The organism is Siphonobacter sp. (assembly GCF_048595215.1).
Taxonomy (GTDB): Bacteria; Bacteroidota; Bacteroidia; order Cytophagales; family Spirosomataceae; genus Siphonobacter.
Genome location: NZ_JBMDWJ010000195.1, coordinates 1 through 57,671, shown reverse-complemented (window position 1 = coordinate 57,671; position 57,671 = coordinate 1). Strand labels below are relative to the sequence as shown.

The window sequence follows — 57,671 nt, the reverse complement described above, 5'->3', positions numbered from 1 at the left end:
ACGGGCCAGGAATCCATTGGCAGCTCCTTTGGTCGCACGACCGGCGTCTGCCGCTTCGTAGGCATTTTTCTCGGGTAACAGTTCAGCGGCTTTCTTGAAATCGGCTTCAATGAACGCATACGTTTCGCTCAGGGTAGAACGCTTGGTATTGCTGTAATCCGAAGGCTGCACGGGTTTCGTGAACAAAGGCAGTCCGCCGTACAAACGCAGCATGTAGAAATAACTGTAGCCCCGAATGAAGTACGCCTCGCCCATCAAACGATTTTTCAGCGTTGCATCAATGGGTGAATTTTCCAGGTTTTGCAGCAACAGGTTCGTCCGATAAATCGCCTGGAACATGTTTTGCCAAACGGCCTGAGCGATGGTGTTGGTACCCGTAGCCCGCCATTCCTTCAGCTCCTGCAGGGGAGGCATATCGCCCGGCGTACTACCTTTTTCGGCATCTTCCGACAGTACATCCCCGAACATCCACTCGTAGTTGTGGTTGACATAGTTGCCCAAGCCATCGTTTCCTTCGTCGTAAGCCAGGACGTCATAGGCCGCGTTAACGGCCAGGATGGCATTATTGGGATCGGTATAAAAGTTCTGGTCCGTATCCTGGCCCAGCGGATTTTTATCCAGAAAATCGCTGCAGCTCTGCATCGTACCGCTGGTAGCCAGCAGCAAAGCCACGATGATATATTTGAATTTCATTTTTTTCAGTTTTCAGTTTTCGGTTTGCTGTTTTCAGTTCTGCGAGGCTTGCAGTGAAAACAGTAAACCGAAATCTCTTTGTTAATTCTTTGTTCACTGCTTTCAGTCCTCTGCGACTTGCATTGAAAACTGAAAACAGTAAACCGAAAACTATCTTAGAAATTGAGCGTTAGCCCGGCACGCCAGGTTTGGGGTTGGGGGTAGGTTCCTACGTCCACACCCACAGCCAGTGGGTTGTAGCTCCGGTTGTAACCATACTCACCGATTTCGGGATCCAGACCTTTGTAGCCCGTTACGGTCAGGAGGTTATCTACCGAAACGTAGGCCCGTACCGTTGACATTTTCCAGCGATCCGTTACCACTTTCGGAATAGTATATCCCAGCGTTACGTTCCGCAGACGCAAGTAATCTCCACTTTGTACGAAACGATCACTGAAGCGGTAGTTGGCATTGGCATCCTTCGCCGTCATGCGGGGTTCGTTCGTGTTCGTATTCTCAGGCGTCCAGCGGTTGAGGCGATCCGTAACCGAATTCCAGGTACCCATTGAGCTACGGGTAAAGTAATCCAGTGCATTCACTACTTCTACACCTTGTACACCCTGGAAGAATAAACGAAGATCAAAGTTTTTGTAACCCAGCGTTGCGTTGAAACCGTAACTGAATTTCGGCGTAGCACTACCCAGGTATACGCGGTCCTTATCGTTAATAACTCCGTCGTTATTCGCATCTACGAAGCGTACATCGCCCGCTTTGGCCAGGTTTTCGCTACCAATTCCGTATTTTGTATTGTAGGCATTCGCTTCTTCCTGCGTTCTGAAAATCCCATCGGTTTTCAAGCCGTAGAAGTAAGCGATTTCGCGACCCACCGACGTACGGGTAATGTTACCCCAGTTACTGATGACGTTGGCCGATTCAATGCCTGTACCCCCACCGAGGCTGGTTACTTCGTTTTTGATCTTCGTGAAGTTCACACCCACATCGTAGCGGAACGCCCCTACTTCATTGCGATAGTTCAAGGCTAATTCGATACCGTTGTTCCGCATGCTACCGGCATTGACGTACGGAGGTCCTACGCCGATGAACACGGGTACGGGAACCCGAACAATCATGTCAGCCGTATTCTTGATGAAGTAATCGGCCGTTAAACTCAGGCTATGATTAAAGAAATCTGCGTCGATACCAATGTTGGAGCTCGTCGTCGTTTCCCACTTCAGGTTCGGGTTGCTCGCCATCGTTGGAGCGAAACCTTCCACGATCTGGTCGCCGAATACGTAGCGGTTACCACCAGAAATCGTCGTTACGTACCCGTAGTTATTGGCTGAGTTTTGGTTACCTACCTGACCCCATCCGGCCCGTACTTTCAGGTTACTGATGGCTTTGATATTGGCCATGAAGGGCTCATCCGTTACGTTCCAGCCGAAAGCAAAAGCCGGGAAAATACCCCAACGATTTCCTTTCAGGAAGCGGGAAGAACCATCATACCGCAGCGTAGCCGTCAACATGTACTTCTCGTTGTAGCTATAGTTCGCCCGACCAAAGAACGAAAGCAGGGATTCATCCGAAGGCGGTGTAGTCGTCGGAATTACGTTTGGATTACGGCTGGAGGACAAGTACCGCAGATCGGTATTGTCCGGTACATTATAGGCCGTCATACCAATGTTATCGAAGGTACTGCGTTGAGCTTCCGTACCAATCATACCGCCTACGTGGTGCTTACCAAAGTCATTATCGTAGGTCAGGTAAGTAGAAGATACCCACTGCGTCTGCTCACTCCGATACTCCGTCAACTGGCTGTTGGGACGTAATTCTTTGATGTCCAGGAAAAACTCGGGCAGATACTGCTTGTTGTGAACGTTTTTGTAATTAACGCCAAATTGTGAACGCAGTTTGAAATGTTTCAGGAACGAAGCCTCTACGTAGGCGTTGGCGTTCAGCAGACTTTCGTAGCCTTTGTTACCGGACATTTCACTCGCGGCACGAGCCGGGTTGTTTTCCTGCGATACAATCGTACGACCCCAGTTATTGGTTTCCGGGTTCCAGGCGGGCGTAATAGGTTCCGCCCGCAAAGCCGTAGTCAGCACCCCAGCGAACAGGTCATTGTTGGTAAACGTCTTGTTCGTACGGGAAAACGCTCCGGAGATACCACCCGTCAACCAGTTGTTGAAAGTATAATCGTTATTGAAACGCAGGAAATACTTTCGTAAGGAAGAATTCTTCACAATCCCGTCCTGACCGAAATACGTACCCGTCAGGCTATAGCGTGACTTGTCCGTACCTCCCAGTACGTTCAGGCTGTAGTTCTGAATAGAACCCGTTTGCATCACTTCTTTCTGCCAATCCGTACCCTGCATGTTGGTTTGAGCGGCATTATTGAGTAGACGATATTCCGCACCATTCGGGTCCAGTACCGTTCCGTCGTTGCGGTACGCTTCCAGACGAAGGGTTCCGTACTGAGCAGCATTCAGCATATTCAGTTTGTTCCAGGCGTTCTGTACCCCGGCGTAACCATCCAGCGTAAAGCGGGTTGGGCCGGAACGACCACGTTTAGTCGTAATCAAAACCACCCCGTTGGCTCCGCGAGAACCGTAAATAGCCGTAGCTGAAGCATCTTTCAGGATTTCCATGGAAGCAATATCCGTAGGAGCCAGGAAGCTGATGTCTCCAGTCTGGAAACCGTCCACTACGTACAGAGGATCCGAGTTGTTGATTGTACCAACCCCGCGTATCCGAATCCGGCTGGCACCACCGGGTTCCCCCGAGTTAGCCGTTACGTCTACCCCGGCTACGCGGCCCTGAATGGCCTGCGTTACGTTGGGCGTAGCAATCTGCGTGAGTTGTTCCGACTTGATGGAAGCAACCGAACCCGTCAAATCACTTTTCCGGGCTGAACCGTACCCAATAACGACAACCTCATCGAGCGATTTGCTATCGGATTGCAATACAATCGTGTAAGTTGATTCGTTCGTGACCGGAATTTCCTGCGTCTGCATACCGACAAAAGATACCACCAGCGTGGTAGCATTGGCGGGGATGCTCAGGGTAAAGCGTCCTTCAACATTGGTGTTAGTTCCAAGGGTGGTTCCCTTGATGGAAAGGCTTACGCCGGGGAGTAACTCCCCTTTCTCGTCAGCCACAGTACCGGAGATGGTCCGGTTTTGAGCGAATAGAGTTCCGAAGCACCCTAGAAGCATCAATCCTGAGAAGAAAAGATAAAGTTTAAAACGATTCATAGAGTCAAATTTTTCGCAACAAAAGTATGCGTCAATTTTATCATTGCACTAACACAATTTTATCATTTACTTGAACATATTTTCATTTTTATCAGTCATAAATTATCATTATATATCGATTAATTGCAATGATCGCCGAATAGTGCCATATTTTTCTTTGATTATTCAAACAGAATACCAAACAAAAAGTAACTTTGTACTAATACTATGTTATCAAAACTTTTGCTAATCGCTAAAACCTCTTTTACCTTTGCTTTATGAGTAATCTGTACCGCGAAATCACACCGCTTACCCAGCATGACTGCTTTACGCTGTTTGCCCGGGTTAAGTCTGATTTTGATTTCCCACTACACTATCACGAAGAATTCGAGCTGAATTTTATCGCCCGTGGACCCGGCATCAAACGGATCATTGGCGATCATTCCGAAGTGATCGAAGATCTGGAGCTGGTACTAGTAGGCACTAATCTCCCCCACGGCTGGTTTCTGCACCAGTGCGAAAACAAGGAGATTCGGGAAATTACGATTCAGTTTCACCGCGACCTGTTCGACGAAAAATTTCTGCGTCGGAATCAGTTGACGTTTATTCGGATTTTGCTGGAACGAGCGGCCAAAGGGGTATTGTTTTCGCGGGAAACGATTGAAGCGGTACGGCCCCGGCTGGAAGCCCTTACCCAGAAGAGCGGCTTTGATTCGGTACTCGACCTGATGTCGATTCTGCACGATTTGTCGATTTCCCGGAACATGCGTACCCTTTCCAATGCCTCCTTCACGCACGATCCCTTTCATTATAATAGTCGTCGTATCGAAAAAGCCTTCGAGTACATGCGGGCCCATTACGACAAGAAAATCACCCTAGCCGATGTCGCCAAAGTAGCCAGTATGCCGGAAGTGTCGTTCAGTCGTTTTATCAAAAAAAGTACGGGAAAAACGTTCGTCGATAGTCTCAACGAGATTCGGCTGGGCCATGCCTCACGCATGCTCATCGATACTACGCAGACCATCGCCGAGGTATCTTATAAATGCGGGTTTAACAACTTATCCTATTTTAATCGTACCTTTTTAAAGAAAAATGGCTGTACGCCGCGGGAATTTCGGAGTAACTATTCCGGCTCGCGGGTCTTTGTATAAAATACCACGCTTACCGTTTATTTTTACTTGAATCAAACCTCTAAATCAGGTTCCATTGCAGCCTTCTTTGGCTTAAAGGCTTTGGTTCCGACTAACTAACTCTCTAATTCATTCTTTGTGGAACGTAGAATCGCATTAAAAAACATGGCCGCTGCGTTTGGCGGTCTGCTGAGCCTCCCCTCCTGGGCTCAGCACTGGACGCCCGAGACGGTGGCGGGTTCTCCCTTGCTTTCCGCTTTGGAAGAATCCACGCTAGCCGACCTGGCCGAAACCATTATTCCGGAAACGGATATTCCCGGAGCGAAAAGCCTGGGCGTTCCCGCTTACATTCAGAAGATCGTCAATGATTGTATGGATACGAAAGCTCAGGAAACGCTGAAAAACGGTCTTTACACGGTCAGCGATCTGGCCCAGAAGAGTTCAGGAGGCAAAACGTTTTCGGGCATGGATACCAATCAGCGACTGAATTTTCTCAATCAGCTGAACGCCGGAGCCGATGAAGAAACCAAAGACTTTTTCAAACTGGTCAAAAGCCTGACCATTCGCGGCTTTACCACTTCGGAGTACTTCCAGACCAATATCAATCATTACCAACTCGTACCCGGCTTTTACCACGGCTGCGTCCCCGTTTCAACTGGCAAATAACGATCATGACTATACTGGAATCAACGGCAGCCAATCAATACGATGCAATCGTGGTTGGTTCGGGCATCAGCGGAGGCTGGGCCGCCAAAGAATTAACGAAACACGGGCTGCGAACGCTGGTACTGGAGCGGGGAAGGGACGTGAAACATGTAACCGATTACCCCACGGGCATGATGAGCCCCTGGGAGTTTGAGCACCGCACCCAGCTTCCCCTGGAAATAAAAGAAGCTAACCCGATCGTGAGCAAGTGTTATGCCTTTTACGAAGGCAGTACGCACTTTTTCGTGAAAGATGCCGAACACCCGTACGTGCAGGAAAAGCCCTTTGACTGGATTCGCGGCTATCAGGTAGGTGGAAAATCCCTGCTCTGGGCCCGCCAGACGCAGCGGTGGAGTGATTTCGATTTCGAAGGCCCCGCCCGCGACGGCTTTGCCGTTGACTGGCCCATTCGTTACGCGGATATTGCTCCCTGGTACAGTTACGTAGAGAAATTCGCTGGTATTTCCGGTAATAAAGACGGTCTGCCCAACCTGCCCGACGGCGAGTTTCAGAAGCCCCACGAAATGAACTGCGTGGAAGATTATTTCCAGAAGCAGATCGCTAGCAAATACAAGGACCGGAACGTGATTCAGGGCCGTTGTGCTCACCTAACCGAACCAAAAGATATTCACTTCCAGCAGGGCCGGGCTCAGTGTCAGCACCGTACCATCTGCGAGCGGGGTTGTCCCTTCGGTGGTTATTTTAGTAGTAACGCCTCTACAATTCCTTGGGCCGCCAAAACGGGCAAAATGACCCTGCGGCCTAATTCCGTCGTGCACTCGATTATTTACGACGAGAAAAAAGGTAAAGCAACGGGCGTTCGGGTGATCGATGCGAATACCAAGAAAATGACGGAGTACTACGCCCGCATCATTTTTGTCAACGCAGCGGCTCTCAATACCAACCTCGTACTCCTGAACTCAACGTCGAACCGCTTCCCTAACGGATTGGGTAACGACAGCGGTGTGCTGGGCAAGTACGTGGCCTTCCACAACTACCGGGCTACGATTTCAGCCGAATACGATGGTTTCCTGGATATGAAAACCGAAGGTCGTCGTCCCAATAGTCCGTACATTCCGCGTTTCCGGAACGTGCATAAGCAGGAGACCAACTTCCTGCGGGGCTATGCCGCGGGCTTCAACGCCGGTCGGGGTACGTATACCAATCAGGACGGCATCGGTGCGGATCTGAAGAAAAACCTGATGAATCCCTCCTGGGGCGGCTGGCACGTAGGCTCCCACATGATGGGCGAAACCATCCCGAAAGAGAACAGCACCGTTCAGCTTGATCCGAATAAGAAAGATCCGTTTGGCATCCCGCAATTGGCCATCAACATGTTCTACGATGACAATGACGAGAAGATGATCAAGGATTTCCACGAGCAGTTCACCGAAATGTATACGGCGGCTGGTTTCAAGAACATCCGTACCCGCGATTCCAAGCAGGCTCCGGGACTGGACATTCACGAAATGGGCGGCGTTCGGATGGGTAAAGACCCTAAAACATCGATGCTCAACAAGTGGAATCAGCTACACGCCTGCAAGAACGTGTTCGTCACGGATGGGGCTTCGATGACTTCTACGTCGACGCAAAACCCTTCGCTAACGTACATGGCTCTGACAGCCCGTGCGGTTGATTACGCCGTGAAGGAAATGAAGAAGCAAAACCTGTAATTTCAGGATAGAAGTCTGATTCTGAGGTCTGGTACACGTCGTATCAGACCTCTTTTGTTATAGCCCTAGCCTACGGTTTTGGTAATAATTTCTTAATCCATCCGGCCTTAGACCCGCTAGGAACGAATCCTATCTTTACTGGAAATATCCAGCGATATGATTTCCCTCATTACCACCTTCGCTTTCGCTCAGGCCCTCATTGGTTTGTACGTCTTACCCAAGCAGACCATCTTCAGTCGTCAGTACTTATACCTAAAAACATTGATTGCCCTGATCAGTATTCACCTGGGCGTCAAACTGTTTCTGCTCTCGGTCCTGAACGATCCGTATCTGTTTGGCCGGCTCAACAGCTTTACCACCTTTTCTTACGGACCGCTGCTGTATTTTCAGTATCTACAGTTCAAAGGCAAATCCCTTACCCGAACGCATAAAGTCCTCCACCTCGTACCGTTTGTCTTCGCTTTTACGCTGTACGTTTCCTGCCTGGTTGGACAAATTCCCAGCAAAAATCCGGCTTTGTTTCAGCAGATTTTCGAAGTATTTGTCTACCTGCTTATGGTTTCCGTCGCCAGCTATACGACCTGGTTGCTCTGGAAACTCGTACCGGATACGCAGCTATCCCGCCGCGAACGGAATCTGTTACTCCAGTGCAGTGCCTTTTTCATGAGTTCGGTTTTCATAGGCTACTGTACATCTTTTTTCAATGCCTGGCTGGGTACACACTGGGACGCCCATTTTTTCCCCTACCTCGCGTTCGGGATCATTTGCTGGATTTGTCTGCGTTTTTTTCTGACGCAGAACTATACCCAGTCCAAACCAGCCGAAACCGCTCGTGAAACCTATGAAAAATCAGGCCTTTCGGACGCTCAACTACAGACGTACTTCGAAGCTCTGGAGCAGCTCATGCGACGGGAAAAACCCTTCCATAATCCCGATCTTTCGCTGGATGATTTAGCCCAATCCCTGAAAATCTCCCGGCAGCAATTGTCGCAGGTTTTGAATCAGAAAGCCGAGAAGAATTTTTACGCTTACGTGAATGATTTCCGCGTCCAGGAAATGATCGTTTTACTGAAAAACCATCCCGGTGAAAAAATCGCGGAGCTAGCTCATCAGGTGGGCTTTCAGTCGAAGACCACGCTGAATACCTATTTCAGGAAAGTGACCGGGTACAGTCCCACGCAGTACCAGCAGTTTCTGAGCAGTCCCATCTCGGAGCCATCCAAAATTTAACAATTCGTTAAAATTCACAAATACCTAATTTCCAGTAGTTTACAAGAACGAAAAGTTCAAGCCGAACGGGCAGGTTCGCCCCGATCGGCCTGAACTTTTTTCTTTTTCCACGCCCCTAGCTTCGCTGCCGAAACACAACGACACCCCTATGCGATTGAAACCATTACTCTTTAGCCTGCTGCTTTGCCTGAGCGGGACCCTTGCATTCGGTCAACATTCGGGCTCCGTAACGGGACGAATCGAGGACGAAAACGGCCCCTTGCCCGGAGCGGCGATTCGCTTGAAAGGTACCTCACAGGGAACGGTAACCGATCTAAGCGGAGCCTTCCGATTGACAAATGTACCCGCCGGACCGATTACGCTGGCGGCTGGCTACATTGGCTACCAAACGGCCGAACTAACGGTGCAGGCAACGACGGGCGAAGTAGTCATTCCCATCATCAAACTCACGCCCGAAGGGAAAGCTTTATCGGATGTCGTGGTTCGCGGCACAATGGCGGCGTCACAGATCAAGGCGATGAGTATCAAACGAAATTCCCTCGCCATGATGGACGTAATGGCCGCCGATGCCATTGGGAAATTACCCGACCGTAACGCTGCCGAAGCCGTCCAGCGGATGCCCGGCGTAGCGGTGGCCCGGTACCACGGCGAGGCTGATCAGGCGACGGTGCGGGGCGTTCCCTTTAGCTGGACTTCTACCCTGCTCAACGGTACCCGCATGCCCAGTGCCAGTGTGGGCGGTAGCCGGAATGCGGTACTCGATGCCGTTCCGTCCGAGATCATCCAGTACGTACAAGTGGCCAAAGCCCTGACGCCCGATATGGAAGGTGATGCCATTGGCGGTTCAATCAATTTTGTAACACGAGTCGCTCCGGAGTTTCGCAAGCTGAGCGTGAGTGCGGCCGGTGGCTACAACAATTTCTCGAAAGACGGTACTTATAATGCTTCCATTACCTACGGCGACCGATTTATGAAAGGCAAGCTGGGCGTGATGCTAACGGCGGCTATCTGGGATCGGCAGTGGGGAACGGATGAGTACGTGGTATCATACAACACGGGCTTGCCAGTTCCGGAGCAACGGTACTCTTTGAACAGCTTACTGCTGAAACGATACATGGGTAAACGCCAGACGTACGGACTTAACGCTGGGCTGGAATACCGTTTCAACGAGAAGCACCGAATCTTCGGGCGGGCCTTACACGACAAGTTCAACGATATTCGTCCGGTATACGAGTCGTATTTGCTTTTCAATACCAATGAGTACCAATTGAATTACCGCTACTCCTACTACCAGACGCGAATTGATGGCGGTGAAATGGGTGGCGAACATCAGTTGGCCTCGCGGTTGAAACTGGACTGGTCGGCGTCCAACTACGTTAGTGAATTTTACATCGATACTCCGCCAACGCTTCCTAAGGATAAACGCGGCTTACCCATTGCCACTTTCAAACAAAAACTCACGAAAGGCTTCGGCGGTCAGGCTTCGGATGGCAAACGGTATCTCTCCTTCGATTCGCCCAATGGCGTAGGCGACGATCCGATGCATATTCTTCCCCATCTAAACGATCCTACGGAACTCATGAATCCGGATCAGTTAACGTTACGCCAACTCGTGATTGCTCAGTTGGGAACGAAGGAAGCCGATCGGGTCGCTCAAGCCAATGTCAAGTATGATGTTTCGTCCCGGTTTTCTCTGAAAGTGGGCGGTAAATTCCGTCATAAATACAAAGAATCCCAAAATACCTCGCTGGTGTATTTACCCGGAGCCGCAGCGGGTATTCCCAACTCCCCTCCGCTGGTACCGCTGAGTCAGCTCGAACGCACGGATTTTCCGGTACGTCAGAATTTCTTTCGAAATCTGGGTAGTTCGTACGATGCTTTTGCCATGAATAGTCTGACTAAAAATCAGCTTTTCGATCTCTTTTCACCGGAATTCCAGCAAGCTACGAAGGCTCGCGATGTTTCACCGATATCGAGTGCTACGGGACGTTTTGATGGGACGGAAGATGTACTGGCCCTGTACCTCATGGGCGAGTGGAACGTAACGCCTAAACTTAAGCTTTTTGGCGGGGTGCGGAACGAACATACGACGGTAAAACTGAATGGCTCGTCGTACAAACGGGAAACGATTACGGAAAACGGACAGTCGAAAAGCGTAGAGACAGTGACTCCTACTAAGGTGAAGAATGATTACCACGCCTTTTTGCCGATGATTCATGTGAAGTACACGCCGACGCAAAAATCCGTACTTCGGGCGGCCTTTACGCGTACCTTCATTCGTCCCAACTTTTCGGATTTAAATCCGGGTGAGAACATTAACACTACGACCAATCCCATTAGTATCTCTCGGGGGAATATTAATCTGAAGCCCACTTTCGCCAGCAATTTTGATGTGATGGGTGAATATTACTTCGACAACATCGGCTTGCTGACGGGCGGCTTGTTCTACAAAAAGATCAAGGATTACAGTTTCAGTAATCAGACGGTAGAAACCTACAATGGCTTACAGGCCCTCATCACCCAACCCCAAAATCTGGAAAATGCTTCGCTGAAAGGTCTGGAACTGGGTATTCTCCGTCGCTTTAACTTTCTGCCGGGTTTCCTGAGCGGTCTAGGTGTCGAGCTGAACGGTACGGCAATTCACTCTTCCTTACGGGTACCTCGAAGCGTCAATAACGAAATGCGGTATGAAACGACTTCGCTTCCTAATCAATCGAAGTTTCTCTTCAACGCCATTGTATTCTACGAACGTAAGGGCTTGACTATTCGACTGGCCGGCAACTTCCGGGGTCGTTCGGTCGAAGCGATCAATCAGCAATTGGGCCCTGATTTCTACACCTGGACCGATAACAACTTCACGCTGGATGGCTCAGCGGCGTATACCATCAGTGATAAATTCCGGGTATTCGTGGAAGTGAATAACCTCACCAATGAGCCCGTTCGCATGTACATGGGCAAACTCGAACGCCCTACCAGTACCGAATGGTATTCGCAACGCGGACAGGCGGGTATTCGCTGGGACATTTTCTAATCGTAAGGTTCATCTATTCTTATTCATTCCGAACATTCCTATGAAAAAGGCATTCATTCTCATTGCTTCCGTATTGATTTCAGGAACCCTTTTTGCTCAGCAGGATACGCTGGTTTATAACGCACAGCGGGCCGTAGTGCTGGAGGGCGGTTCTAATTTCCGTGATCTGGGGGGTTACCCCACCCCCGATGGCCGTCAGGTGCAGTGGGGCCGCATCTATCGCTCGGCGGATATTAGTAAACTCAGTGATCAGGATTTGAAAACGCTGGAATCCGTTCACCTTGCCGTAGACTGCGACCTGCGGAGCCCCGAAGAGGTCCAGAAGGCTCCCGACCGTCTCCCGACGGGCGTGCAATACGTACACTTACCCGCGGGTAGCGAACACGTGCAAATGGCGAAGTTTTACGAAGCGATGAAAAACAGTACGCAGAAAGATACTTTATTACTGCAAACGTATCGGAGTACAGAACACCTGAAAGCCAAGTACAAACCCCTGTTTGATCACTTACTGACGTTGAAGGGTGATGAATCCTTACTCTTTCACTGCACGGCGGGTAAAGACCGGACGGGAATTGGAGCGGCTTTGGTTTTGTCAGCCCTGAATGTAGATCGTCAGACAATTTTGAAGGATTATCAGGCGACGAATAAGTTCTGGAAAGCCGACCGCGAACGCATGTTACAGGGCATGGCTCAACAGGGACTAGACCCCGAAGCCGCCCGCTCGATGCTGGACGCCAACCCAGCGTATCTGGAAAATACCTTTCAGGCGATCGATAAAAAATACGGCAGCATGGATCAATTTCTGGAAAAAGAAATGGGGTTGACCGCTCCGCGTCGGAGGGCATTGCAGGATAAGTTTTTGAAGTAAAGGAGTTATGAAGCTTGATACGTGTTTCGTCCTGCTGAGAAGGCTATACATTCCATACAGGGATTTCCTAACAACGATTAATAATCAAATCTTTATTACAGGGTCACTATATCGTCCCTTGGATGCGGCTGGTCTTTTAGTCCGTATCGCGAACGCCGCTCACTTCCTCTTGCTCAAGGCCACCGCATTGCCAAGGAAGTAGGCGGCTTTTCGCGATAGGACGGGGCCTGGGTTATGTCGCCCATGAAGGCATTTGACTGTTTCTTAACAATTACCATTAGTAATGATTAGCTAACCAACATTACTCCCTGATAACGTTGCTCTTTCGTGCCTACGAGAAGGCTAACAAACATTACTAGAAGAAGAAAACCCCTCCCGCCCGGAAGCAACGGAACGACCTACGACAGCCGCAACTCGGTGGCCTAAAGCGGGCTGTCGCCCCCATGGAATGGTTAGTCGTGGAGAGGTCCTGCCTGGAAGGCTTACGGGCTGCCGAACAGCCCTATCTGAAGCACCCAACTCCGTCTAGGTGAATAACGAAACGCTAGAAGAGCAAAACGCCACGAAATGAGAATACGTTACTACCCAACCGTGCCTGCGGGACGAGTTCGATTTGGCTATACAAACAAAAAAACGCCCTTTACTTCTTCCGAATAAAAATCGCATTACTCACCGCCCGTTCGCCCAGATGATCAAAGATCTTATTGTCCGAAGGCATATTCACGACACCCTCGTGAGGCTGACCCGTAATGACCATCGTCGTAGAACCGCCGCCATCCAGATTGACCGCACGTTCGCAGCGAAACTGTTTCAGTAAGTACGTCAGTTCAGGTAAGGACATCCCCGCTGCCTGAGCATTTCGCCCATCCACGGTTACCAGCAAAAGGTGTTTCTCACGGGTAATGCAGGCCGCCGTACGGGGGTGACGGTTATCATTGAAGGCATTTTTTTTCAGCGGTACCGGCTGCCCTTCCCACAACAGCAAAGGACCGGTTACCATGACGTTCGGAGCATTCAGTTTTTGATCCCAGCCATACGCCCGCTCATCGGCAGCTCGCTCAATACTAACCTTACGTTTGCGAATGGTCAGAGCGGCCTGTTTATGTTCGATCAACGGTTTATCAGAGGCATACGTAGTCGTATCCAGCACCTTCCCATCAATCTTGATGAGGTCTTCTGACCCCGCTTGTTTCACGTTGAAAAACGTACCGTTCACCGCCGCAGCGGCTCCCGCTTTTTTAGTCAGCGTACTGGTTGGTACTAGCTTCCGCGTCGAATCATCGGGTATATCGGCGGAGACAAAGCCAAACACTACGCGTCGGTTTTTCAGTTTGGTGTCCAGCACATTAATGTTCTGATTGGATTGAAAAAGCTCTTTATCTTTCAGATGTACGTGTTTCCAGGTTACTCCGGGAGCCACATCCAGAAAATTCCAGGTGGCTTTCATCAACGCCAGCGAGTCGTCAGTACTCGTTCGGCTTTGAGCAGAAGCAAAGCCTGCACAACTTACTAATAGGATACACAGATATTTCATAGCTATTTATTTTCACAGGATCTCTACGTACGATAACCGCGTAAAAAGCGTACCTCCGCTAGAACGCCCCGGAGTGAAGCCTGGTTTAGCGATCTTCAAAAAAAATCCCTGACCACTTAAGGTCAGGGATTTAACTTCTTACTTCGTTCCGACGTAACGTTCGAAAAATTCATAAATCCGTAGCATCCGATCAATCCGCTGCCGAACGTTTCCACTGCGGCTCAGCTCGTGGGTACCACCGGGCATGCGTATGTATTCGACTTCCTTACCCATGATTTTCATGGATTTGTACATCATTTCCGATTGAATTACCCCCGTACGCAAGTCATTCTCGCCGTGTTTGATCAGCAGAGGTGTCCGGATTTGGTCCACAAACGTATAGGGCGAGTTGGCTTCCAGAACGCGGTCGGTTTTGTCCAGCCAGGGATATTGGAAATAGTTAGGTACCAGTCTCCAGGCATTGCCTTCTCCCAGAAAAGTGGTCAGATCATACACCCCCCGTTGCGAGAAAGCCGCCTTGAAGCGATGATCGTGCCCAACGATCCAGGCCGTCAGATAGCCCGCGTAACTACCGCCCGTAATCACCTGACGAGCCGTGTCGGACCAGCTTTCTTTTGCCGCTTCAGTGGCAGCCCGCAGTACATCCGAAGCCGGTCCAGTACCCCAGTCCTTGATATTACCCCGCTGAAAGTCCAGTCCATAGCCCCCCGAACCACGCGGGTTGGCATAGACTACACCGTAGCCCTGCGAGCAGAAATACTGAAATTCATGCCACATACTCGCCTCGCCCGGTCCCCACATCGCGGTTGGTCCGCCGTGCATATTCAGCAACAACGGGTATTTTTTGCCAGCCTGTACGTTCGCGGGTTTCATAATCCAGTATTCCACCGTCTGTCCTTTTTCGTTCTGGAACGTCCGTTTTTCGGGCATACTCAGGGTTTTCTTCGCTACCCAGTCATTGAGAGAGGTAAAAGGCTTAGCCTCCTGAATGGCCGTTTTCAACTCGGCTAGCGTCAGATCCGAAGCTTTGCCTTTTTTAGCCGCTTTCGCCAGCGAAATCCAGTATACCTCGTTGGGGGCGGAAACCTGCGTTTTTACGAATACGAGTTTATCCGTTGACACGTCAAAATCCAGCATACCGGAATCGTAATCCGAGAGTTGTTCAACCTTTTGCGTCGCTACGTTCCAGCGATACAGCGGCTGGCCACCATTGGAGTGGGCACTGAAATACAGATATTTGGAATCTTTCGACCAGGACAAGTTCGATACCGAGCGATCAAATTCAACCGTTACTGGCTGAGCCGATCCACTAGTAGCAATAATTGTGAGCTTGGGGAAATTAACACCTTCGGAAGGACTTGTTAATAGAGCGATTCGCTGTCCATCCCAGGAAGGCAGCGGAGCAAAGGCCCGTTGGTTTTCGGCCTGAAAAACGTCCTGCATCTGGCCGTTCTCCGGTGTCAGGCGAATGACCTTGCTAGTTTGCTCCCGGTCGGGATGAGCGTTGGCTTGCTGACCCGTGGTAGCGTAAATGGCTTTTCCGTCAGAACTCCAGGCGGAAGCCTGAAACGACTTAAAGCCGGTGGTCAGGACTTTCGGCGTGGCTCCTTCTTTCAGCTCCAGTACGCAAATGTGACTGAAGTTAAGTTCGGGCTGGGTCGTAGCTTCTCCCTGAAAATTGAGTCGGTTGATGACTTTCGCCTTTTTATCGACTACGTCCTGATTCAGGAACGCCCGAATTTCAGCTAGTGAGCCATCCGGATTCGGCTTTACTTTCGAATCACTTTTCAAAAAGGCATTGTCCTTGAAACCCGGCTTTTCAAACGACCATTCGGGTACCGCTTTGGAGGGATTGAACAAACTGTCTTTCAGCAATTCCGTCAAACTTAATCCCACCGAAAAAACGATTTTTGATCCGTCCGGAGACAAGATCGGGTTTCCAATACCGTACTTCCAATCGGTCAGTTGGCGGGGTTCTCCTCCTTCCAGTGAAAGTTGAAACAATTGCGATTTTCCTTTCACCGGACGTGTAAACAGCAAGGTTTTAGCATCCTTCCAGATGGCTCGACTCACGCTTTCTTCGCCCTGGGTCAGTTGGCGGGATGGGTTTTGAAAATCCGTCAGCCAGAGGTGCGTCCGGTAGTTGTACTCCCATTTTTTTTCGGCATCCGGTTCCATGGTTTGCACGGCATACACGGCCCGTTTGCCATCGGGCGAAAGACTTATCGAAGAAGCCGACTTGATTCGTGTCAGGTCGGAAACCGTAATTTTTTCATTTTGGGCCCAGACAAAAAAGGGCATGCAAAGCAGTACAAGTAATATTCTCATACAAACGGGAATAAAGTGAAGAGACAACTGTGTCAAAATTAGTGAAGAATACCCCAGAATGTAACCCGGAGTGGCAGGTGTAGATGAGTAGCAGAGTGCGTACTTCGAAAGGCGGAATTCTGGCTACTTGTTGGGTCAGCGTACCCAAGCCTTAGAAACTAAAAAACAGCTCCGCAAGACAGAACTGTTTTTTCCCTTAACCAAAACTTTGTAAAAATTCTACAGGCCAAAATTAAAAAATGTATCCCTCTCATAAAATCCCACATTTTGGGGGGTTTCTTGCAAAATTTGCGTCTTTTACCTTTGTTTTTGCACGAAACGTGCCCTTTAGCCATGATGAAAGTCTTTTTTCTATGCCTCGCATGCTTTTGGGCCTGCTTCGGATTCGGCCAATCCAATTCGGTATTTCTGGACCAGTATTCCCTGGAAGAGGGGCTTTCCCAAAGTGGTGTCAACTGTCTACTCAAGGACCAGCAAGGCTACATCTGGCTAGGTACTCAAAATGGTCTCAATCGTTTCGACGGACATCAGTTTGTTAGTTACCAGCATCAGCCTTTTCAAGCCAATAGTCTGTCGAACGAATTCATTGTGTCGCTTTGCGAAGATCGCCAAGGCCAACTCTGGGTCGGTACGCGTCAGGGACTCAATCGCTTTGACCGTACTAACGGGATCATTACCCGATACGGTACTTCCTATAAACTTACCGTTAATGCTCTTGTTGAAGATCGTGACGGATCGCTCTGGATAGGTACGCCTAATGGTCTCTTTCGAATGAAGAGTACGGCTAGTCCTGAGCTCGACTTTCAGAACTTAGTAAGCTCATCAGATTATCTGCTCAAAGACCGCGTCATTCACACCCTGCACCGTGACCCAAAAGGTTTCCTCTGGGCTGGGACGAGTCAGGGTTTGTACCGTGTTAGTCCCGTTGAAAAAGGCATTCGGCGGGTCATTCACTGGTCGCTCCTGCACACCCCCGTGTACAGTATCGTTCAGGACTCGACGTATCGCCTCTGGGCGGGTACCGAAGTAGGTTTACATCAGATTAATACCCAAAAGCCTAGTACCGCCCAACGCTTTCTACCCACGCAGCAACCCGTACTGGCACTGCTGGTAAGCCATAAATCCGTCTTATGGGTATCGGTGCGGAATGAAGGTATTTATCGGTACGACCTCCAAGACTCTACCCTACCGCTTCTTTCCCACTGGACGGGAAATGCAAAAAAAGGACTGCAAAGCAACGTAGTAACCTCTTTGTACCAGGGGCCAGACCCCAAAGAAGATGTCATCTGGCTTGGCACTCGCGATGCGGGCGTACAAGTCTTTAGTCAGGCCAAGAATAACTTTCGACATTGGGAAGATTTGATTACGGCCCCAGGTTCTTTGCAGTCATTCTTCTCCCTTTATACCGACCGCCATCATAACCTTTGGGCTGGCACCTATCGGGGTTTATTCTGCATCAATCAGAACAGCTTACAAAGTCAGCATTTTAGCGAGAAGCTACTGGGTGAGCGTATTTATAGCATTTTGGAAGACTATAAGGGTACGCTTTGGGTGGGCAGTAGTAAAGGTCTTTACCGCTGGAGCGGAAGTCAGTTCGTTCCTGATGCGGCTTCCCAAGAGTTTCCGATGGTAAGTAAACTCTACGAGGACCGGCACCACCAGTTGTGGATTGGTACGGGGAAAGCCTTGTATAAGCGTAGTAAAACGGGTCAACTTACGCGGTTTGAGTTTAGCTCTAAAGGTCCCGAATCAACCATTGAGGCTATTCAGGAAATGCCCGATGGTACCCTTTGGGTAGGAACCATGGGGGGGCTGAATCGCATTGATACTAACGGACGCATTACGCCCTATTATAACCAGACCGACGACCCGGAAAGTCTGCTGAGTAATGAAATCTACGATCTGCATTGCGACCGCAAGGGACAACTCTGGATTACCAGTAGTAAAGGCCTCAGCCGTTTGTTTTTCAGGGATGGACAACCTCGTTTCGAACACTTTACTGAACAGGATGGGCTGGCCAATCACGTCGTATACGGTATGCTGGAGGATCAGGAGGGGCGTTTCTGGATGAGTACCAACCGGGGTCTTTCCCGCTTTGATCCCCGTACGCAAACCTTCCGAAATTACAGTAGTCGGGATGGATTAATGGCGAATGAGTTCAATACCGGGGCTTTTCACCGCAGTGCAGACGGAATGTTTTTCTTTGGTGGTATTGGCTTACTCGTCAGTTTCAATCCTCAGGAACTTACGGAAAGTCGATTTACACCCCCGGTCGTACTGACGTCATTTCGAAAATTTGAAAAGCCCTTTGCCTTCGACAGCCTACTCGCTCATGACCACCAGCTGACGATTCAGGCCAACGAAAACTTTTTTTCCTTTGTCTACAACACCCTCGACTACAGCAGTCCGCAGAAAAATCAGTATGCGTACCTGCTGGAAGGCTTTCAAACCAACTGGAACTTTAGCGGTACGCGTCGCTACATCAGTTTTTCTAACCTGAGTCCGGGCACGTATACCTTAAAAGTAAAGGCTTCGAACGCCGATGGCCTCTGGAACGATTCGCAAATCTTACAGATTCCGATTGTCGTCGTGCCGCCCTTCTGGCAACGTTGGTGGTTCTATGCCATTTGTCTGCTTGTGGTGGGTGGTACGGCCCAGCTCATTTACCAGTCTCGAGTTCGGAGGCAGGTAGCTCATTTGCTGGAACTGGAAAAAGTCAAACTGGTGGAGAACGAACGCGTTCGTAAGCTCGCCGCCCAGGATTTGCACGATGAATTTGGGAATACAATCACCCGTATTTCCATGCTTACCGAAATCATCAAAGCTCGTCTGCCCGAGCCTTCAGACGAGGTTCTTCCGCTGCTCACCAAAATCAGCGATAATGCCAACCGGATGTACCAGGGTACGAAAGATTTTATCTGGGCCATTAACCCCGATCACGATAACCTGTACGAAATTGCCATTCGACTTAAGGATTTTGGTGACGACGTACTCGACAAGACGGGCATCCGGTTTGACATTAATGGTTTGGAAGAATCGTTACGGAGTTACGTTTTGCCGATGGGTATGAGCCGTCACCTGATTTTTCTCTTCAAAGAAGCCATTAGCAATACGCTTAAACACGCCCAGGCTACGCAGACTTTCCTGGCCTTTGAACGTCAGGGCGATGAGGCTACCATTCGCTGGATTGATAATGGCCAAGGGTTTGATTCCCGTAAAAGTCGGAAGGGAAACGGTCTCCTTAATATGGAAAGTCGGGCTCGTAAGTTTGAGGGAATATTTACGCTTGAAAGTACTCCAGCCCAGGGTACGGTCGTCAGCGTCTGCATCCGTTTACCACAGAAAAAGCCTACACTGTCCAAATAAATCCCTGTTTTTTTTCTTATTGATGCAACGCCCGTTGGCCAAAGCGTATCTTTAGCGTACTTTTTAAAAAGCCATGAATTTAGTTTTGTCTGCTCCTGAAACAATAAATGTCTGCATTGTCGAAGACGATTCGGTCATCCGCGAAGGTTTTGCCCTACTCATTAACGGCACTTCAGGTTTTCACATTGTCAATACCTATGCTTCGTGCGAAGAAGCCCTACCTCACCTGACTCAGGACGCTCCCGATGTTATTTTAATGGACATTGAATTGCCGGGCATGAACGGCATTGAAGGCATTAGTCGCATTAAAAAAGCACGGCCTCAAACGAACATCATTGTCATTACCGTTTACGAAAACGACGATCTGGTATTCAAAGCGTTATGTGCCGGAGCGGGAGGCTATCTTACTAAAAACATGCCGCCCAGTCGCTTACTGGAAGCCATTCAGGAAATTCAGAACGGTGGGGCTCCCATGAGTACCAACGTAGCTCGCATGGTAGTACAGTCGTTCCAAAAAAACCGGAATTCACCCCTTACTTCGCGGGAAACGGAAGTACTTGAACTGTTAGCCAAGGGGAAAAGCTACTCTACGATTGCCGACGAACTTTTTGTGGACAAGGAAACCATCCGTACGCACATCAAGAATATTTACTGGAAACTGGAAGTGCATTCAAAGGCGGAAGCCATTGAGAAAGCGACCAAAGAACGGCTGATCTAGACATTACTTTCCAGGTACAGCCCAACAAAAAACCTCCCGAAGATTCGGGAGGTTTTTTGTTGGTACCCTTTCAAGCGATCAGGCATCTAATCTACGCATGATCAGTCGCTGAACACCTTCAAAGAAAAGCCGGGGTTTGAGCGTACGCCAGTTAGGAATTTCCTCCAGCGTACCTCCGTAGTTGATGTAGTAATCTAAGTGATATTTAGTGAACTCTTCTTCCACAAAATCCCGGAAGTTCAGGGCCGTAATCCAGCCGTCGCCGACTTCTTCAAACCACTCGGCGTAATAATCGTCGTCGCTACTACCGTGAAAATTGAACACGTTTTCACCAATCAAAATGAACTTACTGATTCCCTGCGACAACTGCTGATCAATTACATTACGTTTAAAGTGCATGATGTCGTTGTGAAGCGTATCGTTCCACTCGCCCAGTAACTCGATAATTGTAAAGTTCAGGTCGTAGTCCGTGTACAGGATTTTGCAGTATAAGGTCTCGGACCCGATCTCATCCCAGTTAGGATGTATGTAGTAATCATATACCGTATTTTCGTACTGCTGATAATTGTACTCCCGTTCAAAGAAGGGAGACTGCGGATCTTCGGCGGCGATGTAATATTTCTCCCAGCCGTAAAAGGGTTCGATATCCTGCATGGCTTACGTGGTATTTAATGCTTTTCAATGGGTTTTCGTCATGGTCTCGGGTACTACTAAAATAAAATGTGCCAGTTCGGGCTTGGCTTCCTTCGGTACGGATAAGTTGGTTTCCTCTACGGTAGCAATGGTTACAACGCGTAAATCCGGGTTGGCTTTTTTCAGGTACCAGTAAATGCCTTCGAAGTTCTGACTGTGGTAACTGCCGTTGAAATGCAGAAAAGTTTGTCCTTTTTTCCAGTTTTTCAGAATGAAGTGAGCCATCGTCGCATCCTTGATCGCCTGAGCTTTGGCCATATTTTCGGCGGCCACGGAGCCCGACGAACTGTGCATACCTCCCATTTTCAGCATGTCGGCGTAACCCGGCAAAGTTAAATCAACGGTAACGGGTAAGGGAGCAATCGCTTGCTGAGCTTCGGGACTGAGACGACTTAATTCCTCCAATCCCTTTTTGGCCACGATACTCGCATAACGCCGGGGAATATTAGTAGCTACGAAAGGGATGGATTCGCTTTGGGCAAAATCCACCAGCGGTTTATAGTCCGTCCGGAAATTTGGCCAGACTTTGGCCTCGGCTTCGAGCTGTTGCGTAGTTATTTTTCCCTGTCCGTACTCGGTCAATACCAGCTGATTATCGGCTTCAAACATTTCCGCTCCCAAAACGAGTTGCTGCTTTTTGCGTTCGTATAAGTCTTTTGTCAGTTCGAGTTGTAGCCAATGACTGATGGGATTATTATGCAATTCACCAAACAGAACCACATCGGCATTGGCCGCGTGCTGAAGCAGGGCCTCGTAGCTCGAAGGCTTTAACTGCTGATTGTAGATAAGATACGCTGGTTTATCAGTAAAAGCTCCCGCTAGGATACCGACAAGAATCAGGAACAGGCTTCGCATGAGAGAAAGTAGTAGGACTTAGACGTAAGGATGATACGGCTTATCATGGCAACTTTATTGCTGTCGATCCAACGTAAAACACACTTCACTACGTTTCATTCCAATTTTTGGATAATAAGCCACGGCTTTGGGAGCTGCCAGTAAAATCAGGCTGGTCAGAGGCCCTGCTACTTCGTGCGTCAGTTCTACCAATCGACGGCCGATCCCTTGGTGCTGGTACGCTTCATCCACGGCTAAATCGGCCAAGTACGTACAGAAACTAAAGTCACTCAGGGCTCGTGATACGCCCACTAATTGAGCTCCATCCCAGGCGGTGACTAGAATATTGGCCGCATCCAGCATGGCTTGCATTCGCTCAGTATCGGTAACGGGTCGGCGTTCGCCTAGTGTCGAGCGAGTCAGCAGATCAATAAACGTTTCGGCAGAAATTTTTTTTTCGGTGCTGTAGTCGATCATGGAATAATTGGATGTTTATTTCGGTCCCCAGCCGATTGAACTAACCCCCTGGGGTAACCGTTGCGGTAAAAATTCATTACATATTTATGGAAACTTCTCCCCTTATTTCTTCCCAGCGTATTGAATCCGCTTATACTTATTCCGCTTACCGGCATCTGATTGACGAATTACTGGCTGCAGGTAAAACCACAGGCCCGAACCAGTCGGAAATGCTGACCAAGTATACACAACTCAATGTACAACGGATGCATCGACTGGACAAGACCACGGTCCTGATGCCCGAAATTTTGGCGGCTTTTGAGGCTAACCCTAAATCTTACTACTGGCTCATCATTACAGAAGGCTGGTGCGGCGATGCGGCCCAGATTGTACCCGTGCTCGAACGCATTGCTGAAGCTTCGCAGGGAAAAATCCAGACCCGGTACGTGCTACGTGATTCCAATCTGGATTTGATCGATGCTCATTTGACCAAGGGGGGCCGGGCCATTCCTAAACTGGTTATTCTTGAAGCTGACACCCTCGAAGAAGTGGCTGAATGGGGACCCCGACCCGCTTCCGCTCAGGATTTGTACTGGTCGCTCAAAGAAGCAAACGTAAGCTTTGATGAACTCAGTACGCAACTCCACACGTGGTACGCCAAAGACAAAACGCTCACGACACAAGCCGAGCTATTCCAGGTACTGAAACAACTTTCGTAACCTGCTTAAAATCAATCCTTGGAAACGGATTTTAAGGATTGATTTTTCGTTTGCATCAGTCGGTAATACGAAAATTTCCGTACATACTCGGGAAGAAAAGCCTTGAAGATATAGGCTTCTTTTTCAGATGCTTACGGTAAAAGCTACTAGAGGCTTTAGTATTAAAAACATTTTTTCATGGTGGGAATCCGGGTGTATCGTTATAATTTTGACGAAAACGCTAGCCCGGCTGACCATTGAAGGGCGAGGTTAAACTATGATACGTTGGAGTGGTAAGCGACTGATCGTCAATATTTTACTTTTCGGTATTTTTCTACTTGCGGCCTATTACCTCTGGTTTCCACCCATTTGGGCCTGTCAAACCGTACGTTTTCGTGGTTTTTCAAAGGTTGCTCCCTCCGTATACGCCAGCGATCACGTTAGCACGCAACGTCGCGATTCGCTACTTCATTTCATTACGCAGGCTCGCAAACGCGTCAGTGGGTTCTGGGGGGATCAGCGGGGTGAGGCTACCATTATTTTCTGTTCTAATCGAGAAGAGTACCAAAAATTCTGTCTGCTGTACGAAGGAGCTGGGTGTAGCCTAGGAACGCCCACGGGCTCCTGGATTGTACTCAATCCGGATGGCTTGAACGTGGATGTGATTGCTCACGAAATGTGCCACGACGAATTGTTTGCCCGTTTGGGCTGGATGAAGGCCAAATCTTCCCTGCCCCAGTGGTTCGATGAGGGCGTTGCTCTCATGGTTGACTATCGTTATTCTGATCCTGATTTAAGCCGTCGTTATAATGGCTATGTACAGGAATGGGACATTCTCACCAATCACGGAAAGACAGCTCCGCATCTTCAAGATATTGTAACCTTGAATGGTTTTTTTGGTACACAACGGGGACAGGCTGATGCTAACCGAACGGCCCAATCTTACGTTACTTCTGGAAAAGAAGTATCGCGATGGTTAGGGCTGGTTGGTCAAGCGGGCCTACAACGACTGGTTCAACAAGTACGGGATGGCTATGAATTTGATGAAGCCTACCGGGAAATTGAACAATACCATCGCCCAAAACTTTAGTCCTGCTCTGGGGTTATAGTACCAAATGCCTTCCCTAGCGTACGGCTTAAAGCATCTGTTTCATGAAAATTGCTCTTAATGGCCGTCCGCTGACGGAACAGACTAGACCTGCCATTCAGGCTTTATTGGGTGAACTTGCCCGCCGGGGAGCGGAGGTTCAGATTCACGAAGACTATCGCCAGAACATTCAGGATGCGGCCATCAATCATCCGTTTACGGCAACCTATCAAAATCGTCAGGATCTATTCGACGCGGATTTTGTCTTTAGTATTGGCGGCGACGGGACGTTGCTTGAAACGGTCACGCACGTCGGCGAACGTACCTTACCCATCGTTGGCGTCAATACAGGCCGACTAGGTTTTCTTGCAACTATTAATCCCGACGAAATTACCCAGACGCTGGATTGGCTGGAAAATGGGAAATTTTCGATCGATGAACGCGTACTCTTGCACGTTGAAAACGATCGGGACGTATTTGAAGGCACTAATTTTGGTCTGAACGATTTTGTCGTTACGAAAACAGACCGCTCGTCGATGATTGTGGTACATACCTGGCTCGACGGAGAATTTCTTAATTCGTACTGGGCCGATGGGCTGGTTATTTCCACGCCTACGGGCTCGACGGGTTATTGCCTCAGCGTGGGTGGACCGGTAGTATTACCGCGTACGAACAATTTTATCATTGCTCCGATTAGCCCGCACAACTTGAATGTTCGACCCATCGTAGTCAACGATGGCAGTCGGATTGAGGTTACGGTGGAAAGCCGGAGTAAAAGTTGTCTAATTTCCCTAGATTCCCGATCCAAAGTAGTTGATGATTCCGTACGTTATTGCGTCAGAAGAGAGCGTTTTAGTGCTCATCTAGTCAAAGTGAAAGGAGATACCTTCCTGGAAACGCTACGTAATAAACTAAACTGGGGCTTAGATATCCGTAATTAATTCTTCCAACTCACCCTATCATTACCGAAAGTATTCGCTCCTATAACATACCAATTTTTGCTGCTTGTCGTTAGACGAATACCCTTGATGATTCATATTGACCTTCATATGAGAAAAAGACTTTTATTGATCAGTGCACTTTATTTATTGGGCCTAGGTTACTCTCAGGCTCAACTCAGACTTAGTAAAAATTACACTAGAGCCCGTAAACCTCAATTTGAGTCCTATTCGAGTGTAGCTTTTGGTATTGGTACTTCCAGTTATTTCGGTGAGCTTGCTCCGCTTAAAGACCCTATCAATTCTGTTTTCAACATGATGCGATGGAATATAACTGGAAACTATACGCGTCACTTTACACCCCGATTTAGTGGTAGAGCCGCGTTGACGTTGGCACGTATATCCGGTGATGACTACAAGTTCAATGGCCGACCTCAGTTCGATAACAACTTTCTTCGCAATGCTCACTTCAGAAATGATCTGAAAGAGCTTTCGGTTACCGCTATTTACAATATCATTCCTGAAGGGCGGAATGCTTTTGATCGGCCTGCTATTGTTCCTTACGTATTTGGAGGGCTTGCGATCCTTGCACACAACCCCAAAGCACGAACCCCAGAAGAGTTTGGGAATGAGTGGGTAAAGCTTCAACCTTTAGGAACGGAAGGACAGGGTCGTCCGGGGTACGCTAAACCTTATTCGCTTGTCTCAGCAGCAATTCCCATCGGTTTAGGTTTTCGTTTCCGATACAAACGTAACTGGGATATTTCTGCCGAAGCTGGTTTCAGATTTTCTTTTACGGACTATCTGGATGATGTAGGAGGTTATTACCCTGCGAACCCCGACGTTTTCGCAGGAGATGCCCTGGCTCAAGCCATGAGTAATCGTAGTCAGGAATTAGTAGCAGCACGCAAAGGAGGTGATCGTACCGCCGGGCTTCAACGAATTTTCACTGAACAAGGAGGAGGGCCTAATAATGCACCAGGCAATAATTGGGGTGACGGTCGTGGTGGTGGCAACAAAGACTATTACTTTTTAACGGCCATTCACCTGAATTATATCATTACTCCGAAAATTAAATGCCCTCCCTTACGTTAGCAGTTTTGTATATAGCGATATATTAATCGATGGGTTCGTGCTTTACCACACGAACCCTTTTCACATATGCTTCAGCGATCTATTCTTTTTTTCTTCCTGTGGATGTCAGTATTCGGTTGGGCTCAGGCTCAGAAAATTGAATTCGGAGCTGGCTTGGGTATGATGCACTATAAAGGAGACATCTCTCCTAACCTGCATCTCAAGTTTGCTCGTCCTGGAGGAAATCTCTTCTTTCGCTATAATGCCTCTAAAGCTCTTTCCGGTCGCGTTTCTTTCACTGCTGGACGAATTTATGCCAGTGACTTCGAAAGCTCTGACCCTTTTCAGCGAGCCAGGGGTATTATCTTTGGCACACGGATCATGGAAGCCGGAGCGGATATTCAGTATAATTTCCTGAATTTCGACTATACGCGACGGAAACCCCGTAACTGGTCTCCCTACGTATTTGGCGGTCTGGCCTTTTATAATTTCAAGCCCGATCAGGCGGCTACGGAATCGTATAAAAAGTCGGGATTAGCCATTCCCTTTGGAGCCGGTATCAAGTGGCAGATCAAAGGCCCCTGGAGCCTGGGTTTTGAGTTCGGTACTCGTAAAACCTGGTCGGATTACCTGGATAATTATAATGTCTCTGGACCAACGGTTCCTAAAGAATTACAGTCTGATCCGACGCGGAAAGACATGTATTACTATACGTCTCTTTCCGTGAGTTATACAATCCTTCGGGTGATCTGTCCCTAATCCTGGTAAACCGAACGAAAACTGCCACGAAATTCTTACTTTTGCACGATCGTTCAGAACCGGTAAGGTTTCGAACCTTATCGGTTTTTCGTATTAGAGGATGAAGGAAACTATTCATACAGGCAATCTCCCCCGCCATATCGCCGTTATTATGGACGGAAACGGACGCTGGGCCAAACAAAAAGGTATGTTAAGCCGGATTTTCGGCCACCGTCACGCCATTAAAGCAGTAGAGGATGTCGTGGAAGGCTGTGCTGAATTAGGCATTGAGTACCTGACGCTCTATACGTTTTCCACGGAAAACTGGGACCGTCCCCAGGAAGAGGTAGACGCTTTGATGGAACTACTTGTACAGGCCATAGCCGACCAAACCCCCAAATTACTGAAAAATAATATTCGCTTGTTAACCATTGGTGATACGCAAAGTCTGCCCACACGCTGCCAGAAAGATTTAAAGCAGGCCATGGATCGTACCCAACACAATACGGGTCTTTCGCTGGTACTGGCTTTAAGTTATAGTGGTAAATGGGACATTATGCAAGGGGTTAAAAAACTCGTTGATGCAACCCAACGCGGAGAATTTGCATCTGGGCAGTTAACCGAGGAACACTTAAGCAAAGCCTTGGCTACGAGTGGTATGCCCGATGTTGATTTGATGATTCGTACCGGCGGTGATCACCGCATCAGTAATTTTTTACTGTGGCAGTTAGCCTACGCCGAGCTTCATTTTACGGATACCTTTTGGCCCGATTTCCGCCGGGAGCACTTAGATAAAGCTCTCAAAGATTATCAGAACCGTGAACGTCGTTTTGGAAAGACCAGCGAACAATTAAAAGCCTAACTATTCCCTAAAATTTCTGTTTGCTGGAACTACTGACTTGAGAAGCATATTACTTTGAAAGACAGGCACTTTCGCCTCAGAAATGTTGTCATTAACCCAATGAGAAAGGTTTTCCCTCTCCTCCTGATTTTCCTGCCATTTCTTTCCTTTAGCCAGGCCCGCGTGGGTTTAGGCGGCCAGCCGGCAACGCCTCAGCAACCCGCTGCTAGCCAGGAAATCGATTACACGCAGCCGAAAGAATACATCATCAAAGGAATCACGACTAGTGGAACCAAATTTTACGATGCGAATTCCCTTATCTCTATTTCAGGGTTGGGCGTTGGTGATAAAATCCAGATTCCCGGCATTGCAATCTCAGGAGCTATCAAGAAATTGATGGACCAGGGCATTTTGGAAGACGTGGAAGTAACCGCCACCAAAATTGAAGGTGAAAATATTTGGCTGGACATTTTCATGCGGGAGCGTTCTCGCTTGTATAAAATTACGTTTACGGGCGTTCGTAAGGGTGAAAAAGACGCTCTTAATGATAAGGTAAAGCTGATTAAGGGTAAGATTATCAACGAAGCCCTCATCAAAAACACCCAGGCTACGATCAAAAAACACTACGTAGAAAAAGGCTTTCTGAACGCAGACGTGAAAGTTCGTCAGGTGTCGGATACGGCCCGGGGTAATAACGCCGCCTTAAATGTAACCATTACTAAAGGACCCAAAATCAAGATTCATGATCTGGATCTGGACGGACGGGAACAACTGCCTGAAGCTACCGTACGGAATAAAATGAAGGGTACCAAGCAGATGCGTTTTGGCCGGGTTTTCACTCCTTCCAAGTTTATTCCGAAGAAGTTTGAAGAGGACAAAGGCAAGGTTATCGACTTCTACAATAAAAAAGGGTATCGGGATGCTCGCATCGTGGTGGACTCCGTATACTCGCACGATAACAAGACGGTTGACGTATATGTGAAACTGGAAGAAGGGAAGAAATACTACTTCCGTAATATTTCCTGGCAGGGTAACTACTTACACTCTGACTCCTTACTGACGGAAATATTAGGCCTCAAAAAAGGTGACGTATACAATCCGGAAGAACTTCAAAAACGTTTACAGGGCAGTCCCGGTTATGACGTTTCTTCGCTATACATGGATGCAGGTTACCTGTACTTCCGGGCCGATCCCGAAGAGACAGCCATCGAAGGCGACTCGATTGACATTAACTTCAATATTTTTGAAGGAAAGCAATTTACCATCAATAAAATTATCCTGAACGGAAATACTAAGACTTCCGATCACGTAGTACTGCGGGAAATCCTGACACTACCTGGTCAGAAATTCTCGAAAACAGCCGTCGTGAGTACACAGCAGGAATTAGCCCGTCTGGGTTACTTTGATGCGGAGAAAATCGGTATCAATCCGATTCCCCGGAATGACTACACGGTAGATATTGAGTACACCGTTGAAGAAAAAGCTTCGGATCAGATTGAGCTTTCCGGGGGTTGGGGTGGTTACATTGGCTTTGTGGGTACCTTAGGGGTTGTCTTTAATAACTTCTCGGCCCGTAACATCACGAACCTGAAAGCCTGGCGTCCATTACCCGCTGGGGATGGTCAGAAATTGGCCGTTCGTTTCCAAGCTAACGGTAAGCAGTTCCAGAACTATTCCTTGTCATTTACTGAACCCTGGCTAGGAGGTAAAAAACCCAATGCCTTTTCCTTTAACATCAACCGTCAGGTATACCGTATCTTCGATTATAATGGCTATGGTGGCTATGGTAGCGGATATGGATACGGGGGCTATGGTGGAGGTTATGGCGGCGGCGGATACGGAGGTGTTGGAGGACCGCTCGGTAATGAACGTGGTTACTTTAATACTACGGGGGCTTCCATCAGCTTAGGAAAACGTTTACGCCGTCCGGACAACCGTTTCGGTCTGAATATGGCCCTTTCGTACATGCGTTACGAATTCAAAAACTATGGTATCTTACAGATCCGAGATTTTGATACGGGTAATTCGAATAACATTTCACTCATTACTACGCTGACGCGTTACGATCTCGATAACCCGCAGTATACGCGGAGAGGTTCTTCGCTGTCGCTGTCGGCTACGCTGACGCCGCCGTACTCACTGTTTAGACCTTCTAACTGGAACCCGAACGAACCTCAGGAAAAATATCGCTTCCTAGAGTACCATAAGTGGATGTTCGATCTATCCTGGTTCGTGCCCATTACTGGAAAACTGGTCTTCCATACGCGGGCTCACATGGGTTTCCTGGGTAACTATAATTCTAAGCTCGGTATCATTCCCCTTGAACGCTTTGTACTAGGTGGTTCAGGACTTTCCGGACAGGGTCAGTTTGCCATTGCACAAGATATCATCGGTTTACGCGGTTATGATGACCGTAGCGTACGTACGGACCCAACGCGTCTCTATCAGGGAAATGGTGGGGTTGTGTACAATAAATATGTAATGGAGATTCGTTATCCCATCTCGTTGAACCCCTCAGCTACTGTGTTCGTTTTAGGGTTCATGGAAGCGGGTAACAACTGGGATAGTTACAAGTATTTCAATCCCTTTGATCTGAAACGTTCGGCTGGTATTGGTGCTCGTATCTTCATGCCCGCCTTTGGTATGATTGGTATCGATTACGGGTACGGTTTCGACCGCAACGTCGGCCCAACAGGCTCGATTCAACAGGCGGGTAAAGGTCAATTCCACTTTACCATTGGCCAGCAAATTCGCTAATTGTAGCAAGCTTATTTAGTCCGCCACTGCTGAATTATAGTATTGTTAAATCCATAACTCGTGAGAACCAGCTTATTTTTCCTATTTTTGGCGTTCGTTTTGCAGGCAAGCCCTGCCTGGGCCCAGCGATTTGGATATATTGACTCCGAGTACATTGTTAGTAAAATGCCCGAGTTTCAGAAAGTGAACAGCGAAATGGATCGCTGGACGCAGGTACGAACGAAGGAAATTGCCGACAAACACGCGGAAATCGATAAGCTCGAACGTCTGTATAAATCGGAAGAGCCCTTACTGACCGAGCCTATGAAGCAGCAACGTCGGGCGGAAATCGAACGAAAAGAAAACGAAGTCAAAGAATTAAATAATAAGGTTTTTGGTTATAATGGACAGTACCACCAAAGACGAAAAGACGTACTTAAACCCATCATGGACGAGCTCAGCCGGGCCGTCGAAAAAGTAGCTCGGCAGAAACAACTTCGCATGATTCTGGACAAATCCTCCGAAGGCCTGGCCATGATCTATACGGACCCCCGGGATGATTACTCGGACTACGTACTCGAAGAATTGGGCATAGATCCGAAAGCGAACCCCAATCAAACAAACACACCAACGCAAAACACAAAGACCAAGCAGTAAAACCAATGAAAAAACAAATTTTTGCCGTTCTGACCGCCGCTGCCCTAGCCTTCGTAGGATTAAACGCGAATGCCCAGTCAGCCCTCAAAATTGGCTATACCGATATTGATGTTCTGTTAGCGGGTCACCCCAAATCCAAGGCTGTAGAAGCTGAACTGCAAACTCGGAGTACGCAATACCAAAACCAAATGCAGAGTCTGCAAAAAGACCTGCAGGACAAATACACCGCTTACCAAAAAGCAGAACCCACCATGTCGGATGTAATCAAAGCCGACAAGCAAAAAGAACTGCAAGGTATTCAGGAACGTCTGCAGACATTGCAACAGAATGCTCAGACTGAATTGGGCCAGAAGCAACAACAACTGCTTCAACCCCTGCTGGCTGACATTGACAATGCCATCAAATCCGTTGCGAAAGAGAACAACTATACGTTCATCTTAAGCAGCTCGGTTAGTACGCAATTGAACCCAATCGTTCTGTACGCAGATCCTGCTACGGAAGTAACGGATCTGGTATTCAAGAAAATGGGTGTTGATCCTGAAGCTCTGAAAAAAGCAGCCGCTCAACCTGCTGCTGCACAGCCTGCCGGACAAGGTGCTCCTAAAACACCAGCTAAAAAGCCCTAATTTGTTTATCGAGTACAGTAAAAGCCCAGCCTCTACAAGTCTGGGCTTTTTTGTTAATAGTAGGTGTAAATAACGACTCCATCATCAATTCCTATGAAATAGATCATTGCTCATAAAGACTTGTTAGTTCTCCCTAGAAGCTTTATTGAGGCTTTTATATATTCTATCCCTATACAGTAGCTCATAGATCTACCGTCCTCTCCGCCTACAAGAATTGTTCACAAAAAAGCCTCTGGTACAGAAATACCAGAGGCTTTTTTGTGACAGTACCTTATTCGATTTATACTTCTGAGGACGAATCCCGAAGTATATCATTCTTTAACGCTGGCTTCTCTTGATTCTGTTCTTTCTCATCTTCATTAAAGAACTGAGATTGGAAGATCAGTATGAACACCACACCCAGAAAAATCGAAGCATCAGCAATATTGAAGACTGGACTCGTATAATAAGAACCGCCCCAGATCGGAATCCATTCGGGTAGGTAGCCCTCCCAGGGGTTGAATAGTACCATGTCGATTACTTGACCGTGGAACCAGGGTGATGGAGCATCATAGGGAGCATTTCCTAACAGAACGCCGTAAAAAGTCGAATCGATGACGTTACCGATCGCTCCGCCTAAAATGGCAGCAATGCACCATAAAAGGCCATCGGGAGCATTACGACGAGCGAGGCGAGTCAAATACCAGGCAATTACAGCCATGGCAACCAGACGAAACAATGTAAGAATTAACTTGCCATAGGGATGGTCCAGCTGCATACCGAAGGCCATACCCGGATTCAAAACGTAATGGATACTCAGCCACTTTCCGATTAAGGGAATGTCTTCCCCCAGATACATATTTTTGTATACAAGGTATTTAACGGTCTGATCCAGGACAATAACAAAGAGTGTCAGCAAAAAAAACTTCAGAGGATTCTTCATTCAGGTAATCATTAGCAACCCACAAAGAAATGAGTTAATCGGGTAAGTCGTTCCTATCTAACGTACAAAATTCAGAAGTGTTTGTACGAAACGGATAGCTTTTACATGAAAAGCCCCCATTCGACTCGAATGAGGGCTCTCCGTAAGATTATTGAACTGATTTTTTTGATTTACACAGTTGCTGTCGAACGGCCCGCTTTCGGCGTCGAACTTCTTTCTTCAATAGAGTAAATTCCCGGCTGGCCTGTCCGGCTACCGAGGTATTTTCTTCAGCCCGGCGGAACAAATAAGGCATAACGGCTTCTACCGGTCCATAAGGAACATATTTAGCCACATTGTAGCCACTGTGAGCTAAGTTAAAGCTAATGTTATCACTCATCCCCAACAACTGAGCAAACCAGATGTGAGCATCGTTGACGGGAATACCGGCCTCTTTCATCTTCTCCGCCAGTAACAAGCAGGAATATTCATTATGCGTACCCAGACAAATCGAAATCACGTTCCGGTTCTCCAGGAAGTACAGAACGGCTTGATTATACGCCTGATCCGTATCTTCTTTCGTGGCATGAATTGGATCGGAATATTCCATTTCGTGGGCCCGCTGACGTTCTTTTTCCATGTAAGCTCCGCGTACCAGTTTCACGCCCAGCTCATATCCTTTTGCCAGAGCCGTTTCTGTAGCTTGTACTAGATTAGCATAGCTTTCTACGCGGTACATTTGATACGTATTCCAAACGATACATTCCTGGCGGTTGTACCGTTCCATCATGTCGTAGGCTAACTGATCGATGGTATCTTGAATCCAGGTTTCTTCGGCATCGACAAAAATCCGTACGTGATGTTCATAAGCTGCTTTGCAAAGAATATCCATTCGCTCGCGTACGCGGGCAAAAGCCGCCGTTTCCGCATCATTCAGGCCTTGAGCGGACTGAGCTTTTTCCAATAATTCGGTACTGGCAATCCCCGTTACTTTAAATACGGAGAAAGGAATGGCAGGCATTTGTGCGGCCTTTTCAATCGTCCGCAAAATTTCCTTTACCGTTACGTCAAAAGATTCCTCTGAATCCTCTCCTTCTACGGAATAATCAAGAATTGTTCCGATGTGGGCTTTATCTAACTGCTGGATTGTGTCCGTACAGCCTTCAATCGTTTCTCCACCACAGAAATGTTCAAAGATTGTGCTTTTAATGGCTCCTTTAATGGGAAATTTGAGCATTAAAAACAATTTCATAAAAAAGGTACCTATCTTTACAAGCCAGTTTCGATTCATGGCCGCAAAAATGAAATACGTTTTCTTGAGTTGCCAGTCGGATTGATTAGCAAAAGCTACCGAGGTGTCATCAAAAGAGAGTTTGGTTTCGCGAGTCTGTTGATGAATCGGAGCTTTCAAAATGTCCATTTTGGGCATAGGAAGTGAACCGTGTTAGTGTAAAAGTGTGAATATAGCAGGCAGGTTCAGGTTGGGCATTTCAAAATCTTAAGCGGGCTAATCGGCAATCGATCATTTTTTGTCGAAAAGCGGCTACAAAGGTAAGGGTAAACGCTCTTCATTTTCACAAGTCAGTACTGATTTTTTTAATAAAAAAGGCTATCTTTGAATACTTAACACTCTGATTTTAAGTTTGTTATTTCAATTGAAGTACCAAAAGATTTGGCCTAAACGTTACTCTTCATCATAATAAACTGCTCCCCGGCTTTTTGAACAAATAAACGCTTACTAATTAACGATTTACAAGATGAGTGCGACGCTGGACATTGTGCCTTTGCAGGATTGGATCAACACCAACGGAAAGCCCTTGATGATTGCGGGTCCCTGTAGTGCAGAAACAGAAGAACAGGTTTGGGATACGGTAACCCAAATCGCCAAAGAGGGCTATGCCCACGTTATTCGGGCTGGGGTTTGGAAACCACGTACCCGTCCGGGTTCCTTTGAAGGTATGGGAGAGGCTGCTTTGCCTTGGCTGGCAGCTGCGAAGAAAGAAACGGGTCTGCCCCTGGCTATTGAAGTGGCGAGTCCCGAGCACATTGAACTGGCTCTAAAATATAACGTAGATATTCTATGGATTGGGGCCCGTACGACGGTGAACCCCTTTAACGTACAGGACATTGCTGACGCTCTGAAAGGCGTAGACATTCCTGTATTAGTGAAAAACCCGGTAAATCCTGATCTGGCTCTCTGGATCGGAGCTCTGGAACGTCTTCAGAACTCAGGTTTGAAGAAGCTGGCGGCTATCCACCGTGGTTTCTCGAACATGCAGGAGACGAAATACCGTAACTCACCCATGTGGCAGGTAGCCCTGGAACTCAAACGCCAGTTGCCTAATTTGCCCATCATCGGTGATCCGAGTCACATGGCTGGTAAACGTCAATACCTGGCTGAATTGACCCAGCGTTTCCTGGATTTGAACTACGATGGTCTGATCATCGAGTCACACCGTAATCCGGCTGAAGCGTGGTCGGATGCTTCGCAACAATTGACGCCGGCTGCTCTGGGCGAAATGCTCCGTAGCCTTCAGGTACGTCAATCAGATGTTAGCGATTCAGAGTACCACAGCCACATGGATGAACTCCGTGCGAAAGTAGACAACATTGACCGCGAATTGCTGGAAGTACTGGCTACGCGTATGGCCATCGTTGAGAAAATGGGTGAGTACAAACGTGACAACGGTGTAACGATTTTCCAAATCGATCGCTGGAAGCAAGTTCACGCTTCACGGGCTGAAATGGGTAAAAAACTGGGTCTGTATACGGACTTAGTAGAAGATCTCTACCGTCTCATCCACGAAGCTTCGATCCGCAAACAAACGGAAGTAATTAATTCCGTTTCTCAAGCATAAGCTGAGAATACTTATAGAAAAAGAGGTCGCTATGCAGTGACCTCTTTTTTCTTTTAATGCGTTTTTTAACTATACGTTTGTAGCATTGTACGGAATTCTAGTTTTAATACGCTCTATTCTTTGGTATGAATGCCTACCCTACTGATCCGTTTGCTGCCTTACGCTACCGGGAGTTTACTTTTTTTGGCCTAGCCAGTTTCTTTTTCACGACAGCAATCCTGATTCAGGAAGTTGTTTTAGGTTACGAAATTTATCGCATTACGCACGATCCGCTGGCCTTGGGGCTGGTAGGCCTTGCAGAAGCCATTCCTTACATTTCACTAGCTCTGTTGGGCGGGCACTTTGCGGACAAGTATGATAAAAAACGAATCATCTTACTGAGTTTGCTCGTCATACTGGTGGGTTCATTCATCCTGCATTGGGCTACATTACCCGAAACGCGGGCCGCTCATCCGGATACTTTTCTACTTACCATTATTTACGGCGTAGTGGCTTTAATTGGATTAGCCCGTGGCTTTTATAGCCCCGCTACTTCTTCTCTGAAAGCATTCCTCACGCCTCGTGAAGTCTATCCTAATGCCGCTTCCTGGTATAGCTCCTTCTGGCAGACGGGGGCAATCCTAGGGCCGGGGCTTGCCGGATTTCTCTACGCCTGGATGGGTATGGCGGGTACGATGTGGCTGGTGATTGCTGGATTAGGATTGGTCTTTCTTTTGTTTTTGTTCATCAAAAAGAAACCTATCCCCGAAGTATCGGAAGCAGAAGAACAGCTTAGCGTCTGGCAGAGCATTCGGGAAGGCATCACGTTTGTGTTTGGTAATAAGCTCCTCCTCTATTCCATCTCCTTGGATTTAGTGGCTGTATTGTTTGGCGGAGTTGTAGCTATTCTACCCGTTTTTGCCGAAGATGTTCTGCACGTAGGAGCGGAAGGCCTCGGTATTCTACGAGCCGCTCCCTCTATCGGAGCCGTCCTCACGCTCGTAGCGACTGCCGTGTACTCGCCCGTACGCAGAGCCTGGCTAAACATGCTTATTGCTGTCGCTGGTTTTGGGATTGCTACGATCGTTTTTGCTCTCTCTACGCACTTCTGGCTTTCCGTAACGATGCTTTTCCTGACGGGTGCGTTTGATAGCATCAGTGTTGTTATTCGGCAGGCTATTCTTCAACTGGTACCACCCGACGAGATCCGGGGACGCGTACTTTCTGTGAATAGTATCTTCGTTAGTACTTCCAATGAAATCGGAGCGTTTGAATCGGGCTTACTGGCTAAAACCTTCGGTACTGTCCCTTCCGTACTCATTGGTGGAAGCCTTACGCTGGTCATTGTCGGCTTCATCTGGGTTCGTACCAAAGAGCTTCTCCATGTAAAGCTGATTTGATAAAGGAAATCTTTTACAAAAAAGAAAGGCTAACTCTAAGTAAGAGTTAGCCTTTCTTTTTTGTAAAATGTATTATTCAAAAATCTTAAATCCGAAGTAGCCAACGGCGAGCCAGAGTAAGCCTTTAATCAGAAAGAAGAAAAAGCCGGCCCAGCCCAAACGCTTAATCCAACCTTTCCAGCCGGGAGTGGTTTCCTTTTGCTCCATAATATTTAGAATGATTCTATTGAATTCAAAAATCGGCAAAAAGATTCTTTTCTCCGAAGAAATACGCAGATTTCTTGTCGATCATGCTACTCCCCCTTTCGCCAGCACCACGTATTTGAGCATTTCAACGTACAACTGAATTCCCTCTTCGATTTCGTGCAAATAGATAAATTCATCGGCTTGGTGCGAACGAGCCGAATCGCCGGGACCCATCTTTAGCGAAGAACAGCCAATCACGGCCTGATCGGACGTGGTAGGTGAACCGTAAGTTGTACGTCCCAGTTGAATGCCCGCCTGTACAACCGGGTGTTCTAAAGGAATACTCGAAGGCCGCAACCGTACCGAGCGAGCCTGCACTTCCGACTTCATGTGGGCCTGGATGATGTCACAGGCTTCTTCCAGCGTGTACTGATCCGTTACACGTACATCGAGCGTAAAATAGCAATTGGCTGGAACGACGTTATGTTGCTGGTTTTCGGTACGAATGACCGTAGCCGTCATTTTCATTTTTCCCAGCATCGGCGATTCTTTGGGAAATTCATACGAACGTACCCAGGCAATATCGTCGAGAGCTTTGTACAGGGCATTTTCTCCTTCTTCACGAGCCGCGTGACCCGCTTTTCCCTGAGCCATGCAATCGAGTACTAGTAAACCCTTTTCGGCGATGGCCAGGTGCATTTGCGTGGGTTCGCCCACAATGGCAAAGTCAATCGAACCTAGCTTTCCGGAATTCCACAGTAGTTCCATTCCATTGGCTCCGGAAACTTCCTCTTCCGCCGAAGCCGCAAAGACAATATTGTACGCTAAATCCGTCCGATGGTAGAAATAACAGAACGTAGCCAGCAGGGAAACCAGACAGCCTCCGGCATCATTGGAGCCTAATCCAAAGAGTTTTCCGTCTTCCACCAAAGGATTGAACGGATCGAGTGTCCACTTCGGGTTGGGTTTTACCGTGTCGTGGTGCGAATTAAGCAGTACCGTCGGCAAATCCGGATTGTAGTATTTATTCCGGGACCATAGGTTATTATTTAATCGGGAAAAGGGCATGTTCCGTTCCCGGAAAAATTCTTCCAGCAGATACGCCGTCTGATCTTCTTCCCGGCTAAAGGAGGGCGTCGCGATCAGACGTTTGAGTAATTCAATGGAATCAACAGTGAGGCTTTCAAGAAGCTGAGCCATACTTACTAATTTAAAAAGGGGCCGTGTGCCTCCTTCTTTATGAATGAAGAAAACGGGTAAATCGCCCAGCTAGGTCTTCGATGTCTTCGAGACGAGCCAGCGTTTGCACCCAGTCGACCGGAATACCTTCCAGTCCGTAATAGAGTCCGGCCAGACCGCCCGTAACGGAACCCGTGGTATCGGCATCATCTGCCAGATTTACGGCCCGCAGGACGGCATCCGAATACGTGTCCGTCGTCAGAAAACTCCACAGTGCGGCTTCCAGCGAATGCAGTACGTAACCAGAAGAGTATATTTCCTTTTCCGATAATTGTATAAGGTCTTCTTTTAAAATACGGGCAAACAGTTCGCATTCATCCGCTGAACAAATTTGTTCGGGAAACGAACCGAGCGATTGCTGAATTGTTCGGTAGGCTTCTACTTTTTCCTTACCCGCCAGGAGTTCTTGAGCAAAGGAAACCAATACAAAGCAGGCAATCACCGAACGAATGTGACCGTGGGTCAGGCTTGATACGTTGCGTACAATCGCAAAACGTTCATCCAAACTCAACTTCGGCTGCTGATAATGAAAGTAGAAAGCCAAGGGCAACATTCGCATAAGCGATCCATTGCCATTACAAAGCTCGCTGGTCTCCCCTGCCTTTAATGGTTCCACTCCCTGTTCCAGACGATCCAGTGCATTCCGGGTAGAAATACCAATGTCGAATACGGAGCCGTGAGCTGTCCATTCGCCGTGGAGATACCAGTTCAAAAACCGGTTTGCCAGGATTCGGTAATCCAGCCCCTGAATTAGTGTTTCGATGGTTTGATAGGTCAGAGCACTATCATCCGACCAGGTTCCGGCGGGCTGGTGGTGCGTGCCATAGGCTCGCATGCCTTCAACGGGCTTGTTTTTTAGAAAATTACGCGTTGTAAATTCCACCGGAACACCCATAGCATCTCCCACAGCAGTACCAATCAAGAAGCCATGAATACGAGAGTCAGAAAGTGATTTCATACGGTGTTATTACCAATTGCGGTGATTTAAACAGACCATTCGGGCGGAATAGCTTCTATTCTGTAAGTCGGATCCGGGTACCGGCGGTGCCTTCGCTAACGGCCTGTCGAAGATCGGTGGCGTGACAGATGGTAACCTGTTTAACGCCATCGTGAAGGGCCTTGAAGGCATTATCCAGCTTCGGAATCATCCCGGCGTAAATGGCTCCGGAGGCTTTGTGCTCGGCGTAAGTACTTGGATACAGCTCGGATATGACGGTCGTATCGTCTTCAGGATTAGTCAGTACGCCTTTTTTTTCGAAACAATATACTAAATTAACTTCAAAATGCTTCGCTAACGCTACCGCAACGGCCTGAGCCTGGGTATCGGCGTTGGTATTGAGCATGGAAGCCAGAGCCGGATCAAAGGTCAGCGGAGCGAAAACGGGAACCAGCCCTACTTCCAGAAAACGCTTGATCTGCTCCTCATTCACGGACTCGATGTCACCTACAAAACCGTAATCGACATTCCAGCCCGTCCGTTTTTTCGATCGAATAATGCCGCCATCGGCTCCGGTTAGTCCCAGAGCGTTACAATCGAGAGCCTGTAGCTGGGCGACGAGTTGCTTGTTGACGAGTCCCCCGTATACCATCGTGACGACATCCAGCATGGCGGCATCGGTCACGCGGCGACCTTCCACCATCACCGTTTCCACATCCAGTTTGACTGCCACCTGTGTAGCAATTTTCCCGCCCCCATGTACCAGAATCTTAGGTAAGGGCAAGGCCGCAAAATCCACTAAAAACTGCTGGCGGAGAGTCGGGTTATCGACCACGTTTCCACCAATTTTAATAACCGTGAGCATGAAGGTTCGAGTAAAGAAAAAGGGTATACAGGTTTTTGCCCGCATACCCTTCCGTCTATGATTAAGCTTGTAACATTCGCTTAAGTACGGCCTGAGCAGCCCACACGCGATTTCCAGCTTCCTGAATAACAATTGAATTGGCCGAATCCAGTACGGCGTCTTCGACCACCAGATTCCGGCGAACGGGCAAGCAGTGCATGAACTTGGCCTGATTGGTTAGTCCCATTTTTTCCTGCGTAATCATCCAGGCCGGGTCGCTATTGATGATCTGTCCGTAGGTTTCGTACGAAGACCAGTTTTTCGCGTAGATGAAATCAGCTCCCTCGAAAGCTTCGCGTTGGTTATGCGTCACGCGGACATTCCCCGAAAACTCGGGAGCCAGAGCGTAACCTTCGGGATGCGTAATGACAAAATCCACGTCGGCAGCATTCATCCACTCGGCAAAAGAGTTGGGTACGGCCTGGGGCAGTGCCTTCACGTGCGGAGCCCAGGTCAGTACTACTTTCGGACGAGCCACCATTTTCGTTTCCTCGATCGTAATCAAATCCGTGAAGGATTGTAGCGGGTGCCGCGTCGCCGATTCCAGACTCAGAATCGGTACTCCGGCGTACTTGACAAATTGCTTGATGACCTGCTCCTGGTAATCCTTCTCCCGATCGGTCAACGAAGGAAAACTCCGTACGCCAATGATGTCGCAGTACTGCCCTACCACAGCGGCCGCTTCCTTGACGTGTTCGGCCTTATTTCCGTTCATGATCGCTCCATCTTCAAATTCCAGACCCCAGGAATCCGTGGTAACGTTCATTACCATCACTTTCATACCCAGATTTTCGGCCGCTTTTTGCGTACTCAGCCGGGTGCGAAGACTGGCGTTAAAGAATAGTAAGCCCAGCGTTTTATGCCGTCCTAGGTTTTCGTCGGCATAGGGGTTCTGTTTCAGCCAAAGAGCTTCCTGCACTAATCCCGGCAGGTCAGGAACATCATGAACGGAAAGAAATTGTTTCATTGGTTGAGTTTACAGTTTTCAGTTGGCTGTCTACAGTTTTCAGCTAAACGTTTCAGAAGACTGAAAACGGTCAACCGAAAATTGTAAACTAGCTAAGCGTTTACCGCCAATACTTGATCGAGTGCTTCCAGGAATTGATCGCTTTCGGCCTGACCGATGGCCAGACTCGGCAGCAAACGCAGGGTATGCTTGCCCGCGTAGCCACAGAAAATTTTATGTTCGAACAAGAGGGTATCTCGGATTTTATCGACGGGCTGTTCAAATTCGATACCGATCATTAAACCGCGACCGCGTAGTTCCTTAATGCCGCTGATGCCTTTGAGTTGCTCAAACAGGTAGGCTCCCTGCTTTTCAGCGTTTTCGATCAGGTTCTCGTTTTTCATAATGTCGAGAACCGCAACCGCTGCCGCACAAGCCAGGTGATTTCCTCCGAAGGTCGTACCCAACATGCCGAATTTGGCGTGGAATTTGGGTGAAATCAATACGCTGCCAATCGGGAAGCCGTTACCCATTCCTTTCGCCGTAGTAATCAGATCGGGTTCTACGCCCGTGAACTGGTGCGAGAAGAACTTACCCGTCCGTCCATATCCGCACTGTACGGAATCCAAGATAAGTACAGAGCCAAACTGATCGCACAACTGGCGAGCGGCCTGCAGAAACTCCGTAGAAGTCACTTGAATACCACCGACGCCCTGAATGCCTTCCACAATTACCGCACAGATTTCTTCGCTCATGTTGGCTTTCAAAGCCTCCACGTCGTTGAAGGGAATGAATGTGACGTGTGAATTATCGTTGATGGGAGCTACAATGGAAGGGTTATCTGTAACCGCTACGGCTCCGGACGTACGACCGTGGAAAGCCGCTTTGAAGGCGATCACTTTCTTACGTCCATTGTAGAAAGAGGCCAGTTTTAGGGCGTTTTCGTTGGCCTCAGCCCCCGAATTTACCAGAAACAAAGAATAGTCCGGATAACCGGAAAGAGCCCCTAGCTTCTCGCCTAATTCCTTCTGTAAGGGAATTTGTACGGAATTGGAGTAAAAACCAATTTGTGAAAGCTGATGCGTCAGGGCTTCCACGTAATACGGATGTGAATGACCCACCGAGATGACTGCGTGACCGCCGTACAAATCCAGGTACTGATCCCCTTTTTTATCCCACAAATAACTACCCTGAGCTTTCACAGGCTCGATGTCATAGAGCGGGTAAACATTAAATGGATTCATGCTTTGTTATTTTTATGGTTCCAAGTCTTAGAAAGTTTGAGGTTTGAGCAGGTTTAAAGTTTAAGAACGTTTCAAACAGGACACTGATCTGTATCTAAACCTTGCCCTTATTCAAACTTTATACGTATTCAAAGCTCAAACTCTTGAAACCCAAAATCTCCTCAAACTTCAAACACTTTCAAACTCCTTAGAAACCGACTGATTTCAGATTCAGACCAGCTTTTTCATCCAGTCCGAACATCAGATTCATATTTTGTACGGCCTGACCGGAGGCTCCTTTCGTCAGGTTATCGATGATACTGGTGATCAGTAATTGACCTTCGTGTACTTCCAGATGTACAAGACCTTTGTTGGTATTTACCACCTGCTTCACGTCGATACTCGCCGGACTCACGTGCGTAAAGGGATGCGTGGCGTAGTAATCGGTATAGAGCTTTGTTGCCTCTTCCAGCGTACCCGCAAAATCCGTATACACATTCGCCATAATACCCCGCGTGAAGTTACCCCGGTACGGAATAAAGTTGATTTTATGCGTGAAATCAGCCTGTCCCTTTCGCAGTACCATCCCGATTTCAGTCAGGTGCTGGTGCGTAAAGGCTTTGTAGATACTCATGTTGTTATTCCGCCAGCTAAAGTGACTCGTCGCACTGAGCGACTGTCCGGCTCCCGTACTGCCCGTTACGGCGGATACGTGCACCTCGTCCTTCAGTAAACCAGCCTGGGCCAGCGGCAACAAGGCCAATTCGATACTGGTCGCAAAGCAACCCGGATTAGCGATCTTCCGAGCCTGACGGATCGCGTCGCGTTGCAGTTCGGGCAGGCCGTATACGAAGCCGTTGGACTCGTCCCGGAAATCCGTACTCAAATCAATGATCCGTACGTTTTCGAAATCGGGATTCGCCGCCAAAAACTTCTTCGACTCGCCGTGTCCCGAACACAGGAATACGACGTCTACATCCGTATGAAAGTGTTCGGCAAACGTTAAATCCGTGTCGCCGAACAAATCCGTGTGCGTAGACGCTACGGGTTTGCCCGCCTGACTATTTGAATGAGCGTAAGCAATGGTTGCCTCGGGGTGATGAATCAAAATGCGAAGCAATTCGCCCCCCGTATAACCAGCCGCTCCAATAATGCCAATCTTCATGAATAGTGGTTCGGTAGTAGTTGATTGTTGCTAGTTTTCAGTTGTTGGTTTGCGGTTCTCCGTTTCTCGTAAACTGGCTTCTACCAACAACTTACAACAACCAACCATCCACCTTATTTATCGTTCAATTCAGTGATTTTACGGTGAATCATGGTCTGATTCGAGGCAATTTTCGAGAAGCCACGTACGTCATCGCCACTCCAGGCATTGTTCATCTCACCGTAGCTGCCGAAGACATTGCTCATCAGATCATAGGGCGACTCGATACCCGTTACGAAGAAGCGGTACGGCTGCAACTGAACGTTCACCTGACCCGTTACGTGCTCCTGCGTGCTTTGCAGGAAGGTTTCCAGATCCCGCATGGCTGGCTCCAGGAATTGACCTTTGTGCAAGAGAGTTCCGTAGTTACCCGAAAGCATTTCCTTGAAATAGATCTGCTGCTCGGTCAGTACGTGTTTTTCCAAAGCGTGGTGAGCTTTGATGATAATCAGGGGAGCGGCGGCTTCAAAACCAACCCGACCCTTGATTCCGATGATTGTATCACCCACGTGGATATCCCGACCTACGGCGAAGGGAGCGGCTACTTCCTGTAATTTCCGAATAGCATCCACCGGATTTTCAAACGTTTCGCCATTCACGCCTTTCAGTTCACCGTGTACAAAATCCAGCGTCAGGGATTCCGTATCCTGCCGCTGCAATTGCGTCGGCCAGGCTTCTTCGGGTAAAAATCCGTCGGAGGTCAGCGTTTCCTTGCCGCCTACTGACGTTCCCCACAACCCTTTATTGATGGAATACGCGGACTTGGTCCAGTCGCGTTGTACGCCTTTTTCTTTCAGATATTCAATTTCTGCCTCACGGCTCAGTCGCAGGTCGCGAATGGGCGTGATAATTTCCACGTCCGGTACCACAATCCGGAATACCATATCAAAGCGAACCTGATCGTTTCCGGCTCCGGTGCTGCCGTGAGCAACTGCTTTCGCTCCAATTTGCTTGGCGTATTCGGCTACGGCCAGGGCCTGAAATACCCGCTCGGCACTTACCGACAGAGGATACGTATTGTTTTTCAGTACGTTTCCGAATACCAGATACTTCAGACAGTTGTCGTAATAGTCGTTCACTACGTCGAGTGTAGCGTGACTGGCTACCCCTAATTCATAGGCGTTCCGTTCTACGGTCTGGAGTTCCGACATCGTAAAGCCACCCGTATCTACCAGTACAGAGTGCACTTCATATCCCTGATCATCCGATAGGTATTTTACACAGAAAGAGGTGTCCAGACCACCACTATACGCCAATACAACTTTGGGTTTACTCATTTTTTTGAATGTAGACAGTGGATTGCAGAACTGAATTCCGCGTTCCTGGTTATGGAAAGGGCAGAAATTGAGCGTCAATTTCCATCCGAAAGACACTTAAAAAAAGCGGGAAGGAATTGCTTCCCACCCGCCAAAATTATAACGAACGAAGAACAGTTACCCAGTAACCGTCAATAAATCCTAGAGAACGGGCTCCTCTATTTCTTCTTTTTCGTGATGCCTCAACAGCAGCCGTTGTTTAATCTTATTCCAACGCTCGTAGATTTTCGCATTTTTCAGGAAATTCCACTTCGTCTTTTTCTCTTTTTCTTTTTCCCAGGAAGGATCGAACATCATGCCCGTGCAAAGGCAATGCTTACGACCCGTACGGCTGAGCACGTCAAAATTCACGCAGGAAGAACAGCCTTTCCAGAAGGCCTCATCTACGGGTAATTCGCTGAAGGTAGTCGGTTTGTAACCTAGCTCTGAATTGATCTTCATCACGGCCAGACTCGTGGTAATACCAATAATCCGGGCGTTGGGGTACTTGGTACGCGAAAGTTCGAAGGCTTTTTCCTTGATCATTTTCGCGATGCCGCTTTTGCGGTGATCGGGATGGACGATTAATCCTGAGTTAGCCACAAATTTGCCGTGATCCCAGGTTTCGATGTAGCAGAAACCCACCCATTCGCCCTTACGGGTCATGGCAACAATGGCTTTTCCTTCCTCCATCTTGCGGCGGAGGTACTCAGGCGACCGCTTCGCAATACCAGTACCGCGTTGCTTGGCACTTTCTTCCATGTGCCAGCAAATTTCTTCAGCTAGGTACAGATGCTCTTTCGAGGCAACCTGGACTTTATATTCGTTCATTTGATTACTTAAACAGGAAACTCGTGTTGAATGAAAGTACACTGACTGTTTGTCAGACAGCCTTGCTTAACGACTCATACAACCAATACTGGAAGAAAATAGTGTGCCGGACGGCCAAAAAATCACAGGCGTACCGGCCTCCGTCGTTCCGGCCTGAAGAATGGCCGCCGCGGTGGCTGGGTAGCAAAAAAAGGCTCGATGATGGCCTGTGATTTCATTTTCTTTGAAGAGATGTTTCTTAAAAACGATGCAAAGTTTAGAAAAAACTAATTACTTCACACGAATGTTATCAATTTTTTATTTATTTTCCCTATAACCGCTGGTTAGGCCGGAGTAGTTCGGTACATGGGTTAAATTTTTTATAGATCGGATATGACGAATCTGACAGCAGAGGATCTTATCTACGGTTACATGAATGGTATTTTCCCGATGGCGGACACGGATGGAACCCTGTATTGGTATTCACCGGAGCCGCGGGCCATTATTCCTATTGATACGTACAAACCCGCCAAGTCCTTACGACCCATTCTGAATAAAAATACCTTTTCCATTCGGATCAATTCGGATTTTGAAGGCGTCATGCGGGGCTGTGCCCGTACGCGGGCGGATGGAGAAGGCACCTGGATTTCCGAAGAAATCATTCAGGCCTATACCGATCTCCATCGCCTGGGTTTTGCTCACTCCGTCGAAGCGTACGTGGATAATGAACTGGCCGGGGGCTTGTACGGCGTGTCGATTGGCGGGGCGTTTTTTGGAGAATCGATGTTCTACAACGTTCCTAATGCGTCGAAAGTAGCCTTTCATTACCTGATCGAACGCTTACGCGAACGTCAGTACTACTTGCTCGATACGCAGTTTATCAATGACAATGTGAAGCGGTACGGAGCGATTGAAATTCCGCGGGCGGAGTACATGTTCCGTCTGCGAATTGCGTTGGATCAGCGTTGCCGATTTAGTGATAATGCTCCTACACCTTTCATTCCTTCGTTTCGCACGAATATTTCTTAAAAGAAAACCCCGCGTATCAGGCGGGGTTTTCTTTTAAACGACTGTTACGGCTGAGCTTGAGTCCAATCCTCTTCTTTTTATTAATCCCGCCGGGTCACGTCACTACCACCCGATTTTCGAACGGATACGGTTTTCGCTCCACCCGCGTAGTAAATATCACTCCCCCCACTCGCTTCTGCCGAAATCTCTTTGGTGGCGTATACGTGAGCATCCGAGCCTCCGGAGGCTTTTACGCGTACGACGTCAGCTTTAAATCCAGTAGCCTTGACGTCAGACCCACCGCTGGCCGAGACGTCAAATACCTGAGCACTGCCAGATAAATCGGCGTCGGAACCGCCGCCCGCTGAAATCGAAAAACGATTGGCTTTCACATCCATACGAGCATCCGATCCACCGCCCAGATCTACAGATAAATCTCCCACGTTCAGTGTCCCCTGCGTGTACACGTCTGAGCCGCCGCCCGCCCGTAATTTTTCGAGCGTTTTAAAGGATACATACGCCTTTACCGAGCGGTTTTTACCCCAGTTGCCCATGCCTGACTCCCGATTGATTCGCAAAACCAGTACGCCCTCTTTCACTTCAGAGACCACTTCATCTTCTTCCACGCCTTTCGCTTCCAGACGCAGACTTTCAGCGGAGCTTTGGGTAAGGTATAAATCAATACCGTGACTTACCTGAATGCCATTAAATCCGCTTGCGGGACGGGTTTTCTGCCAGTTTTGGGCTTGTATCTGATATGAAAAGGCCAAAGCGGCCATACTGGTGAGTAAAGTAAATCTCTTCATTAGTAGCGTTCGTTTTAGTAAAGGATGCATGAAGTTCGCAAAACGTTGCACAAAAAAGCCCCCACTTTTAGAAAGCAGGGGCTGGTTCAAGTTTTGGTTAAGGGAGTTGTTTACTTATTTGACCATCACTACGGTGCCGTTTACCACGTACGTAGCTTTATCAGTCTTGACGTTGTATACGTTATTCACCGAACGAATGGCCGATTGCGTCAGGAATACATCGTAGGGTTTGAGCACGTTGGTCTGAGCATCACGGTGATAGAGCGTATCGCCCACGTTCACTTCGCTCATGCGTTTAACGCCGCTGGTCGTCAGTACGGGGTGATTGGCCGTTGCTTCCAGACTCACCGATTCCCACTGCGTAGATTGAGAGGCCGTCAGTTTAGCCGCCGGATCCATCAAGGTCAGACGGGTCAGGGCAAAAGACTGATTAGCATGAATATCCAGTTTCTCTACCGTAGCCGTTTCCAGTACTTTTGTGTTGGCATTGAAGCTCTGAATCTGGTCGCCCGCTGTAATCGAAGCAATAGCTTTTGTGGTACCGTTAGCCAGAGTTACCAAGGCATCCGCTGGGAAACAATACTCGATTTTTTCGCCTTCCTGAGCGGCGGCTGGAGCCCCGCCTACCCCTGATTTTGTCAGGGCAAAAGCGATACAGGAAGACAGGCCCTTCATGGCTTCTTCGCCGTACTTCAGGTCGTCGATGTATTTGCCCCATACTTCACCCGGAGCATCCGGACTGGGTAACGGAAAGGCTTTCAGTTTACCATCTTTGGGCGTCGTGTAAATCGCGTACATGCCCAGTTCGGACATTTTCTCCGTTTCAAAAAGTTTGTACAGGTATACCCGACGCTCTGTACCGTCCGAAAACTTGAAGACGAAAGGATCACCCGAACGGTCAAGAATAAAACTACCCGCTTTCACGTACGTGTCCTTTTCGAGGTTTTTTACTGCTATTTTTTTAGCAGCTTCATATTCAGCAGCCGTAATGGGACGTTTCTCGGAATCCTGGGCCCAGCTACCCGTAGCTACCAGAGCAGCTAATCCTAAAGTCAGGAATAATTTCTTCATAGGGAAATTTAGTTTTCAGTGTCCAGTTTTCTGTTGTCAGTTTTCCGTTATCAGTCAATCGTTTCCAATAGGTAGCCTGTATGTATACTTTATACTTAGCTAGCGACCAAAAACGATTAACTACGAACCGACACACCTCACCCCGCCGATACCCGTTTGTGTAATAGTTCTACGGCGTAGCGGGCGGATTCGAAAGCTCCGGCCATCCAGGCGGGCAGGTTACTAGCGTGCTCACCAGCAAAGTAAATATCGTCGTCGTTTTTAGTCATCGTAGCGTACAGGCGTTGCCGGGCCGCATCCGAATAAATGCCCCAGCCTCCTTTGGAGTATGGAATCTTATGCCAGGCTAGCGAGAACGCATTTTCAAACTCATCCTTGTACTGTGGGTGAATCCGGGAACCTTGCTCGAAAGCCAGTTTTTGGCGATCTGCAAGGGAAAGCTCGCCTACTTTCTTGGCTAGTCCGTGGAAGTTGTACATGCCTTTCAGTACGCCTTTCGGTCCCAGCATACCGTGTGCGGGGTAGAAAATTTGCGTAATCTCCATGTTGGTTTTCGTAATACCCCCAAAGATCTGGTCGTCTTCTTCCCAAAAACGCCGCTTGAATTGCATGCCGATTTTACAGGTTTCCATGTACGGAACAAAATCCGCCACTCGCTGTACCTCTCCGGAAAGATCCGAAGGAATGCCCTTCAAGATGGGCAAGGGTAAAGTACAAATACAGTAGTCGCCTTTTACTTCGTGTTTCTGGCCCGTCTTCTTGTCGAGATACACAATCCGTACGCCGGGGTTCGTCTTCCGGATTTCCTGAATTTCACAGGATCGTTTCACCTTATCACCCACCACTTTTTCGAAAGCTTTTGGAATCATATCCATCCCGCCAACGGGTTGCAGTAACACCGGTTGCTGGTTGAACGTGTATTCGCCGACATTCGCAAAAGCCGGATGCGTAAGCCCCGATTCCACGATGTCTTTCAAAGCATAGGGTTTAGCGATGGTTCCTCCCCGCATACCCGCTCCCGGAGCCACCTCATAGCCGTGTCGCTCGGAGCCTTTATATTTTTTGTTGATGTCCAGATCGCCCTCTTCCCGTAGCCAGGCCACGTAGCGATCTACATCTTCTTTTGACATTTCTAAATCCAGTGCCTGTTGGTCGATGGCTTTCGCCACCAGTTCCGTCAGGTAGCCCCGCATATCCGCGTGAATTTCGCGGGCTCGTACTCGTTTGTTGGCCAGAGCCCCACGGTTACTCTCCGAATACTGGAACCCGGCTTCGTTGAGATTACCGAAGATTTCAACGGGTATCTTCAGTTCCCGGCAATATTGAACCGTAAGGTGGTGATGGTGAGGAATGCGGGCTGCTCCAGCATTGAGGTAGTACCCTTCGTCGAACTGGCAGGTTTGTTTTTCACCCCCTAGTTCAGTCTCGGTGGTTCCTTTCCGGATCGTCCAGATTCGGCCCCCTACCCGTTCGCGGGCTTCCAGTACTACGCAGTCGTAGCCCAGCTTACCCAGTTCGTAGGCAGAAGCGAGTCCAGCCAGTCCGGCTCCGAGGATAATAACTTTTTTACCGTTCGGCTTTTCATTGCGGGCTAAGTCAAAGTTCTTGGCTGGGGCTTCTGGAAAAAAACCCAAAGCCATCATCGCCAGGTAACTATTACCCGACTTTTCAATAAAATTTCTTCTGGTCATAGGGGAAAGAAAGGTTAGGACTTGAAAATAGTATCCGCCCGGTACGCAGCCCATGATCAAAATCAGCGTTTGCGTTGATTTAATCGTTTAAACGTACCGGGCGATAAGTCCCTACCAGGATCAGGACACTACTTTAGTAAATGAATCCGTAAAGGCTTTCATTTCATCCATGGTTCCGATCGAAACCCGGCACCAGTGCTGTCCATCGAAGAACCAGTTTCGTACCATTACGCCTTCCTGCATGAGTTTTCCGGTCAGTTCCGTACCCTTCATATTGACTGGGAAGAGCATAAAGTTGGCGTACGAAGGAATGACCTTGTAGCCGGCTTTCGTCAGGAAATCAGCCGTATACTTTTTCGATTCATTCGTTTTGTCGAGTACCATTTTCGTATTCTCAGCATCCGAGAAAGCGGCCATAGCTCCCATAATGGTAGGCAGTGTCAGGCCAAAGCCGTTCATCGTATACTTGGAAATATCCTGCAACAGTTCGGGTTTACCCAGAGCGTATCCCAAACGCATCCCCGCAAACGCATACAGTTTAGAGAGCGTCCGTAGTACGATTACGTTTTTGCCCTCCTTGATTTTATCGACCATACAATCCGTTTTCGGATTGGTGGCGTAATCGATGTAAGCTTCATCCACCAGTACGGTAACTTTTGGTGAAACCTCGTCAATGAATTTCCGGAGCTTATCCGGGGGCAGCAAATTGCCCGTCGGGTTATTGGGATTACAGATGTAGACTAGGCTGTGTTTAGCGGGATCAATTTTCTTCGCCATTGCATCCAGGTCGTACTGATAATCCGCCGTGAGTTTCACCTTTTCCATGGGGTAACGCTCGTCATTACTCGAGATGTAGCAGGGATCGCCCACCATGATCGTACCCTTCTGAGCAAAGTGCATCAAGCTGGCATTCAGCAATTCCGTTGAACCACAGCCCAGTTTAATATAGCTTTTGGACGCTCCACCCCAACCGCCGCCACCGGCCGGACTTTGGGGCATCGGAATACCATCCTTCTCAGAAATCGCTTTGTATAAGTCCATCGTAGCTCGCATCGCATACCGGTTGGCCTCGGTTAGGGAGCTATTGACGGCCGTTTTGGTTTTTGCCGAAAGTCCCCAGGGATTTTCGTTAGCACTCAGACGGGCTTTCACCGCTGCTGGCGGCATGGAGTCTGCTAGCATGGCCGCCCGAAATTCGTGCGACAAATCCATGTACAATTCATTCCGGGCTGCCGGATCTGCATAAGCCTTTTGCAGAAGAGCGGGTAATGCGGTTGCTCCTACCGTCATGGCAGCGGAGTTTTTGAGCCAGTTACGACGATTCATCTTTCGTAAGCGTTTGATGGTTTTGTGGTATGCGAGCGACCTGAATGGGACTTTAGAAAGAAGTAGTAGAAAATTTTACCATGCTTCTATTTTAATGAAAAAAATTTTCCCTTTCTGGGCATAAAATTAATTATTCTTTGGGAAGTATGCAACTAGCCCATACTATCTATTTTTCTAAATTTATAATTTTTGTCGACCAAAACAGCCATTATACAAACCTATTATTCTTTAATTTAATAAAAATAAGTCTATAAAAGTCATTTTTAAAACCTTAAAACCAGAAAATCTACAAAATAGACATAGTAACCAGATTGAGTACCAAATCCCTACCTTTGCCGTCAGTATGAAGCCTATCTTAGTCATTAAATTTGGTACGGCCAGTCTCACCAAAGTAAACGGTGAGATCAATGAGGCCACAATTCTGGAAATTGCCCGTCAGGCCGCTCAGCTCCACGATCAGTATCGGATTGTACTGGTTTCTTCGGGAGCGGTAGGTGCCGGTAAAGCCTATCTGCAGAATTATCGGGGTGACCTCTCGCAACGTAAAGCGGCAGCCGCCATTGGCAATCCCCTCCTGCTGGGTTTGTATACGAAATACTTTGGTGCCTTCGGGATTCCGGTCGCCCAAAGTCTGTGCGAACGAAGCCACTTTGCCAATCGCTCGCAGTTTCTGCAACTCAAGCAAACCTACGAGACCCTTTGGGAAAACGGCGTCATTCCGGTCGCCAATGAAAACGACGTAGTATCGGACTTAGAGCTAAAGTTCTCGGATAACGACGAGCTGGCGACGTTACTCGCCGCTGGACTCGGAGCCGATACGCTGCTGTTCAGTACATCCGTAGGGGGCTTGCTTGATCACGACGGAGCCATTGTTCCTCGGGTCGAACACATTGATGAAAGTATACTGGGACTGGCGGATACTTCCAAAACGGCCGTTGGTCTGGGCGGTATGGTTTCCAAACTCAGCTTCGCCAAACGGGCCGTACGCATGGGTATCCGGGTAGTCATTTTTGGCATCCATACGCCGGAAGGTATTCTCAACGCTCTGAAGGAAGAAACGGGTACCGTTTTCACCCCCGAAAAGGTATCTCTGAAAGCCCGCCATAAGTGGTTGGGTACCGGTAGTCTCATCGCCGGGCAGCTATGCATTGACGCCGGAGCCGTTAAAGCTCTACGCGATCGACGGAGTTTATTGGCCGTGGGTATTCAGGAGGTTACGGGAGAGTTTGATCGCGGCGAGGTCATTGAAATCCGGGATGAAGCGGCTCAGGTAATTGCCGTAGCTAAAGCCCGGGAATCTTCGCGGGTTGTGGCAGAAAACCTGAAAACCCAGAATTTTGAAGTCGCTCACGCTGACGATATTGTTTTACTGTAAGGAATCCGTTTGCTGATTCCTACGCCTTAAATCCTTTTTTGCGATATGTCTGCTTCGGATTCCGAAATTCTTTCCATCGTTCCTCAACTGGCGGCTACGCACGCGGCGGCTCCGGCCCTGCGTCGACTGACGGACGCTCAGAAGGCGGCTCTGCTCTATCGGCTGGCGGAGGTTCTGCTTGCTCATACGGCTGCCATTCAAGCCGAGAATCAAAAGGACCTCGAACGAATGCCGCAAAGCGACCCCAAATGGGATCGGTTGCTACTGACGGAAAAAAGAATCGAAAATCTGGCTCAAAGCGTACGGGATGTAGCCCAGCTAACCGATCCAACGAATCAGATTTTACTGGAACGTACCTTACCCAACGGGCTGCACCTCAAGAAAATCGCGGTACCGATGGGCGTCGTGGGGGTTATCTACGAATCCCGGCCCAACGTAACGATCGATGTAACCGCTCTTTGCTTGCGTTCGGGGAATGCCGTTGTCCTTCGCGGAGGCAGCGATGCCTGGCATACGAACCAGTATTTGGTAGGTCTGGTCCACCAGGTATTACAGGAACAAGGCGTTCCGGTTGAAATCATTACGCTATTACCCACCGATCGCGAACTGATGAAAGAACTGCTGACGGCCACCCGTTACGTGGACATCATCATTCCGCGGGGTTCGGAGCAACTCATTCAGTTTGTCCGTCAGCACTCGCTGGTACCAACCATCGAAACCGGAGCGGGTGTCGTTCATACCTATGTGCATGAGGAAGCCGATCTGGAAAAGGCCCGCGACATTGTCGTAAACGCCCGCGTATCCCGACCGTCGGTTTGCAACTCGCTCGATGGTTTACTCGTCGATCAGGGCATTGCTTCGGCCTTCTTACCGATGCTTTGTCAGGATTTTGAAAAATGGAATGTGGAGATCTACGCTGACCCGGCTGCGTATTACGTGCTGGAAAAAACCGGGTATCCGCAACTGTACCACGCTCAGGACGAAGATTTTGGTAAAGAATGGCTCGATTATAAAATTACCATCAAAGTAGTGACGGGGCTGGATGAAGCCCTGGAACACATTCGCACGTACTCGTCGCGTCACTCGGAGGCCATTGTTTCGGGAAACCCGGACGTCTGCCGCCGTTTTCTGGAAGAAGTAGATGCCGCCGCCGTATACGCCAACGCCTCTACCCGCTTTACCGATGGCGGTGAATTTGGATTGGGAGCTGAAATTGGCATCAGTACGCAGAAGCTGCACGCTCGTGGGCCCTTTGCCCTGGAAAAACTGGTTACCGAAAAATGGATTATTGAAGGCACTGGCCAAGTTCGCTGGTAATATCTGCTTCTGACAAACGCGGCGGCTGGTTATGACCAGTCGCCGCGTTCCGTTTTTCAGACAAAGGTTATATTTTTTGACTTGGGTATCAGAGAGCATCCAGATTGGAGCCTTCTTCCTCCTGCAGTTTATCCCGGGTATCTTTATACGCCTCTTCGATCGAGTGTGATTTGCGTAAGTCACTGGCTTTTCGCGTCAGATCGGCCAGCGTTTCGTAGTGCTTACACAATACGTCGAGTTCATCCTGATTCAGGCTTTCTACCCCTACCAGGCGGTTACTGGCTCCCTTCGTCGCGGCAATGAGTTCATTTAGTTTCAATTGGATCGATACTGAATCTTTATTTTGTGCTTTCTGGATGACGAATACCATCAGAAACGTAACAATCGTGGTGGAGGTATTAATGACCAGTTGCCAGGTTTCGGAGTACTGAAAAAAAGGCCCACTGATCGCCCACACGAGGACGACACCCAGAGCAATTAGAAAAGCCCACACGCTACCCGTGGCTTTCGTGACCCAGGAAGAAAATTTTTCAAATGGTGTTTGCTCGTGCGATAGCGGAAGCGGACTCAGCGAAGGGGATTGCTTTTTCATGACGTTTGGGGCTCTCGAATGGATCTCGTTTGATAAGCTTCGTAAAAAAATAAGCCGCCTAAACGCAAAAGAGCCTCCTTCGATGGAAGGAGGCTCTTTTTTAATTTCGTTTTTATCTAAATGTTCAGATAGCGTAGCAAAAGATCCAATCGATCGCGGTCCGTTGTATCGAGTGCTTCGGTCGTAAAAACCGAATCAATGACATAATTATACCGCTCAAAGGTAGCAATCACGGCTTTGATATCGCGGCGATTCAGCTTCAATGTCAGCTTACCCGGACGATCCGTCTCATAATCCCCACTGTGGAAATAACTACTCACTATTTTCACATCATTCGATTCAATCAGCCGACTCACTTCACTCATGGAGTAGTCCCGATCTTCCACTTGCAACACCAGTACCGCTCCCTCTTCCTGCGTACCCAGTTCACTGGCAAACCGCTTAAGTAGTTCATTCACCGAAATACTTCCGGTAAACTGCTGTTCTTCATCCACTACGGGTAATACCTCGAGCTGATACAGCTGGGCGGTACGTAGCAAGTCATACAAGTGTTGATAGGGCTGTACGGTTACCGTTGCGTATTCGGGCTCTAATTCAGCCAGTGAATCTTCTTCGTCAGCGTTCATCAAACGCTCTTCCGAAAGAATGCCAACGTACGTTTCCCCCTCGGCTAAGGCCAGTTGGGGTATACGGAATTCCTGCATCCAATCCAAGGCTTTTCCCACGGTGTCCGTTGGCCGTAATGTCGGCAATAAGGGGTCAATCAGTTCTTCAGCAAGCATAAGGCCATGGGTTATTGACTAGTGAATGCGATGGTCCGGTTTACTCAATACGCTACTCGTTTAGATACGTCGACAGATGGAAGAGAGCAATAATTAATTTTCTACGAGTACCAGTTCCTTGGTACGTTTCAAAAATCCGGCCAGAATCTGGTTGAATTCTTCCGGGTGCTCCATCATCGGAGCGTGACAGCATTTATCGATAAAGTACAGCTCCGTGTTCGGAATCAAACGATCAAATTCGTGAGCTACCGTCGGAGGCGTAATCGTATCATTTAATCCCCAGATGAGCAGCGTCGGTACTTGAATCTGCGACAAATCTTTACCCACGTTGTTGCGTTGAGCCGACTTGGCAATCTGTACGATACTCATACATTTGGGAATGCTGTTCGTGATTTCAAAACACTCCTCGATCAGCTCGGGCGTAGCCACGTTCGGATCGTAGAAGGTATAGGAAACCCGCTCGCGGATGTACTCGTAACTGCCGCGTTTGGGATAACTACCGCCCATTGCATTTTCAAACAATCCAGAGCTACCCGTCAGCACCAGCCGCTTCACATTCTCGGGATTTTTGATGGTATACAACAAAGCAATATGTCCACCCAGAGAGTTGCCTACTAGCGTAAGGTCGGTCAGTTTACGATCCTGTACGAATTTCTCGACAAAGGCCGTTAATCCTTCCACACCGGCTTCCCGCGGGGGCATTTCATAAACAGGCATCAGCGGAATAATCACCCGATACTGATCTCTGAATGTATTAATGACCGCATCCCAGTTGGACAAAGCTCCGAACAAGCCATGAAGCATCATGACAATCTCGCCTTGCCCTTCGTCGATAAACTGATAGCCGTCTTCTTGTTTAATTGAATAGTTCATTTCACGGATTAAGACAATCGTTGAGGCAAAATAAAGCAATTTTTCTTTGAAAGATTCAAAACGAAGAAACTGCTTTTTTTCGTATTCTATCGAAAATAGCCAATTCGTCTGGGAATGACAAAAAGATTGAATCGTAGATTTGTTAAATTTTAGGGTAAAATTCTCCCTTTTCGCTTATGCAACTTCCTGATTCCCTGCTTTCCTCTATACAAGAAGAAAGCGGTTTTAATAAAAAAAAATTCCTGGAGGCTCACGAAAAGCCGGCTCCGGTATCAATTCGTATTAATCCTGTAAAAAAAATAAGCCCTCCCGCTGGGGCTACGCCTGTGCCCTGGACGGATCTGGGTTTTTATTTACCCGAACGGCCCATCTTTACCCTCGATCCCCTGTTTCACGCCGGTACTTATTACGTTCAGGAAGCCAGCTCGATGTTTCTGGAAGCCTTCTTCCGGCAGGTCATGGAAGAAGAACCGCTGCGGGTACTCGACCTGTGTGCGGCTCCGGGCGGCAAGAGTACACTCCTTTCCAGTTTGCTCAGCGACGACTCACTGCTGGTATCGAATGAAGTCATCCGGCCCCGTTCGGGCGTATTGGCCGATAACCTGACCAAATGGGGTCGCATTCATTCCTTTGTTACCAATAACGATCCCCGTGATTTCCAGCGTCTGCCGGGTTTCTTTGATATTGTCGTGGTAGATGCCCCCTGTTCGGGTTCGGGCCTGTTTCGCAAAGATGCGGCGGCCATTACCGAGTGGTCGGAAGAAAACGTGGCTCTGTGTTCGCAGCGTCAGCAACGGATTCTGGCCGACGTATGGCCCACGCTACGCGAAGGGGGCATACTGATCTATTCCACCTGCTCCTACTCCAGCGAAGAAAACGAGCAGGTACTCGACTGGCTGGGATCGTCGTTTGCTTGTACTTCCATTCCTTTCGCGGAATCGTACGAAGGTATTGTGGAAGTACGTACGGAACAGGAAAATTACGGCTATCGTTTCTGGCCCGACCGGATAGAAGGCGAAGGTTTCTTTATTGCGGCCTTTCAGAAAACGGAAGATCAGGAAGACTATCCTTTTCGAAATACTTCG

The 57,671-nt window shown here is 48.4% G+C and carries 47 protein-coding genes and 1 pseudogene (1 of these 48 running past the window's edge); 23 read left to right on the top strand and 25 right to left on the bottom strand.

The window, feature by feature from the left end; genetic code table 11:
- Both ACOJTG_RS11660 and ACOJTG_RS11655 read right to left on the bottom strand, forming a co-directional pair.
- Positions 1–693: the start of a RagB/SusD family nutrient uptake outer membrane protein gene (locus ACOJTG_RS11660; protein WP_420153962.1), read on the bottom strand. 906 nt of this gene lie to the left of the window's left edge; only the first 693 of its 1,599 coding nucleotides appear in the window; it begins with the start codon at positions 691–693; its stop codon lies off the left edge, out of view.
- A 155-nt stretch (positions 694–848) separates the two neighbouring features.
- Positions 849–3,923 (bottom strand): SusC/RagA family TonB-linked outer membrane protein, encoded by a 3,075-nt coding sequence (locus ACOJTG_RS11655; RefSeq protein WP_420153961.1) that lies wholly within the window; start codon positions 3,921–3,923, stop codon positions 849–851.
- A 257-nt stretch (positions 3,924–4,180) separates the two neighbouring features.
- Here ACOJTG_RS11655 and ACOJTG_RS11650 point away from each other — a divergent pair, with 257 nt between their 5' ends.
- The 6 genes from ACOJTG_RS11650 (at position 4,181) to ACOJTG_RS11625 (ending at position 12,539) form a co-directional block, all read left to right on the top strand.
- A complete protein-coding gene (locus tag ACOJTG_RS11650; protein ID WP_420153960.1) occupies positions 4,181–5,053 on the top strand; it encodes a helix-turn-helix domain-containing protein in 873 nt (290 codons plus the stop codon).
- A gap of 144 nt (positions 5,054–5,197) precedes the next feature.
- Complete coding sequence (locus ACOJTG_RS11645) at positions 5,198–5,698, top strand: gluconate 2-dehydrogenase subunit 3 family protein (protein ID WP_094813161.1); 501 nt, start codon at positions 5,198–5,200, stop codon at positions 5,696–5,698.
- A gap of 5 nt (positions 5,699–5,703) precedes the next feature.
- Entirely contained in the window at positions 5,704–7,410 is a 1,707-nt protein-coding gene (locus ACOJTG_RS11640; protein WP_420153959.1) for an FAD-dependent oxidoreductase, read from the top strand.
- Positions 7,411–7,566: 156 nt separating this feature from the next.
- Positions 7,567–8,640, top strand: coding sequence for a helix-turn-helix domain-containing protein (locus ACOJTG_RS11635; RefSeq protein WP_420153958.1), 1,074 nt, complete (start codon positions 7,567–7,569; stop codon positions 8,638–8,640).
- A 148-nt stretch (positions 8,641–8,788) separates the two neighbouring features.
- Positions 8,789–11,671, top strand: a complete 2,883-nt coding sequence (locus tag ACOJTG_RS11630; protein ID WP_420153957.1) for a TonB-dependent receptor — start codon at positions 8,789–8,791, stop codon at positions 11,669–11,671.
- A 40-nt stretch (positions 11,672–11,711) separates the two neighbouring features.
- Positions 11,712–12,539 (top strand): tyrosine-protein phosphatase, encoded by an 828-nt coding sequence (locus ACOJTG_RS11625; protein WP_420153956.1) that lies wholly within the window; start codon positions 11,712–11,714, stop codon positions 12,537–12,539.
- Between the two features lie 640 nt (positions 12,540–13,179).
- Here ACOJTG_RS11625 and ACOJTG_RS11620 read toward each other — a convergent pair.
- Both ACOJTG_RS11620 and ACOJTG_RS11615 read right to left on the bottom strand, forming a co-directional pair.
- Complete coding sequence (locus tag ACOJTG_RS11620; protein ID WP_420153955.1) at positions 13,180–14,073, bottom strand: phosphodiester glycosidase family protein; 894 nt, start codon at positions 14,071–14,073, stop codon at positions 13,180–13,182.
- 138 nt (positions 14,074–14,211) lie between these two features.
- Positions 14,212–16,401 (bottom strand): prolyl oligopeptidase family serine peptidase, encoded by a 2,190-nt coding sequence (locus ACOJTG_RS11615; RefSeq protein ID WP_420153954.1) that lies wholly within the window; start codon positions 16,399–16,401, stop codon positions 14,212–14,214.
- Positions 16,402–16,734: 333 nt separating this feature from the next.
- On the opposite strand from ACOJTG_RS11615, the gene ACOJTG_RS11610 reads away from it, so the two are divergent.
- Both ACOJTG_RS11610 and ACOJTG_RS11605 read left to right on the top strand, forming a co-directional pair.
- Entirely contained in the window at positions 16,735–19,767 is a 3,033-nt protein-coding gene (locus ACOJTG_RS11610; protein WP_420153953.1) for a two-component regulator propeller domain-containing protein, read from the top strand.
- A 73-nt stretch (positions 19,768–19,840) separates the two neighbouring features.
- The gene (locus ACOJTG_RS11605; protein ID WP_420153952.1) at positions 19,841–20,485 is read left to right on the top strand and encodes a response regulator; all 645 of its coding nucleotides are present in this window, start codon (positions 19,841–19,843) and stop codon (positions 20,483–20,485) included.
- A gap of 78 nt (positions 20,486–20,563) precedes the next feature.
- Here ACOJTG_RS11605 and ACOJTG_RS11600 read toward each other — a convergent pair whose 3' ends face one another.
- The 3 genes from ACOJTG_RS11600 to ACOJTG_RS11590 are packed head-to-tail and all read right to left on the bottom strand — an operon-like array spanning position 20,564 to position 22,489.
- On the bottom strand, positions 20,564–21,139 hold the full coding sequence (locus tag ACOJTG_RS11600) for a hypothetical protein (RefSeq protein ID WP_420153951.1): 576 nt from the start codon (positions 21,137–21,139) through the stop codon (positions 20,564–20,566).
- Positions 21,140–21,163: 24 nt separating this feature from the next.
- Positions 21,164–22,033, bottom strand: coding sequence for a ChaN family lipoprotein (locus ACOJTG_RS11595; RefSeq protein WP_420153950.1), 870 nt, complete (start codon positions 22,031–22,033; stop codon positions 21,164–21,166).
- Between the two features lie 54 nt (positions 22,034–22,087).
- Positions 22,088–22,489, bottom strand: coding sequence for a GNAT family N-acetyltransferase (locus ACOJTG_RS11590; RefSeq protein WP_420153949.1), 402 nt, complete (start codon positions 22,487–22,489; stop codon positions 22,088–22,090).
- Positions 22,490–22,575: 86 nt separating this feature from the next.
- On the opposite strand from ACOJTG_RS11590, the gene ACOJTG_RS11585 reads away from it, so the two are divergent.
- The 9 genes from ACOJTG_RS11585 to ACOJTG_RS11545 all read left to right on the top strand — a co-directional run bounded on the left by ACOJTG_RS11585 (position 22,576) and on the right by ACOJTG_RS11545 (position 31,863).
- On the top strand, positions 22,576–23,187 hold the full coding sequence (locus tag ACOJTG_RS11585; protein ID WP_420153948.1) for a thioredoxin family protein: 612 nt from the start codon (positions 22,576–22,578) through the stop codon (positions 23,185–23,187).
- A gap of 256 nt (positions 23,188–23,443) precedes the next feature.
- On the top strand, positions 23,444–24,256 hold the full coding sequence (locus ACOJTG_RS11580) for a hypothetical protein (protein WP_420153947.1): 813 nt from the start codon (positions 23,444–23,446) through the stop codon (positions 24,254–24,256).
- 62 nt (positions 24,257–24,318) lie between these two features.
- Entirely contained in the window at positions 24,319–25,194 is an 876-nt protein-coding gene (locus ACOJTG_RS11575) for an NAD kinase (protein ID WP_420153946.1), read from the top strand.
- Positions 25,195–25,281: 87 nt separating this feature from the next.
- Positions 25,282–26,286, top strand: coding sequence for a hypothetical protein (locus tag ACOJTG_RS11570; RefSeq protein WP_420154001.1), 1,005 nt, complete (start codon positions 25,282–25,284; stop codon positions 26,284–26,286).
- 66 nt (positions 26,287–26,352) lie between these two features.
- A complete protein-coding gene (locus ACOJTG_RS11565; protein WP_420153945.1) occupies positions 26,353–27,024 on the top strand; it encodes a DUF6089 family protein in 672 nt (223 codons plus the stop codon).
- A 100-nt stretch (positions 27,025–27,124) separates the two neighbouring features.
- On the top strand, positions 27,125–27,865 hold the full coding sequence (locus tag ACOJTG_RS11560) for an isoprenyl transferase (RefSeq protein ID WP_420153944.1): 741 nt from the start codon (positions 27,125–27,127) through the stop codon (positions 27,863–27,865).
- Positions 27,866–27,964: 99 nt separating this feature from the next.
- Positions 27,965–30,601: an outer membrane protein assembly factor BamA gene (gene bamA / locus ACOJTG_RS11555; protein WP_420153943.1), complete on the top strand. Its 2,637-nt coding sequence runs from the start codon at positions 27,965–27,967 to the stop codon at positions 30,599–30,601.
- 60 nt (positions 30,602–30,661) lie between these two features.
- On the top strand, positions 30,662–31,237 hold the full coding sequence (locus tag ACOJTG_RS11550; protein ID WP_420153942.1) for an OmpH family outer membrane protein: 576 nt from the start codon (positions 30,662–30,664) through the stop codon (positions 31,235–31,237).
- 5 nt (positions 31,238–31,242) lie between these two features.
- Entirely contained in the window at positions 31,243–31,863 is a 621-nt protein-coding gene (locus ACOJTG_RS11545) for an OmpH family outer membrane protein (protein WP_104710552.1), read from the top strand.
- A 280-nt stretch (positions 31,864–32,143) separates the two neighbouring features.
- On the opposite strand, the gene ACOJTG_RS11540 is transcribed toward ACOJTG_RS11545, so the two are convergent.
- Positions 32,144–32,785, bottom strand: coding sequence for a lipoprotein signal peptidase (locus ACOJTG_RS11540; protein WP_420153941.1), 642 nt, complete (start codon positions 32,783–32,785; stop codon positions 32,144–32,146).
- 148 nt (positions 32,786–32,933) lie between these two features.
- Positions 32,934–34,184 carry a proline dehydrogenase family protein gene (locus ACOJTG_RS11535; RefSeq protein ID WP_420154000.1) on the bottom strand — a complete coding sequence of 417 codons (1,251 nt, stop codon included), beginning with the start codon at positions 34,182–34,184 and terminating at the stop codon, positions 32,934–32,936.
- Between the two features lie 337 nt (positions 34,185–34,521).
- Between ACOJTG_RS11535 and ACOJTG_RS11530 the strand changes: the two genes are divergently transcribed.
- Positions 34,522–35,622, top strand: a complete 1,101-nt coding sequence (locus ACOJTG_RS11530) for a chorismate mutase (RefSeq protein WP_420153940.1) — start codon at positions 34,522–34,524, stop codon at positions 35,620–35,622.
- Positions 35,623–35,747: 125 nt separating this feature from the next.
- On the top strand, positions 35,748–37,001 hold the full coding sequence (locus tag ACOJTG_RS11525; RefSeq protein WP_102200685.1) for an MFS transporter: 1,254 nt from the start codon (positions 35,748–35,750) through the stop codon (positions 36,999–37,001).
- A 72-nt stretch (positions 37,002–37,073) separates the two neighbouring features.
- Here the strand turns inward: ACOJTG_RS11525 and ACOJTG_RS11520 are convergent, their stop codons facing one another.
- From ACOJTG_RS11520 to ACOJTG_RS11480, 9 genes are all read right to left on the bottom strand, one after another.
- Positions 37,074–37,208, bottom strand: a complete 135-nt coding sequence (locus tag ACOJTG_RS11520) for a hypothetical protein (protein ID WP_420153939.1) — start codon at positions 37,206–37,208, stop codon at positions 37,074–37,076.
- 81 nt (positions 37,209–37,289) lie between these two features.
- Positions 37,290–38,387: a M20 family metallo-hydrolase gene (locus ACOJTG_RS11515; protein ID WP_420153938.1), complete on the bottom strand. Its 1,098-nt coding sequence runs from the start codon at positions 38,385–38,387 to the stop codon at positions 37,290–37,292.
- Between the two features lie 37 nt (positions 38,388–38,424).
- On the bottom strand, positions 38,425–39,384 hold the full coding sequence (locus tag ACOJTG_RS11510) for an ADP-ribosylglycohydrolase family protein (RefSeq protein ID WP_420153937.1): 960 nt from the start codon (positions 39,382–39,384) through the stop codon (positions 38,425–38,427).
- A 55-nt stretch (positions 39,385–39,439) separates the two neighbouring features.
- Positions 39,440–40,228 carry an acetylglutamate kinase gene (gene argB, locus ACOJTG_RS11505; RefSeq protein ID WP_420153936.1) on the bottom strand — a complete coding sequence of 263 codons (789 nt, stop codon included), beginning with the start codon at positions 40,226–40,228 and terminating at the stop codon, positions 39,440–39,442.
- Between the two features lie 61 nt (positions 40,229–40,289).
- Positions 40,290–41,234: an N-acetylornithine carbamoyltransferase gene (locus ACOJTG_RS11500; protein WP_420153935.1), complete on the bottom strand. Its 945-nt coding sequence runs from the start codon at positions 41,232–41,234 to the stop codon at positions 40,290–40,292.
- Positions 41,235–41,326: 92 nt separating this feature from the next.
- On the bottom strand, positions 41,327–42,457 hold the full coding sequence (locus ACOJTG_RS11495; RefSeq protein WP_420153934.1) for an aspartate aminotransferase family protein: 1,131 nt from the start codon (positions 42,455–42,457) through the stop codon (positions 41,327–41,329).
- Between the two features lie 187 nt (positions 42,458–42,644).
- Complete coding sequence (gene argC, locus ACOJTG_RS11490) at positions 42,645–43,601, bottom strand: N-acetyl-gamma-glutamyl-phosphate reductase (RefSeq protein WP_420153933.1); 957 nt, start codon at positions 43,599–43,601, stop codon at positions 42,645–42,647.
- A gap of 113 nt (positions 43,602–43,714) precedes the next feature.
- The gene (gene argG, locus ACOJTG_RS11485) at positions 43,715–44,917 is read right to left on the bottom strand and encodes an argininosuccinate synthase (RefSeq protein WP_420153932.1); all 1,203 of its coding nucleotides are present in this window, start codon (positions 44,915–44,917) and stop codon (positions 43,715–43,717) included.
- A gap of 180 nt (positions 44,918–45,097) precedes the next feature.
- Entirely contained in the window at positions 45,098–45,766 is a 669-nt protein-coding gene (locus tag ACOJTG_RS11480) for a GNAT family N-acetyltransferase (protein ID WP_094808435.1), read from the bottom strand.
- A 372-nt stretch (positions 45,767–46,138) separates the two neighbouring features.
- Here ACOJTG_RS11480 and aat point away from each other — a divergent pair, with 372 nt between their 5' ends.
- Positions 46,139–46,774: a leucyl/phenylalanyl-tRNA--protein transferase gene (gene aat / locus ACOJTG_RS11475; protein WP_420153931.1), complete on the top strand. Its 636-nt coding sequence runs from the start codon at positions 46,139–46,141 to the stop codon at positions 46,772–46,774.
- 80 nt (positions 46,775–46,854) lie between these two features.
- Here the strand turns inward: aat and ACOJTG_RS11470 are convergent, their stop codons facing one another.
- The 4 genes from ACOJTG_RS11470 to ACOJTG_RS11455 all read right to left on the bottom strand — a co-directional run bounded on the left by ACOJTG_RS11470 (position 46,855) and on the right by ACOJTG_RS11455 (position 51,647).
- A complete protein-coding gene (locus ACOJTG_RS11470) occupies positions 46,855–47,559 on the bottom strand; it encodes a head GIN domain-containing protein (RefSeq protein ID WP_420153930.1) in 705 nt (234 codons plus the stop codon).
- 114 nt (positions 47,560–47,673) lie between these two features.
- The gene (locus tag ACOJTG_RS11465; protein ID WP_420153929.1) at positions 47,674–48,630 is read right to left on the bottom strand and encodes a hypothetical protein; all 957 of its coding nucleotides are present in this window, start codon (positions 48,628–48,630) and stop codon (positions 47,674–47,676) included.
- A gap of 137 nt (positions 48,631–48,767) precedes the next feature.
- Positions 48,768–50,321: a flavin monoamine oxidase family protein gene (locus tag ACOJTG_RS11460; protein WP_420153928.1), complete on the bottom strand. Its 1,554-nt coding sequence runs from the start codon at positions 50,319–50,321 to the stop codon at positions 48,768–48,770.
- 120 nt (positions 50,322–50,441) lie between these two features.
- Positions 50,442–51,647, bottom strand: coding sequence for an aminotransferase class I/II-fold pyridoxal phosphate-dependent enzyme (locus tag ACOJTG_RS11455; RefSeq protein ID WP_420153927.1), 1,206 nt, complete (start codon positions 51,645–51,647; stop codon positions 50,442–50,444).
- A gap of 343 nt (positions 51,648–51,990) precedes the next feature.
- On the opposite strand from ACOJTG_RS11455, the gene proB reads away from it, so the two are divergent.
- Positions 51,991–53,022, top strand: a complete 1,032-nt coding sequence (gene proB, locus ACOJTG_RS11450; RefSeq protein WP_420153926.1) for a glutamate 5-kinase — start codon at positions 51,991–51,993, stop codon at positions 53,020–53,022.
- A gap of 66 nt (positions 53,023–53,088) precedes the next feature.
- Positions 53,089–54,339: a glutamate-5-semialdehyde dehydrogenase gene (locus ACOJTG_RS11445; RefSeq protein WP_420153999.1), complete on the top strand. Its 1,251-nt coding sequence runs from the start codon at positions 53,089–53,091 to the stop codon at positions 54,337–54,339.
- A gap of 88 nt (positions 54,340–54,427) precedes the next feature.
- Here ACOJTG_RS11445 and ACOJTG_RS11440 read toward each other — a convergent pair whose 3' ends face one another.
- From ACOJTG_RS11440 to ACOJTG_RS11430, 3 genes are all read right to left on the bottom strand, one after another.
- Positions 54,428–54,931: a low affinity iron permease family protein gene (locus ACOJTG_RS11440; RefSeq protein WP_420153925.1), complete on the bottom strand. Its 504-nt coding sequence runs from the start codon at positions 54,929–54,931 to the stop codon at positions 54,428–54,430.
- A gap of 116 nt (positions 54,932–55,047) precedes the next feature.
- Positions 55,048–55,713, bottom strand: a complete 666-nt coding sequence (locus ACOJTG_RS11435) for a CBS domain-containing protein (RefSeq protein WP_104710524.1) — start codon at positions 55,711–55,713, stop codon at positions 55,048–55,050.
- A gap of 93 nt (positions 55,714–55,806) precedes the next feature.
- A complete protein-coding gene (locus ACOJTG_RS11430) occupies positions 55,807–56,586 on the bottom strand; it encodes an alpha/beta fold hydrolase (protein ID WP_094808427.1) in 780 nt (259 codons plus the stop codon).
- A gap of 176 nt (positions 56,587–56,762) precedes the next feature.
- Between ACOJTG_RS11430 and ACOJTG_RS11425 the strand changes: the two are divergent.
- A pseudogene (locus ACOJTG_RS11425) lies at positions 56,763–57,671 on the top strand (rRNA methyltransferase); the annotation flags it as partial.

Bases quoted from the DNA above. Each gene is read 5' to 3' on its own strand.
- ACOJTG_RS11655 (WP_420153961.1), bottom strand. From the start codon at position 3,923: ATGAATCGTTTTAAACTTTATCTTTTCTTCTCAGGATTGATGCTTCTA.
- ACOJTG_RS11650 (WP_420153960.1), top strand. From the start codon at position 4,181: ATGAGTAATCTGTACCGCGAAATCACACCGCTTACCCAGCATGACTGC.
- ACOJTG_RS11645 (WP_094813161.1), top strand. From the start codon at position 5,198: ATGGCCGCTGCGTTTGGCGGTCTGCTGAGCCTCCCCTCCTGGGCTCAG.
- ACOJTG_RS11640 (WP_420153959.1), top strand. From the start codon at position 5,704: ATGACTATACTGGAATCAACGGCAGCCAATCAATACGATGCAATCGTG.
- ACOJTG_RS11635 (WP_420153958.1), top strand. From the start codon at position 7,567: ATGATTTCCCTCATTACCACCTTCGCTTTCGCTCAGGCCCTCATTGGT.
- ACOJTG_RS11630 (WP_420153957.1), top strand. From the start codon at position 8,789: ATGCGATTGAAACCATTACTCTTTAGCCTGCTGCTTTGCCTGAGCGGG.
- ACOJTG_RS11625 (WP_420153956.1), top strand. From the start codon at position 11,712: ATGAAAAAGGCATTCATTCTCATTGCTTCCGTATTGATTTCAGGAACC.
- ACOJTG_RS11620 (WP_420153955.1), bottom strand. From the start codon at position 14,073: ATGAAATATCTGTGTATCCTATTAGTAAGTTGTGCAGGCTTTGCTTCT.
- ACOJTG_RS11615 (WP_420153954.1), bottom strand. From the start codon at position 16,401: ATGAGAATATTACTTGTACTGCTTTGCATGCCCTTTTTTGTCTGGGCC.
- ACOJTG_RS11610 (WP_420153953.1), top strand. From the start codon at position 16,735: ATGATGAAAGTCTTTTTTCTATGCCTCGCATGCTTTTGGGCCTGCTTC.
- ACOJTG_RS11605 (WP_420153952.1), top strand. From the start codon at position 19,841: ATGAATTTAGTTTTGTCTGCTCCTGAAACAATAAATGTCTGCATTGTC.
- ACOJTG_RS11600 (WP_420153951.1), bottom strand. From the start codon at position 21,139: ATGCAGGATATCGAACCCTTTTACGGCTGGGAGAAATATTACATCGCC.
- ACOJTG_RS11595 (WP_420153950.1), bottom strand. From the start codon at position 22,033: ATGCGAAGCCTGTTCCTGATTCTTGTCGGTATCCTAGCGGGAGCTTTT.
- ACOJTG_RS11590 (WP_420153949.1), bottom strand. From the start codon at position 22,489: ATGATCGACTACAGCACCGAAAAAAAAATTTCTGCCGAAACGTTTATT.
- ACOJTG_RS11585 (WP_420153948.1), top strand. From the start codon at position 22,576: ATGGAAACTTCTCCCCTTATTTCTTCCCAGCGTATTGAATCCGCTTAT.
- ACOJTG_RS11580 (WP_420153947.1), top strand. From the start codon at position 23,444: ATGATACGTTGGAGTGGTAAGCGACTGATCGTCAATATTTTACTTTTC.
- ACOJTG_RS11575 (WP_420153946.1), top strand. From the start codon at position 24,319: ATGAAAATTGCTCTTAATGGCCGTCCGCTGACGGAACAGACTAGACCT.
- ACOJTG_RS11570 (WP_420154001.1), top strand. From the start codon at position 25,282: ATGATTCATATTGACCTTCATATGAGAAAAAGACTTTTATTGATCAGT.
- ACOJTG_RS11565 (WP_420153945.1), top strand. From the start codon at position 26,353: ATGCTTCAGCGATCTATTCTTTTTTTCTTCCTGTGGATGTCAGTATTC.
- ACOJTG_RS11560 (WP_420153944.1), top strand. From the start codon at position 27,125: ATGAAGGAAACTATTCATACAGGCAATCTCCCCCGCCATATCGCCGTT.
- bamA (WP_420153943.1), top strand. From the start codon at position 27,965: ATGAGAAAGGTTTTCCCTCTCCTCCTGATTTTCCTGCCATTTCTTTCC.
- ACOJTG_RS11545 (WP_104710552.1), top strand. From the start codon at position 31,243: ATGAAAAAACAAATTTTTGCCGTTCTGACCGCCGCTGCCCTAGCCTTC.
- ACOJTG_RS11540 (WP_420153941.1), bottom strand. From the start codon at position 32,785: ATGAAGAATCCTCTGAAGTTTTTTTTGCTGACACTCTTTGTTATTGTC.
- ACOJTG_RS11535 (WP_420154000.1), bottom strand. From the start codon at position 34,184: ATGGACATTTTGAAAGCTCCGATTCATCAACAGACTCGCGAAACCAAA.
- ACOJTG_RS11530 (WP_420153940.1), top strand. From the start codon at position 34,522: ATGAGTGCGACGCTGGACATTGTGCCTTTGCAGGATTGGATCAACACC.
- ACOJTG_RS11525 (WP_102200685.1), top strand. From the start codon at position 35,748: ATGAATGCCTACCCTACTGATCCGTTTGCTGCCTTACGCTACCGGGAG.
- ACOJTG_RS11520 (WP_420153939.1), bottom strand. From the start codon at position 37,208: ATGGAGCAAAAGGAAACCACTCCCGGCTGGAAAGGTTGGATTAAGCGT.
- ACOJTG_RS11515 (WP_420153938.1), bottom strand. From the start codon at position 38,387: ATGGCTCAGCTTCTTGAAAGCCTCACTGTTGATTCCATTGAATTACTC.
- ACOJTG_RS11510 (WP_420153937.1), bottom strand. From the start codon at position 39,384: ATGAAATCACTTTCTGACTCTCGTATTCATGGCTTCTTGATTGGTACT.
- argB (WP_420153936.1), bottom strand. From the start codon at position 40,228: ATGCTCACGGTTATTAAAATTGGTGGAAACGTGGTCGATAACCCGACT.
- ACOJTG_RS11500 (WP_420153935.1), bottom strand. From the start codon at position 41,234: ATGAAACAATTTCTTTCCGTTCATGATGTTCCTGACCTGCCGGGATTA.
- ACOJTG_RS11495 (WP_420153934.1), bottom strand. From the start codon at position 42,457: ATGAATCCATTTAATGTTTACCCGCTCTATGACATCGAGCCTGTGAAA.
- argC (WP_420153933.1), bottom strand. From the start codon at position 43,601: ATGAAGATTGGCATTATTGGAGCGGCTGGTTATACGGGGGGCGAATTG.
- argG (WP_420153932.1), bottom strand. From the start codon at position 44,917: ATGAGTAAACCCAAAGTTGTATTGGCGTATAGTGGTGGTCTGGACACC.
- ACOJTG_RS11480 (WP_094808435.1), bottom strand. From the start codon at position 45,766: ATGAACGAATATAAAGTCCAGGTTGCCTCGAAAGAGCATCTGTACCTA.
- aat (WP_420153931.1), top strand. From the start codon at position 46,139: ATGACGAATCTGACAGCAGAGGATCTTATCTACGGTTACATGAATGGT.
- ACOJTG_RS11470 (WP_420153930.1), bottom strand. From the start codon at position 47,559: ATGAAGAGATTTACTTTACTCACCAGTATGGCCGCTTTGGCCTTTTCA.
- ACOJTG_RS11465 (WP_420153929.1), bottom strand. From the start codon at position 48,630: ATGAAGAAATTATTCCTGACTTTAGGATTAGCTGCTCTGGTAGCTACG.
- ACOJTG_RS11460 (WP_420153928.1), bottom strand. From the start codon at position 50,321: ATGACCAGAAGAAATTTTATTGAAAAGTCGGGTAATAGTTACCTGGCG.
- ACOJTG_RS11455 (WP_420153927.1), bottom strand. From the start codon at position 51,647: ATGAATCGTCGTAACTGGCTCAAAAACTCCGCTGCCATGACGGTAGGA.
- proB (WP_420153926.1), top strand. From the start codon at position 51,991: ATGAAGCCTATCTTAGTCATTAAATTTGGTACGGCCAGTCTCACCAAA.
- ACOJTG_RS11440 (WP_420153925.1), bottom strand. From the start codon at position 54,931: ATGAAAAAGCAATCCCCTTCGCTGAGTCCGCTTCCGCTATCGCACGAG.
- ACOJTG_RS11435 (WP_104710524.1), bottom strand. From the start codon at position 55,713: ATGCTTGCTGAAGAACTGATTGACCCCTTATTGCCGACATTACGGCCA.
- ACOJTG_RS11430 (WP_094808427.1), bottom strand. From the start codon at position 56,586: ATGAACTATTCAATTAAACAAGAAGACGGCTATCAGTTTATCGACGAA.